Raw genomic sequence first — 57,671 nt, 5'->3', positions numbered from 1 at the left:
AAGGCGCCCCTCGGCGCTATTGCGGAGAACCAGCTCCTTGAGGCCCGGTTCGTATATGGGGAGAATCCCCTGCTTGAGTCCTTCAATCTTCTCCTGGTTAACATCAACGCAAATGACAGTGTTGCCGCTTTCGGCGAAGCAGGTTCCAGCGACAAGGCCCACATACCCGGAGCCAATGACACAGATTTTCACAATGCAACTCCTCAGACATAATTTAGCGTTTCAACATATCATAAAAAACGCTGAAACTTCCAGTGATTTTCCTCAGAAATGGTATCCACGCCTACCTCCACGGCTAATTTGACTTTCACCTGACCGGAGCTAATCTTGATTCATGTCAGTGCATAGACTGCTGGACGTCCCGGACAGGCGAGGATGTTCGAGCAACACAGCAGAGGGGCGGAAAATGTCGCTCCACCGGGAGGGGCCACGATGTATTTGCAGAGAATATCAATCCTTATAATCCTGCTCACAACCTTGTCATTATCGGGGTGTGCCCATGTCATCAGTGAGCAGTCACGGTCTCTGGTTGACCCCACCATTACCTACGCCATGCTCAAAGAAAAACCCGATGCGTTTGTCGGGAAGTACGTGCAACTGGGAGGGGTAATTGTCGGGGTCAAGAACACTACCACAGGAAGTCAATTGGAGATAATGCAGGTTGCTCTCGACAAGACGGGTATGCCGGAGGATACATTTCGCTCCGAGGGAAGGTTTCTCGCCATTTCCGAATCGTTCCTCGACAGCATGATCTATAAACCGGATCGCCTCGTTACCCTGGTCGGGGAAGTGAAGGGCAAAAAAGTAATGCCGGTCGACGAAGTTGAGTACACCTATCCGGTCCTCGCAATCAAAGAGATTTACGTCTGGAAAAGCTACGACTACGAGAAGGGCTACCCCTACCCCACTCCGCCACCCTACTCCTTTTATGATCCCTACTACTACGGATACTGGCCCGGGCCGTACTGGTACCGCCCCCTGGGGCCGGTTTACCGGCGCTGGTGACGCAAAAGGACAGGGCGGATCCCATAACCCGCCCTGTCTCTCTCCTCACCTAACAACATCCTGCCTGGTCACCTTTCAAGCAGAAGCTCCATGAGCCGGTGCCCTTCCTCCAGCACCAGGCCGGAAGTCCGGGCCGAATCTTCGTCATAGCCCGCAATCGAATCATCTTCCGATTCTCCTCCATCGTAGATGATGAAGGGCACAGGCGCGCCCGTATGTGTCTTCAGCCTGAGGGGAGTCGGGTGATCGGGAGTACAGAGTATCCGGAACGAACCAAAACGCCTGATCCCTTCCATGATGGGGCCGACAACCCTGGCATCGAAATCTTCGATGGCCTGGAGCTTGTGGGAAAGGTTCCCCGAATGGGAAGCCTCGTCGGGCGCCTCAACGTGAAGGTACACGTAGTCATGGGTCTCCAGGGCCTCAAGAGCTGCCTGGACCTTGCCTTCGTAGTTGGTGTCCAGGTAACCGGTGGCCCCCTCGACCCGAATCACGTCGAGGCCCGCTCCGATGCCGATACCGTTTATGAGATCGACCGCGGAAATTACCGCCCCGGCAAGGCCGAACTTTTCCTTGAAGGGCTCCATCCGGGGTGCTTTGCCGTGCCCCCAGAGCCAGATGGAATTCGCCGGGATCTTGTCTGCTTCAAGGCGCCGCCGGTATTGGGGATGATTGTTGAGTATCATCTGGGAGGAGTTCATCAGATAGATGAGCTTGTCGGCCCCCTCTCCCTTCGGAAGGTAGTCGAGGATGCTTTTCCCCGAGATGTCATGGGGAGGGGTGGCGGACATGCCGCTTTTGCCGTTGCGCCATACCATGAGATGGCGGTATCCCACGCCGGGGTAGAACTGGAACTCGTCATCGCCGATCTGCTGCTGGATGGCCTCGATGAGTTCGCGTCCCTCTTCGGTGGAGATATGCCCCGCCGAGTAGTCGTTCATGACGAGCGTCCCCTTGGTCGGCAGGAGATTCACGAGATTAACCCGGAACGCCACGTCATCGGGCCCGAGTTGAACCCCCATGCTTGCTGCTTCGAGGGGTGATCGACCCGTATAGCAGGTACGCGGGTCATAGCCGAACACCGAGAGATTTGCCACATCGCTTCCCGGAGGGAGCCCCTTCGGCACGGTGTGAGCGAGGCCGATCCTCCCCCGCCGGGCCATGACATCCATGTGCGGCGTTTTGGCAGCCTGCAGTGGTGTCTTTCCGTCCAGATCCTTCACGGCCTCGTCCGACATCCCGTCGCCGAGGAGCACGATATACTTCATTGCCCTGTCCTTTCCTGAGTGAGTTTTCCTGTCTGCACCGACCCGCCCTATCCCCGTGGATGGTATTCCTCGTGGATGCGTTTCAATCGCTCCCGGGTCACGTGGGTGTAAATCTGTGTCGTCGCGAGGTCCGCATGGCCGAGCATTGCCTGCACGCTCCGCAGATCTGCGCCGTTCTCCAGCAGATGGGTTGCGAACGAATGGCGCAGAGTATGGGGAGAAATGGTTTTTCTGATTCCCGCCTCAATGGCCCGTTTTTTGATTATATTCCAGAACGCCTGCCGCGTCATCCGGTCTCCGAGCCGGGTAAGAAACAGATAGGCGTTGTCGCCGTTTCGATCCATTTCGGGACGCGCCTCGGCAAGATAACGGGAAACTGCTGCACAGGCGGATTCACCCATGGGAACGAGCCGCTCCTTCCCCCCCTTGCCGAAAGCCATGAGGTATCCCGCGGTTACATTCACATCGCGCAAACCGAGGCCCACAAGTTCGGAGACCCGCAGCCCCGTGGCATAGAGAAGCTCCAGCATGGCCCGGTCCCGCATATCCTGGGCACTGTCACTTCCGGGAGCAGCCAGAAGCGCCTCGACCTCCCGGCCGGCGAGGATCTGGGGAAGCTTGGCCAACGTCTTGGGCGCCTCGATGATCGCGGTGGGGTTCGCCTCGGCATACCCCTCCACCAGGAGAAACCGGTGGAACATCCGGACGGCGGATAAGGCCCTGGCTCTGCTTCGGGGGGCGAGACCACAATCCTTGAGATGGGCCAGAAAATCCGCCACATCCACGGGACGCACCGCAGACGGTTCACCACAATTCCGTTTCTCAAGAAAATCCAGATACCGGATCATGTCGCGGCCGTAGGAATCGAGGGAATTTTTCGCCAGCCCCTTCTCCACAAGAAGGTAATTCAGAAAGAGATCGAGGTACTGGTTCACGTTCTCCTCACTCCACGGCCTTCAAAAGTCTCTCCCGTATTTCTTCGAGCCGCTCCGGATTGGTGATCTTGTGGCCGAATATGTCCTTCACGTAGAAGACGTCGGCCACCTGGTCCACCTTGGTGGAAATCTTGGAGACACCGATGTAGAGCCCCAGTTCCGTCAGGGTGCTCGTGATCTGGTAAAGGATTCCCACTTTGTCATGGGTATAGATGTCGATGACTGTATAGTCCGATGACACCTCGTTGTCGATTTCGACTCGCGCGGAAAAACGGGGTTTTGCCTTTTCAGCAAGGAGTGTCGGCCGCTGCCGCTTTGCAACGAGCGAGGCCACCGGGGTCTTGCCGGTCAGCACCTGCCGGAGATCCTCATTCACCCGCTTCCACCGACCCACGTCGGTTATGATAAAGCCTTGGGGTGAATTCACCTGCAGGATGTCCAGCGCCTTGCCATTGGAACTCGTATGAATCTGGGCACCGAGGATATTTATCCCGTTGGCGGCCATGACGCCGGTAATCATGGAAAAGAGCCCCGGTACATCGAGGGTGCAGATGGTGAAATTGGAGTATCCCCCGTCGGACTCATGGTCGAGACGGGTGATGATTTTTTCGTGTTCAAGGGCAAGGAGCAGCTTCACATGCTCGGCGATGACCTGCGGAGCATTGGAGAGAAGATGCCGGTTGGTCATCGCCTTCAGCTCTTCTTTCACTGCAGCCACTGGGTACTCGTCGCCAAGAAGCTCCAGTACGTTCCGCTTCACCTTCTTGACCCGCTCACTCCTGGCCTCCAGCCGGAAATCGCCGCGCTCCAGCACGTTGAAGCTCTTCTCGTACAACTCCTGGAGGAGCATCGCCTTCCACTCGGTCCAGACATCGGTCCCGACAGCTCGTATGTCGGCATAACTGAGAAGGTAGAGCATCTTGAGGTTCTCACTCTTCTCCATCTGTCGGGCAAACTGGATGATCATCTTGTCATCATGGAGGTCACGGCGCTGGGCGATGTGCGCCATGAGGAGATGGCTCCGCACCATGAATTCGAGCCGTTCCGAATCCTCCTTGCAGAGCCCCATCCGGCGGGCAATGGTGGGGATCATGTCAGCGCCCTTGTCGGCATGCCCCCCCCCTTCCCCCTTGCCGATATCGTGGAAAAGTACCCCAAGGATCAGGAGTTCCCTCTTGTCCACCTCCCTGGCAAGCCGGGTAAGAAGCGGCAGATCTTCGGCATGGTCTCCCCGCAACAGCTTCTCAATCTCTTCCACCGCAAAAAGCGAGTGGGTATCAACGGTGTAGATGTGGTAGAGGTCATGCTGAACCTTGCAGTAGATATTGCCGAACTCGGGGATGAAACGGTTCAGGAACTCCAGGTGATGCATGAGTTGCAGAGTTTCGGAGGCCCCCTTCTCGCTGCGGAGGATCGCAAAGAATGACTGGTTGACATCCTTATTTCTCCTGAACTTGTCGTTAATGAGGTGAAGATTCTTCCGGATCAGCGACTTCACCGTGACACTTATGGCAACGCCATGCTTCTGGGCATACTCGAATATTTTCATGAGCCGGGCCGGCTCCTTGTGGATCACCGATTCGTCGGGGATCACCAACTCACCCTTGATGATGTAAAAACCCTCACCCACATGCCGTCGGACAAAGTAGCCGATGATCTTCAGCGCCCTCTCTTCCCGCTGTGAACATTTCGTGATGAGAGAGGAAGAAAGATGTTCGACCCGAGTTGCATGGAGGTAGTAGTCACGCATGAACTCTTCCACTGCCAAAGACTTTCCGACGTCCTTGTAGCCGAAGAACCCGGCCAGATTGATCTGGGCATCAAACGTGAGCTGATCGTTCTTGCGGCCGGCATGGAAATGGAGTTCGTTCCGGATGCGCCAGAGATAGGAAAGCGCCTCGCCGTAAACCGAGACCTCCTCCTCGGTCATGACCCCCTTGACGATCAGTTCGCGGATATCGGAAATCTTGTACTTGATTTTCGCCACCCAGAGTGCCGTGTGAAGGTCCCGGAGCCCCCCTTCGCTCTCCTTGACATTGGGCTCGAGGAGATAGACCGACGAGCCGTACTTCTCCCTCCGCTTCCCCAGTTCCGCAACCTTCTCCTTAATGAAGGAGTCGCTCCGTTTGGAAAGGATCTGGGTCAGCATGACCTTCTCGAAATCCTTGAACAGCAATCGGCTTCCGGCAAGGACGCGTGCATCGAGCAGAGCCGTCCGCACCGTCAAGTCGGAGGCAGCCATCTCCACACAATCCTGCAGGGTACGCACCGAGTACCCAACGTCAAGCCGCATGTCCCACAGAAAATAGAGGAGCTTCTGGGCGATATCCTCAACCCGGGCCTGGTCTTTGCCGCCGTAGAGAAACATCAGGTCGATGTCCGAGTAGGGGTTGAGCTCTCCCCGTCCATAACCACCGATGGCAGTCAGGGTCAATGGTTCCCTCACCCGCCCCCTCTGGGCCACATCCCTTGTTATGCTGCGAAAGAGCTTGCGGACCAGGGTATCGGTCATGGCAGTCAGGTTACGCACCACGACGCTTCCTTGAGTGCCGGCATTGTGCATCTCCCTGATCTCTTCCCGGTAGTGGTTCAGGAAGTGCTTGCTCGCAGCCAGGTAAAGGGGACGCTTCTCCTCGAAGGAGGCACGGCCGGCATCACCAGTCTCCTGAGAGGTGTCGGGAAAGTAGCGGTCAATGTTGAATTCCATAAAATCCCTTACCTATCGCCCGGTGCCGATTGTACGGATATACCCCTTAATTCCATCCACAATGCCGTCGGCAGCCCGATCAAGAAAGGCCTTGTCCCGAAGCCGGGCCTCCTCGGTTTCGTTGCTGATGAAAGCCGTCTCCACGAGGATGCTCGGCATGGTGGCACCCACAAGAACGTAAAATGGCCCCTGCTTGACCCCCAGGTTCCGTGTTCCCGGATAGTGGCCGTTGATCTTTTTGTAGAGGGCCTTCTGGACTTCATCGGCCAGGTGGGCGGAATCGTTGAGCTTGTAGTTGGCCATCAGGTCGAAGAGAATCGCCTGCAGAAGGCTCACCTTGTCCAGGGATGTGCCGTTTTCCCGGGCAGCAAGCTGGGCAGCTTTCTCGGTCTTGGCCAGATTGAGGTAATAGGTCTCTATCCCCGAAGTACCGCGGTTGAGGGATGCATTGGCATGGACCGACACGAAGAGATCGGCATTCACCTTGTTGGCGATGGCGGTACGCTCTTCCAGCGGGATGAAGACATCGGTTGAACGGGTCATGACCACGTCAATGCCCAACTCTTCCCGAATCTTCGCCGCCAGTTGGAGCCCGAGGGCAAGCACAACGTCCTTTTCCTGGGTCCCCCCCGCGCCAATCGCTCCGGGGTCGTGACCGCCGTGACCCGGATCGACCACAATCCGCCGAATCTTTCCCGGCTTGAATTTGGCTACTGGCTTGGGGCTCGGTTTTTCATCACTGGTATCGGCGGCTTTCGTCTCGGCAGCACTTGTCGGCGCCGGTGCCGGCTGGACCTGCTCCGTCAGTTTCGCGAATTCCAGGGGACGTTCTCCCTTCACATCGACGATGATCCGGAACGGGTCCGAGAGGGAAAACACCTTGAATTCCTTGATCCGGTCAACATCGAGAACCACCCGCACCACATCCGGCTTGTACTGGCCGACCCTTGCCGATTTCAGCTGCTGATCGGCTATTTGAAGGTCGTGTACGCCGGGTCCAACCCTGGCGCCGGTTATATCGAGGTAAATGCGTGACGGAAGAGCATCGCCCGGATGCTGCTTGATCTGGTGGGTTTCAAAATGTGCTTCTCGGTCGACGGTGATGGCAATCCGGGTATAATCGGGGTTCGACCAATGACGCATCTCCTTCACCACGGCCGTTGCCTTAACGCTGGAGCCCTTAACGCGGCGCACCTCCTTGGCCTCGGCAGAAGAAAAAAGAAACAGCACTCCTGCAAGGGCGAAGAGAAGGGGCACTATCCGTAACCATCGTTGTATTCTCACGTCAGACCATCCTCTTTAACTCATCGAGAATATTGAGCGCCTCAAGGGGAGTGAGTGCCGCGATATTCAACCCGGTCAGCCGCTGCCGGAGAAGATCGTCACCCTGCTCGAAGAGGGAGAGCTGGGGCGACGACTTAGGTGCAGCGGCCCTCTTTCCCCGGGAAATCCGCGGCACTCCCCCCTCCACGTACTCTCCCTTTTCAAGGTTATGGAGAATTTCCTTGGCCCGCTCGATGACCTCAATCGGGAGCCCCGCAAGTCTTGCAACCTGGATGCCATAGGAGTGTGAAGCCCCCCCCTCGACGATCTTGCGCAGGAAGATAACCTGATCGTTCCACTCCTTAACAGCCACGTTGCAGTTCTTTATCTTCCCCCTGGTCACGGCCAGCTCGGTAAGCTCATGATAGTGGGTGGCAAAGAGGGTCTTCGCGGCGCAGCGCGCGGTGTCGTGGAGATACTCAGCCACGGCCCAGGCGATGGAGACCCCGTCGAAGGTAGAGGTGCCGCGACCGATCTCGTCCAGAACCACCAGACTCTTCGGCGTGGCGTTACGGAGGATGGCAGCGGTCTCCATCATCTCCACCATGAAGGTGGACTGTCCCCGGGCCAGGTTGTCGGAAGCACCAACGCGGGTAAAAATCCGGTCCACCACGCCTATTCGGGCCTCAGTGGCAGGAACGAAGCTTCCCAACTGAGCCATGAGGACAATGAGGGCCACCTGACGCATGAAGGTCGACTTACCGGCCATATTGGGGCCGGTAATGATGACAAGCTGATTCTCGCCATTGTCCAGGAGTACGTCATTGGGAACAAAACGTTCGGAAACGTTGAGGGCCTCCACAACGGGATGGCGCCCCTCGGAGATGGAAAGGGTGTCTCCGTCATCGATACCTGGCCGGCAGTAATTGCGCTCATGGGCCACGTCGGCAAGGGATGCCAGCACATCGAGGGTGGCGAGGCGGTCTGCCGTTCGGGCAAGCCGCTCTCCCTCAGCGGCAACACTCTGCCTGATCTGCTGGAAGAGGGAATACTCCAGCTCCACGATCCGCTCTTCGGCCCCGAGAACCTTTTCCTCGTATTCCTTCAACTCAGGGGTAATGAAACGCTCGGCATTGGCAAGGGTCTGGCGGCGGATATAGTCCTCGGGGATGGACCCAAGATTCGTCTTGGTGACCTCGATGTAGTACCCGAAGACCTTGTTGTAGCGAATCTTGAGAGAGGTGATGCCGGTACGTGCCTTTTCTTTTGCTTCCAGGCGGGCGATGAACCCCTTACCCTCGCGGCTGATGGCGCGCAACTCGTCCAGTTCGGCGTGGTAACCGTCAGCAATGATGCCCCCTTCGCGCAACACAAAGGGGGGATCATCCACGATGCCTCGGCCGATCAGTTCCGCCACTTCATCCATCGGGTCAATGCCCTTGCATAACTCACCCAGAAGTGCCGTGCCCGTGCTTTCAAGCAGGCTCAACAGAGGTGGAATTCTCTGGAGCGATGCCTTGAGGGCAACAAGATCCTTGGCACCTGAACTGGCCAGGCTGATCCTCCCGTTGAGGCGCTCAAGATCATAGACCCCCTCAAGGGCCTCCCGAATGCCAGCACGCAACGCGGGATCATTGGCAAGCTCACCGACTGCATCCTGGCGTTCTTTTATTTTTTCGACAATTACCAAGGGATAGTTTATCCACTGCCTGAGCTTTCTCCCCCCCATGGCAGTGGCCGTACGGTCCAGCAGGCCGAGAAGCGACCCACGCCGTTTCCCCTCAGAAAGGGTGGCGGTCAGTTCCAGATTGCGTCGGGTGGCTTCATCCAGGACAAGGAACTCTTGGGTCCGGTAGGCGCGGAGTTCCCTGATGTGGTCCACCCTTCCCTTCTGGGTTTCCTGGAGATAGTGGAGGACAGCAGCTGCCGCCTGGAGACCTTCGGCATATCCGTCACAACCCAAGGCACCGGGCGATGCAACACCAAAATGGTTTTTGATGAGCCTCTCAGTGTAGTCACGGTCATAAACCCAGTCATCCACGTAGGTGAACGTCCGGCCTGCAGCCAGGTCTCCCCGCCCCTCACCTCGCATATTCTCGCGAAAAGACGCGGGCACGAGGATTTCCCGGGGATTGGCGCAGGCCACCTCACCCCAGGCCGCATCGTGGCCCTCCACCTCGGTCAGCCGAAACTCGCCAGTTGATATATCCAGATACGCCACTCCCCAGCGCCCATTATTGCCATCAAAGAGGGAGAGGAGAAAATTGTTCTCTTTGGGGGAAAGACTTTCGGACTCCACGACAAGGCCGGGGGTGACAACCTTGACTACCTGACGTTTCACGATCCCCTTGGTGGTCTTTGGATCCTCAACCTGCTCGCAGATTGCCACCTTCTCCCCCGCTTCGATGAGCTTGGCAATGTAGGGAGCAGCCGAGTGGTACGGAACGCCGCACAGGGGGACATCGGCACCGTCTCCCCCCTTGCCGCGGGAAGTGAGGGTTATGTCAAGGATGCGCGAAGCCTTGACGGCATCATCGAGAAACATCTCATAGAAATCGCCGAGCCTGAAGAAGAGGATCGAGTCCGGATGGTCGGCCTTAATCTCCAGATACTGGCGCATCATCGGGGTGAGTTCTGACATCGGTAAAGCCTTGGTGTTGAAGGAATTGGGAAGGTATCGTAGCAGAAACTGACGCACCTTGCAAAACCAAAACCCGCAACGAAAGTGGGCTTGCAGTTCACGAACAATAAAGCCGACCCGATGGTCAGCTTTTTGTTTTGGAGGTAGCGACTGTCTCTTATTGGTTCATCGTTGTGCCAGCCATGGATGTCCATGAGCATTCCCTCGACAGCATGCTCGCTTCGATGTAGCTCACTAGTCTGCAAAGACTTCTTGATGAACTGGGTTGGGAGAAGATGGGACAGGTCGGCAGGCACCTTTATTTTGTGGTAAAAGCGACTACCGACCCTTTGAGGTGTGTTGGATATGACAAAGCCTCTCGCTCCTTAGTATACCTAGTTGTATACCCAGAGCTAAGAGGCTCTGTTTTTCTGCTGCTATTACAGCTACTTATTGAAGTGGCGTCCCCGAGACGATTCGAACGTCCGACCCCTTCCTTAGGAGGGAAGTGCTCTATCCAGCTGAGCTACGGGGACAAGAAGCTTGTTTATAGCCCACCGCACTTCGCTTTGCAACCCTTTTCCCTATGATCACACGGGATTCAAGCCGCAGCTAGTCGTTCAAAACGTAAGGAGTGAAAAGACCTTCCCGTCCGGCAGTTTCTTTCTTCCACCAAGAAAATCGAGTTCTGCCAAAAAGCAGCATTCTACAATTTCACCGCCAAGGTCCCTGACCATCTCAACAACAGCGGACATAGTCCCTCCAGTAGCAAGAACGTCGTCGGCAATGAGCACTTTCTCTCCCTTTCGGATGGCGTCAGTATGAATTTCCAGGGAGTCAGTGCCATATTCAAGCTGATATGTTTTACTGAAGGTTTCGGAAGGAAGTTTCCCCGGTTTGCGCACAAGAACCACTCCAGCCCCAAGCTTGTACGCAAGGGCTGCACCCAGGATGAACCCCCGGGCCTCAACCCCCACCACCTTGTCTATCTTCTCCCCCACGTAGCGGTGCGCCAGCAGATCAACCATACGCTGAAACGACTTCGCATCTGCGAGAAGCGTCGTGATATCCTTAAAGACAATCCCTTTTTTGGGGAAATCGGGTATGTCACGTATTATATTTTTGAGTTCATCCATTCCCTACCCTCCACAGAATTCAAAATCAATCACTCGATTGCACTTCCATCACTGTTATCGATGTATTTTCTGAGCTTTTCGAGAGATTTCGCCTCTATCTGGCGAATTCGCTCACGGGTAACCCCAAAGCTCCGCCCGATCGTGTCAAGGGTCTGAGGTTCCTTGTCTTCAAGCCCGAAACGCAGGGTAAGAATCTTCTGCTCGTTCTCTGAGAGCGACGCAAACCATTTGGAGACAATCTCATACTTGTTCAGATCTTCAAGCAGCACCGCCGGTGAAACCGACGAGGTATCCTCAATGGTGTCGATAAGGAAATAATCGCTGTTCTCTCCCATGGGCCGTTCAATAGAATAGGTTTTTTTGAGTAGAACCATGAGTCGCCGAATGTATGCCGAGTTGACATTCATCTCGGTTGCCACTTCTTTGACCGTCGGTTCACGGTTGAACCGATTGACTAACTCGCGGGTGATTTTGAGCATCTTGTTGATGTCATCGGAGACGTGTACCGGAAGCCTTATGGTACGCGACTGATTCACCAGTGCCCGCTCAATGGACTGGCGTATCCACCAGGTGGCATAGGTGGAAAAACGACACTCTTTGGACAGTTTGAAGCGCTCGACTGCCTTGATGAGCCCCATGTTCCCCTCTTCGATGAGATCAAGGAACGGGAGCCCGCGATTGATATACCGCTTGGCTATCTTGACCACGAGACGCAGATTGGACTCTATCATCTTATCGCGGGCGGCTTTGTCGCCCTTTGCAATCCGGCTGGCAAGAACCTTTTCTTCATCGGCCGTAAGAAGGGTTGTTCTCTGTATCTCCCGGAGGTAAAGCTTGATCGCGTCGTCAAAGTGTTCCACCTCGACGACTTTTATCTCTTCCTCCTGTTCTTCCTCTTCCTCCGCTTCCTCATATTCAAAAGAAGTCGGTTCCGGCTCCAGAAAATCGTCAGGTTGCCGCTCGGCATGTTCTTCAGGTTCAACGGCTTCCTTTTCGAGAAAATCATCCATGTTCTTCCCCGTTCAGCAAAGCAGATTTAGCCGCTTACTCTTCAGTACCCCATCCGTATTTGCCCACCAGTTTAACGAATCTGCATCCTGTTACATTTTCTCTGATGAGAGAACCATCTTCCTGCTTGGTAATCCTGACAAGAACCTGATCGAACTGATTCCCTACAGGAATAACAAGCCTTCCACCAACAGCAAGCTGTTCAGCCAGTTTATCCGGGACATCCGGCGCTCCAGCCGTAACGATGATGGCGTCAAAGGGGGCTTCTTCCTCCCAACCGATGGTCCCATCAGAAATTTTTATGTTCACATTCAGGAGGCCGAGACGGTCAAGTGCCCTACGAGCCTTGAGTGCCAAGGGCCGGATCCGCTCAACGGTGTAAACGCGATCTGCGAGGGTTGCAAGTATTGCCGCTTGATACCCTGAGCCAGTGCCGATCTCTAGCACCTTCTCCCGGCCCGAAAGCTCAAGCAATTCGGTCATGAGAGCAACCATGTAAGGCTGCGAGATGGTTTGCTTCTCCCCGATTGGAAGCGGGGTGTCGCTGTAAGCTTGGGCTGCCATCGCCTCTTCGACAAAAACGTGACGGGGGACCTTTAGCATCGCCTCTATAAGGCGCCGGTCTTTCACGCCGCGAGAGATAATTTGCGTTTCAACCATCCGTTTTCGTGCGATGTCAAAATTCATCCAAATCCCCTGTTTTAGCTGAAATGCAGACTATAACAGACCACCTCAGTCCTGTCCAGCGTTAGGACAAGGGCTCATCCGGGCGCAACGTCGGTTGACATATTGCCTCAATCCCTCACAAAGTCATTTCTGCAAAATCCCATGTTTTCAGCGTGGTGAGGGAAGCATAATTGGTGAGGTCGAGGTGCAGTGGCGTTATCGAGACCAAACCGCGCTTCACAGCGTAATAATCGGTACCCTCCAGATCGCGGAACTGCAATGAACCATTCCCGATCCAATAATAGTTGCGACCGCGGGGATCAGTTTTTGTAACAATTTTCCCCTCGTAGTCCCTTTTCCCTTGAATGGTCACAACAGCTCCTCCGAGCTTTTCCAGGGGGAGGTCTGGCACATTGACATTTAACAGGGTATCCGGGGGGAGCCCCCTTTCGGACACAATCCGAACAAGCCTGGCAGCGAAAGCGGAGGCAACCGCATAGTTATCCCCGCGGCCAGAGGTGGCGAGCGAGACCGCCAGCGCGGGGATCCCCATGAGCGTTGCTTCCATGGCAGCGGAAACCGTCCCCGAATAGGTGATATCATCTCCCATGTTGCCACCGCAGTTGACCCCCGATACGACTATATCGGGTCTTGAACCGAGGAGCGTATGGATGCCGAGGTTAACGCAATCTGTAGGGGTTCCATCCACGGCAAAAACCGCAGGGCGTATCTCAGAGGCCCGTAAAGGATGGTGCAGTGTCAAGGCGTGCCCAACGGCACTCCGTTCGCGGTCGGGCGCAACAACAACCACATCACCGATGTTCCGCAATGCCTCTGCAAGCGACCGTATCCCCGGAGCGCGAACTCCGTCGTCATTCGTAACAAGAATTTTCATAGTTTCCTCAAAATGTTCACCCGGAAAGCCGAAAAAAAAAAGACGGTTTCGGAGTCCGAAACCGTCTACGGTGAAAATGGTCGGGGCGACTGGATTCGAACCAGCGACCACCAGACCCCCAGTCTGGTGCGCTACCAGGCTGCGCTACGCCCCGATATCTGTTACTACTACAACATAAGGCGAATTGTTTCCAACTCGTCCCGCACTTCCTTCACTAAACTTAACAGCCTATGTACATCATTTGATTCAGTCAGTATTGTTTCGCCACTTCTTGATGTTGTCTTCAGCTTCTTGCGAGCACCTTCTATGGTAAGTTTCTCAACATAGAGCAGGCGCTTTATCTCCAAGAGGAGCCCAATATCCTGCCTACTGTAAAGACGTTGACCGGTTCTGCTCTTGGGCGGGCTCAAATCCTTGAACTCAGTCTCCCAGAACCGGAGCACTGAGGTCTTGAGCGCTGTCAATCGCGCAACCTCACCGATCCTAAAATACTGTTTATCAGGAAGCTTCGCTTCCACCTTCCCTCCTGGGAAGAACCTCTCAGGAATTGATCGAGGACTTGAGAACCTGACTGGGCTTGAACGTGAGAATCCTGCGGGCGGAAATGATAATCTCATCGCCTGTCTGGGGATTGCGGCCACGCCGGTCAGCTTTTTCCTTCACGACAAAGTTACCGAAACCGGCGATCTTTATCTTTTCACCATTTTCAAGGGTTTCTTTGATCAGACCAAAGACCCGCTCAACAAGTTCAGCGGATTCTTTTTTTGAAAAACCCACCTTCTCGTAGATCTGCTCGACAATATCTGCCTTGGTCATATACTCCCTCAAAATCAATACGTTATCAAATATATCGCGTCCACCGAAGGCGACAGGATTTATAACACAGCAGTTCCAGATAATCAACCTGTTTTTAACGTATCGTGACCGCTAACTTTTTAACCAGAGTATCGACAATACGTTGATGCAGCGGTGTAACCTCGTTGTCGACAAGTGTTCTTTCATGGGAACGGTACCTGATTCTAACCGCAATGCTCTTGAATCCCTCAGGAACATGAGATCCCTTATAGTGGTCAAATATCTCGGCGCATTCCACCTCACGTATTCTCAGTCCACTGATGCACTCCACGATCGTCGATGCCGGAGTTTCATCTTTGATAAGCATGGCAATGTCGCGGAACGTATCAGGGAACCGGGAGGGCGGCTTAATGGCAACGTTGTCCGAACTCACCATAGCGAGCTTCTCAAAATCGAGGTCAAGATAGTAGACGGACTGATCAATGCCGAAATTGTCATGAATATCGGGATGGAGCTCACCAAACGAGCCGAGCAGTTCGTTGCCACAGAGGATCGAGCATGCCTTGCCCGGGTGAAAATAAGGATCGAGACGATCCTGGACAAACACAACAGATCCGATGGCAAACTCGTCAAGGATATGTTCGATAACACCCTTTACGTCATAGAAATCAACCTGATGCCGCTCCTGATTCCACCCCTCACGATAGCGAACGCCGGTCATGATTCCTGCAAGGTGGAGGGGCTCCCGGGGCAACTCCTGCCCCTCGGCCGGCAGATAGACGCGCCGCAACTCAAAGAGCCGAAGCGTGAGCATGCGATAATTGATGTTTCTTGCAGCTACATCGAGAAGTCCGGGAAGAAGCGTCGTGCGCATCACCGACTGCTCTTCCACAAGGGGGTTGCGCAACCGCACAACGGAGCGCCTGGGGTCGTCATGGGCCAAGAGAAGCTTGTCAAGTATCCCGGGAGCCATGAAGCTAAAGGTGATCACCTCGCTGAAGCCTTGCCCCACCATGACATTCCTCAGCTGTTTTTCGAGGCGCTGGTGGCGTGTGGGACGGTCGGAAAAGACCCGGGCCTTGGGCATGGTGACCGGAATGTTGTTATAGCCGTTAAGCCGTGCCACCTCCTCAACAAGATCGATCTCCCGCTCGATATCGACCCGGCAGGAGGGAACGTCGATGTCAAAGAGCTCCGGTTCAACCACGTTAACTTTAAACTCAAGGCGATTAAAGATAGCTGCCATCTCATCGGCAGTTAACTGAATGCCCAGCAACCTGTTGCACTGGTCGACGCGAAACCTGACGGTGCGGCGGGGCAAAGGACGGGGATAGACATCAATGGTCCCCGTGGCAACTCTCCCCCCCGCAAGCTCAGCAATCAACGAGGCGGCACGGTCAAGGGCCGTAACAAGGATGTCGACATCAGCACCGCGCTCGAAACGGTGGGATGACTCTGTGTGGAGACCGAGACGCTTCGAGGTTCTACGGATCGCAGACGGATTGAAATAAGCGCTCTCCAGAAGGATGTTGGAGGTCTCCTGACGAATCTCCGAGTTCTCTCCCCCCATGATCCCGGCCAGGGCAACCCCTTTCTCGCCGTCCCGAATCGTCAGGTCGGACTCCGTCAGAACACGCTCCTGGCCGTCAAGGGTGGTGAAGCGCTCCCCTGCTGCGGCACGACGCACAACAATCTTACCGCCGGCAAGGAGATCGGCATCGAACGCGTGGAGGGGATGGCCGTACTCCATGAGGACATAGTTGGTGACATCCACCACATTATTGATGGAACGCATTCCCACTGCCTCAAGGCGCCTTACAAGCCACGCCGGTGACGGCCCGATGGAGCAGCCGGCAATGTAACGGGCCGTATAGCGCGGGCACAGATCGGAGTCTTCCACAATCACCTGAGCGCGCTCACTGATAGGGACGACAGATTCCTTCACCGAGGGACGGGCATACTTGACGGTGGTGCCGAGCTTCGCGGCAATCTCACGAGCAATACCCACAACGCTCAGACAATCAGCTCTGTTAGGCGTTAGTCCAATCTCGAATATGGTATCTTTGAGGCCAAGGGCATCAAATACCGGAACGCCAAGGGGAAGGTCTGTCGGAAGAATGATGATCCCCTCGGACTCAGCGGCCAGACCAAGTTCCTTCTCGGAGCAAAGCATCCCGCAGGACTCCTCGCCCCTGATCTTGGAACGCTTGATTTTGAAATCGCCCGGCAGAACTGCACCTATCTGGGCCAGGGCAACTTTATCTCCGGCCTTGAAGTTCTGGGCGCCACACACGATGGCAAGCGTCTCTTTACCGTTGTTCACCCTGCAGAGGGAAAGTTTATCCGCGTTGGGATGCTGGGACCTCTCCTCCACAACGGCAACGACGACCTCATCAAGTCCGCCCCCAACATGGCGAACTCCTTCCACTTCGAGACCAAGCATGGTCAGAAGATCCGAAAGCTCCTGCGGCGAAAGGTCGAAATCAACGAATTCCTTGAGCCAGTTGTACGTAACGATCATATTCTCACCCTATCCGGGACATAATCAGTATTGCTCTACCTGGAACGAATAATCCCGATGCACTGTAATTTCAGAATTGCTGCAGGAAACGGACATCGTTATCAAAGAAAAGACGCAGATCACCGATGCCGTACTTGAGCATGGCGACCCGCTCAACCCCCATGCCGAAAGCGAAACCGGAAATGGTTTCCGGGTCATACCCCACATGACGGTACACCTCGGGATCGATCATGCCGGCGCCGAGAATCTCCAGCCATCCGCTCTCTTTGCAGACGCGACAGCCTTTCCCCTTGCACATAACGCAGGCAATGTCGACCTCGGCGCTGGGCTCCGTGAAGGGGAAAAAGCTCGGCCGCAAACGGACCCCTATTCCCTTGCCGAAATACTGATTCACGAAGTTAGTCAGAATCCCCTTGAGATCACCGAAGGTCACGCCAGTATCGACCATCAATCCCTCGATCTGGTGGAACATGGGGGAATGGGTCGCATCGGAGTCGCAGCGATAAACCGTCCCCGGAGAAATGATCCTCACCGGCGGAGCATGTTTGAGCATAGTTCGCACCTGAACCGGCGACGTATGGGTTCTCAGCAGGATGGAATCATCCACGAAGAACGTGTCCTGCATATCCCTGGCGGGGTGGTCCTTGGGGAAGTTGAGGGCTTCAAAATTATAGAAATCGAGTTCAACCTCAGGCCCCTCGGCCACCCGGAAACCGAGACCGGCAAAAATCTCCGATATCTCCTCGATGACCAGCGTAATGGGGTGTTTCGTGCCATGGGGGAGCCTTCGACCTGGCAGCGTGACATCAAGACGCTCGCGCTGAAGCCGCTCGCGCTTGCTGGCGTCGCGTACCTGGGCAAGAGTCTCATCAAGGTGTGCCTCGAGTTGGTCTTTAACCGTATTGGCCAATTGTCCCACCACAGGCCGCTCTTCGGCGGAGAGAGCACCAAGTCCCTTCATGACGGCTGTCAAGGCGCCCTTCTTGCCAAGATATTTTATCCGCAGCTCCTGGAGAGCCTCTTCGCTCCCAGCCCCATCAATCTCTTTAAGGGCGGACTGAAGAAGTCCGTCGAGTTGTTCTTTCATAACGGGAACCCTTTACAAAAAAAGAAATGGAACGCTGAGCATCCCATTTCTTTTTTTATCCGGCTGAAATTTCCACTAAATCTGTGTTTTGGCGACAGAAGCGATCTCGGAGAAGCCTTGGGGATCCGACACGGCCAGATCCGCAAGCACCTTGCGGTCAATCTCGACGCTCGCTTTTTTCAGCCCATGGATGAGCTTGCTGTACGAAAGCCCATTGAGACGGGAAGCCGCGTTGATCCGGGTGATCCAGAGAGCACGGAAATCACGCTTCTTGACTTTGCGGTCCCTAAAAGCGTAGTTAAGTGCGCGATCCACGGCCTCGGTCGCGCTCCGGAACAACTTGCTCCGTGCGCCCCGGTATCCCTTGGCGAGTTTGAGCACCTTGTTTCTTCTGCGTCTCGCTTTGAAACCTCTTTTTACCCTTGGCATTACCTACTCCTTTTACTGATGAATTTTGCCGGATCCGCAAGGGGAGGCGCTTCCTCACGGTTCACGGACTTATAAAAACGGATACAGGAGACAGCTACACGAACCAACGAATAACTCCGGCCCGATATCAGCCATGGCTCCTGGCCCAGTTTTTACTTATAGGGGATCAATCTGGCGATATTCTTCTGATCGACAGCAGCAACGATGGAGCTCGAACGGAGCTGACGCTTGCGCTTGCGGGTCTTCGACGTAAGAATATGGCTGGTAAAAGCGCTATTTCTCTTGATTTTACCGCTGGCAGTCTTCCTGAAACGCTTGGCTGCGCCACGGTTTGTCTTGATCTTGGGCATTACTTTTCTCCTTTTCTATAAGTGTAACAAAATCTATTTTTTTACTTTGGGGGCGACTATCATGAACATACTCCGCCCTTCCATCTTCGGCTTCATCTCGATGACAGCGATATCTTCAATCTCACTGGCAACCCGCTCAAGGGCGCGAACCCCGAATTCCATATGCGTAATTTCACGGCCACGAAATACGAGAGTCACCTTTGCCTTGTTCCCCTCTTCGATGAAGCGACGCACGTGTTTGATCTTGAACTGGAGATCATGCTCATCGGTCTTGGGGCGAAGCTTTACTTCCTTAACCACGACGTGTGATTGCTTCTTCTTGGCTTCCTGCAGCTTCTTGCTCTGCTGATACTTGAACTTACCATAGTCCATGATCCGGCAGACAGGAGGAACGGCCGTGGGAGAAACCTCGACAAGATCAAGCTGCTGACTCTCCGCAAGTGCGAGAGCCTCATTTAATGGCATAATACCAAGCTGCTCGCTATTGGCTCCAACAACCCGTATCTCACGGGCTCTGATAGCTTGGTTTACATTTACGGTCGGCTTGGCTATGGCGCCACCTCCTATTTGAAGCGCTTGACGTCTTCGTTAATGAACACAACAAACTCCTCGGGCTTCATGGCCGCGAGGTTCGAACCATCACGGAACCGCGGAGTCACCGTCCCGGACTCCACTTCCTTGTCGCCAATGACGAGCATGTACGGAATCTTCTGGAGCTGCGCTTCGCGGATCTTGAACCCGAGTTTTTCGTTGCGGAAGTCCTTCCGCACCCGAATCCCGCTCGAGCGAAGCGCCTCGAAAACCTGGGCGGCATAGGACTGCTGATTGTCCGTGACGGTCATCACGATTGCCTGAACCGGCGAGAGCCACACGGGGAAATTACCAGCAAAATGTTCAATAAGAACACCTATGAAGCGCTCGATGGAACCAAGAATCACCCGGTGAACCATCACAGGGCGCTTCCTTTCACCATCTGCGTCGACATAGGTTAAATCAAACCGCTCAGGAAGCGTAAAATCGCACTGGATTGTAGCACACTGCCACCTTCTGTCAAGAGAATCGCGCAGTTTGATATCGATCTTCGGCCCATAAAATGCACCGTCCCCCTCATTAATCTCGTAGGGACGTCCGGAATCCTTCAGCGCCCCGAGAAGCGCATTGGTAGCCCGCTCCCAATCCTCATCGGAACCGATGGACTTTTCTGGCCGGGTGGAGAGTTCCATCTCGAACTCGAACCCGAAAATACCCATGACATCGTTGACAAAGGAAATGACACCCTTGATCTCGTCATCGAGCTGTTCCGGGGTACAGAGGATATGGGCATCGTCCTGAGTAAAGCAACGAACACGCAGAAGCCCGTGGAGGACGCCGGCCCGCTCATGGCGGTGCACGGTGCCGAGTTCAAAGAAGCGGAGCGGCAGATCCCGATAACTGCGCAGATGCGACTTGTATATCATCATGTGACTGAGACAGTTCATCGGCTTGATGCCGAAGCTCTGCTCCTCCACTTCGGTGAAATACATGTTTTCGCGGTAGTTATCGTAGTGGCCTGAACGCTGCCAAAGATCAGTCTTAAGTATCTGTGGCCCCACAACGATGTCGTAACCGCGCTTCAGGTGCTCCTTGCGCTCGAAATCTTCAAGAATGGTCCGCAGCATGGCTCCGTTAGGATGCCAGATTACAAACCCCGCCCCAACCTCATCGGAAAACGAGAAAAGATCGAGCTCCCTGCCCAGCTTGCGATGGTCGCGGCGCTTGGCCTCTTCGATCCTCTCCAGATATGCATCGAGTTCCTTCTTGTCGGCAAAGGCGGTTCCGTAGACCCGCTGGAGCATTTTATTCTTCTCGTCGCCGCGCCAGTAGGCGCCTGCAAGAGAAGTAAGCTTGAAAGCACGACAGTTGGCCGTTGATGGGAGATGGGGGCCGCGACAAAGATCGACGAAATCCCCCTGACGATAGAGAGATACAGTATTATCGCCAATGGCCTCAATCAACTCGACCTTGTAGTTCTCCCCCATATCCCGGAAGAGCTTGATAGCCTCATCCTTAGAGAGAACCTGACGCTCCAGCTTAAGGTCAGACTTGGCGAGCTCCCTCATTCGGGTCTCTATTTTTTCAAGGTCTTCGGGAGTAAAGGCATGATCGACATCAAAGTCGTAATAAAAACCATTCTCGACAGCGGGTCCGATGGTGACCTTCGCCTGCGGGAAAAGCTCCTTGACCGCCTGGGCCATGAGGTGGGAGGTGGAGTGGCGGATAATCTCCAGGGCCTCAGGGGACTTCTCGGTTATGATCTCGACCTTGACGCCATCCACAAGAGGCGCCGTCAGATCGACGGCAACACCGTTGATTTTGCCGGCAATGGCGGCCTTTGCAAGCCCAGCGCCGATAGAGGCGGCCAGATCGCGCACCGTTGCCCCCTCGGCAAGAACCCTTTCCGAACCATCCGGCAGTGCAACCTTGATGTCACCCATCGCTGCCCCCTTAACACGAAGAGGCATCGAACTTCGATGCCCCTTCCACAGCCCTAGCTGCGAGTTCTTTGAATGGTAGGCGCGGGCGGTCTCGAACCGCCGACCTCTACCGTGTCAAGGTAGCGCTCTCCCCCTGAGCTACGCGCCTACAAGCAAAACGGATTCTCTAGATACCAACTACTCCAGGAGAAGTCAAGGTTTTTGTTGGTGCTTGTCAAAATTTTTCCGGTCCAGAAGCGTCAATACCGCTTGCTCAACCTCGTCAACGGATATTTCCGCCATGCAGCGAGCGTTAATGGGACATTTTGGCGTATAGCCGAAGGTGGTGCAAGGAGAACAGGGGAGATGCTTGTTGATGACAATATGATTGTCGCCACGGGGCGCCCATTTCTTTTCCCTCCCCGGACCAAAGAGGGAGACCGTGGGAATGCCGAGGCCTACGGCGATGTGGAGGATGCCGGAATCGCCGCTGACGAGGAGGGAGCTTCTTTCGATGATTGCCGTAGTTTCCTGTAACGACGTCTCCCCCATCAGATTCAGCCATCCGGTATCAGCGACAATGCGCTCCCCCTCCCCCCTGTCATCCTCCCCCCCGACAACTACCCCACTGACACCTTTGGCTGATAACCGTTTCGCAACCTGCCGAAACTTATCCGCCCCCCACCGACGTTCCGGAATACTGGCTCCAGGAAAAATCACAACAAAGGTTCTGTCAGCAAGTTCACCAAGAAGCACCTCAGCAACAGACGCCGCAGGAGTAGGAACCGTCAGAAACGGCACAGAGGTTTGCGTTACGGCAATTCCAAGCGAGGTCAAAAGACGCAAAAAACTAGTCTCTTCGTAATCACTCTGCTCATAGTCAAGCTGATGCGTAAAAAGACGAGAACGCACATTTGTGCCGAAACCTATCAAAATCTGCGCCCAAGTCATACGCGCCACTACGGCCGACAACCGATGCCACTGCTCGGTATCTATTACCGCATCGTAGCTGCCGCGAAGTGCCATAAACAGTTCGCCATTATTGTCGTAGAGCAAAATCTCATCGATAACTGAACATAGAGTAAAAACCGCACCATTTCTCTTCTCAGCAAGAACCGTTATCCGTGCTTTAGGATACTTGTTCCTGAAGGAAAGAATCGCTGGGATCAGGAGCACAGCATCTCCAATCCCACCGGGACGAATAAAAAGGACCGATCGGATTGAAGTCCCATAGCAACCAACAACCGGCGCCGGAAGCAAGACTGTCGCTACCCGTCCGAGAATGGCATCCGCAGCTTTAATCAGTCGAAGGTTCATAAAAGTCTTAGTGACCAGAGTTCATCCATGGAGAAGGGATTTCCAGAAAATATCGGCAAAAGTTGTTCTATTGTCTACAAATCCTAAAGACACAGGCACATGAGAAACAACATCAGGGATCTTTTCTGGAACTATATTTTCAACACCATCAATCGATCCATAGCTGCTCACATTATACGTAGGATGCCCAAGCATATGACTTAAAAAAAGTGCTGTTGAACCAAAGCCAAAAACATATCTGTTATTTTTCAAGTCTTCGTCCAATGAGATATTATTCTTGACAGTCCATCTGAAATTGAAAGATTCAGCTTGCTTGATTTTTTTGTCAAGTTGCTCGTCATCGCGAAATCGGACTGTAACGCGACAGTTGAGTTTGTTCGCAGCCGCCTGTAAACCTTTATAAACAGCTAACCGATACTTATCATCTAAAAGACCAACTTCTTCCACTGAAGATGAAATAAATAAAATTCCCTCACCATTAACTTTCTGTGTATTGGAAAACAACCTTACTGAGTAGCAATGCTTGTCTTCAACCCAAGGTGAAAGCTGGTGATAGGATTCTTCGCTCATGCAATACAGCGTATCCCCGCGAAAAGGCAGATAACCAAAACATTCACTATTTTCAGGGTCGCAATGTGGATAACCATGGGCAACTACATGGCAGGGAATAGCAGCTCTTTTACAGGCAAGGATCAAAGCCGCCTCATACCAAAAAAAATCTCGCAACATAACAACTGAAACACAATTAAGTCGCGATAACCGTGTAGTTAATCCGGAAACTGTTTGCTCCGTCAATAACTCAAGGTTATCCCAGCCAGACCAACTCAACATACGGTCTGTTTCGGTCAAAGTTTTCATACCTTGACCTAGAGCCTTGCTCCACTCAACTTTAAACAATGGGTCAAATAAGGACGCATAGGAATAACCCATACGCCTAAGTTGCCGATAGTATTTTGCAAGTCCAAAAAAATTCAGAGTAAAGAGTTTTGAAGAATTGTGGTCCCTAACCTCTTTTGCCAACCACGGAAAACTAAAAATTAACGGTGCTGCAAGCAAAACGGAGGGCTTGTCATCTGAATTCTTGATGATTTTAGGAAAACCACGCGACAGTAAATCAACTATTTTCCCGTAACGGATGGTTTGCTGTAAATAATTCCTGTGCTGGTTGATAATGGCAGGCCGTTGCAACAAATTCGCGCGAAGGTAATGGTCCAGCACAAAGCTCGACAATGGCCAACGTTGGCAAAAGTCGCTGTAACGGTCTTCTAATAACTGTGCGAAGTTCTCGTAATTCATTGATTCAGTTCTTCAATCACTGAACAGAACCTGTCCATACACAGTTCCAGCGGGTGCTCAGAAGCAAATTCTTCGGCTTTTTTTACCAACGGTGCAATTTCAATTTGCTTTTCCAACAAACAACAGAGGCGGGAATAAAGTCCCTGTTCATCATCTACTTCGGCAACCAGGGAATTTTCAATATCGTGAGCAAAGCCTACTGCCGTGGTTGTCACCACCAGACAACCACAAGCAAAAGCTTCTAAAGCCATAAGGCCAAACCCCTCATGTCGGGACGGATAGAGAAAAAGATCGCACTGTTTCATCAGGTCCGCAATCTGTCGCTCGTCCATAAAACCCTTGTCAATCCAATCGATCTGCGAAGGCCTAATGGCTGGTCGATTCCCAACAGCAACCACTCCAAAAGCATGCGGGTATCTATCCGCCAGCTTTTTCACAACTTTCAAAGCTAAATCAGAACCTTTGCGCCAATCATTTCTGATGAACAGCAGAAATGTCGGGATATGACCAGGAGCGAACGCAGGGTGAAGACGACCTTTACTATTGAAGAGAGTTAAATCAATGCCGTTTTCTACAACATAAGTGGCACCTATTCCAGTACGACCAATCTTACCGAGCAAGTGCTCTGAAACCACAATGACCGGAATCCGCAAAAAAGATCTCTCAACGAAATACAGCAAGCGAATCAACGAACGAAAAGCAAGCGAACGATAATAACTAACATCCCAATCTTGAACGTAATATATTACCTTTGTTCGGCCAAAGCGAATCCCAGCCAATACTGCCAGGGGAATTATATCAACGATCAACAGGTCGAAGCTAAACCTCCCCTTAAACAAATCCATCAAGGTAGCAGCAACTGAACTGCTCCCCGTAAGGTTAATTTCAATCCGATCATCCAAAGAAAAGGGAGTGGCTAAAGTTGCGGTACGGATAGTTACTTGATGGCCGCGCCGAGCAAGGGCATTCGCCTGGCAAACGACCATCTTGTCCCCACCGCGCCCAAGAAGGCTATGACGAAAAAATAAGATATGCAATGGTTTATGACACAATTTCGCCACTAACCAGCCTGATCGTCCGGTCAGTTACTGAATTGAGTATCCTTTGATCATGCGAAACGAGCACAACTCCCCCGCCAGCTTCACAGAAACGTCTAATCCTCTCCAGACATTTATTCCGGAACAACTCATCCGCCACCGAAAGGATCTCGTCAACTAATAGAATTTTTGCCGGACTATGGAATGCGATAGCAACTGCAAGCTTTAGATACATTCCAGAAGAGTATTTTTTTACAGGCGTATCAATGAATTCAGCCAATTCAGAAAAATCGATAATGCTTGTCATCTGTTTGCGAATATCAGAAAGAGACAGCCCTATAATTGTCCCGTTCATATAGATATTTTGTCTACCGGTCAAATCAGGATGAAAACCCGCCCCAACCTCAATCAGAGGTGCAACTTTCGCCGTTTGTCGAATATCTCCGGAACTCGGAGACGTTACACGCGCAACAAGTTTCAAAATTGTACTTTTCCCTGCTCCGTTAGGGCCGGTCAAGCCGACACATTCCCCTGGATGCAATGAAAAATTCGCCCCTTTTAATGCCCAGAATTCGTCCTTATTTCGAAGATTAAGATCAGACCGGAGAAAACAGCTTAGGTCTTCGCGGATTGAACGATGGAATGCTTCTGCACGAGAGTATTTTTTCCAAACATCAGAAAATATCAACAAGGCATCAGAGGACATCAGCAAATAACCTCTCAACCCGAACAAAAAGCTTTAAAGTTATCAACAACGCGGTAAAAGTCAAAACTGTAAAAAGAGTCAAAGTACCAAGATCTACGGGCTGACCGTACAGAGTACAACTTCGAAAGCCTTCAATAAAAAAAGTCATGGGATTAAGGTACAGAACGTATTTCAACGTTCCTTTAATTTGTGTTGTGCTGTAAAACACCGGTGTTGCAAAAAACCAGAGTTGCATGATGAAATTGATAGCAAGTCGTACGTCGCGGTAAAAGACATTTAAACAGGCGAGAATCAGTGAAGCCGAAGCAATAAACAAAATCATACAAAACAGCAACGGTAACAGATAAAAAATATTTACCGTCAACGGAATGTCAAAAAACAACAACAAAAACAGATAAACAACAAATGATATCAAAAAGTCGACTACTGCCACAGATATGCAAGAAAAAGGAATAATTTCACGAGGGAAATAGATTTTAGTAATCAGCCCATAATGGGCCGTAAAACTTGGGACAGAGTACTTTATGGCAGAATCGAAAAACATCCAGGGGAGAAGGCCTGAATAAAAGAAAACCGCATAGGGGTAGTTGGAAACTTTCATTTTTAACACAAAGCTAAAGACAAAAGTAAACAGCAGCATCATTGACAATGGTTGAATTACAGCCCAAGCCGCACCAATCAGTGTATGTTTGTAACGCACAGAAAATTCGCGCCACACAAAAACCAAGAAAAGATCCCTAAATTCCCATATTCGCCGAAAGTAGCTTATACGACTCAGTACGACCTGCAATGCACTTGGCGAAAAAGTATTAGAACCCATAAATTCCCCAACCTACAAACAAGGTCCACGTTAAACCTGTCAAAAAAAGCACCGGATCTTTCATCAGCATATCGGTTGGATCACCACTTTGCCCTCGCTCAACGATAAGAAGGTAGCGAAATAAGCCAAAACAGCAAAGTGGAACAGTATATATCAAGCGGTGTTGGGTAATGGCATAGAGAGTGTAAGTGACCAGCACCGCCGCGCCTGAGATATACATAAACCCCTCTAACGCTCCGGCGGGGTACGTCTCCAACACTTTGCGATGGTCACAAGAAGCAGAGCCAAGCAGTTTCTTTTCACTCAGACGTTTGCCGCAACTCAGGAAGACGGCCAGCAGTAGTACGCTTAGAAAGAGCCAATCAGACACCTTGACGCCAAAGGCCGCGCCTCCGGCAAAAACCCGAAAAACAAATCCCGAGGCGATGCAGAAAATATCGAAGACCGGCTGATCCTTTAAAACGAGAGAATACGCGAAGGATACCCCCAAATACGCAAGCAACCATCCACAAAAAACAAATGAAACCGTATAACCGATGGCGAATGAGCCAATCAACATCACCAGCGCAAAACAAATAGCGGCAGGGATTGAGATCAATCCAGCTGCCAATGGACGATGTTTTTTGCGTGGGTGAACTCGGTCATTATCTCGATCGCGTAGATCATTGAATACATAGGTAGCACTTGAGGTGAGGGAAAAAGCCACAAAGGGGGCAACACCCTTTTGCCATTCTCCAGGCAGAAGCAGAACCCCTCCTAGAAATGGCGGAAAGAAGAGAATAATATTTTTCAACCACTGATGAGGACGTGCAAGCTGGAGAAAAGCGAGCAAATCAGCCCTCCTTATCACTGTTCTTCAATTTACGAACCAACTTTCCAGCAGCTTCTCGGTAATAAGCATTTTTAGGTGCATGTACATAAGCCCTGCTAAAATAATCAGCAGCGTCTTGATGTTTACCCGTAGACAAAAATATTTGACCAACTCGGTACTCAAGGTAAGGGTTTTTTGTTTTTGTTATTAATACTTGGTAAGTATCTAGCAATTCGAGCATAATGCTTTCGCTTTGCCCACCATTATGCAAACGTTGTTCATCAATTGTTGCCAACATTTTTAGAGCCTCCGTGTCGGCAGCATTTTTATCGAAACAAACCTTCATCATTTCAGACCTAGCACCGGCCAGGTCCCCCTGGGCCATAAAAATACGAGCCTGATTGATATAAAGGAGCACCGATGCTGTTTTTAGTTGTTTCCCTTTTTGCAAAATTTGGGTTGCCTGAGCAAGCTTGCCTTCATCAATTAAAGCAATACCCAATTCATTGCTCATCGCAGCAAATTCAGGGGACTTACTCAGACTATCTGCATATAACTTGGTATTATCTTGCCATATAAAATTACGATTTACTGTTGCCATACTGATTGGCAATAAAAACAGCGACAAACCAATTAACATTATTTTTTGTAATCGCTGCGATGGAACGCTTGAGCCATAAAGAGCTATCCCCATGACAACAAAAGCACTCGGGAGATAAACATAGCGTTCAGCCAACGGCGTCCAGGCCAAGCCAATCAATGCGATGAGAATGCCGGGCAAGATCAAATACCACCCCACCAGAATCAAGTCGGTGGCGGACCGGCGTAGAAAAAACAGCAAAACAGCTAAAATAAAAATCACAATTCCCAGCCAGACATAGTGATCACTAACCTGCATAATTGCAAAATTGAGCGGTAACGGTGCAACAATCTTTTTCCCATAGAACCCCAACACCTTGAAAAAGACTCGTACCGTGTCGTAGGCACTGTAATAATATTTGAAAATTAGACGATCCAAGTCCGCACTCGCACCATAAAACAACCAGCGAAGCGCGATGAAAGCCGAACCTCCGAAAAAAAACGGCATAAGAAGTACTGTAAGTGATTTAATCCGCCAAGAAGTCGGCGCGTCAACACTCCATCGCCAAAGCAAAAATGCGGCTGCAGGGATAGAAAACACCATAACTTCTTTGGAAAAGATGGCACAAAACAACAAAATAGCTGCGGCAATTACCAATATCAACCGACGACGCAAAGCGGACTGCAATAAAACTAAAGTGGCAGACAAGACAAAAAAAGTACCGAGCAAATCGGTTCGTCCAGATATCCAGTTAACCGATTCAGTTACTATCGGATGCAGCGCAAACAGCAATGCCCCAATCAGGGGCCATTCGGTGTCCTTTTGTTGCGGAATTTGGAGAGAAACAAGTTGCCGGAGGATGAAAAAAATCAAGGTGGCGCTGGCACCATGAATTAAAATGTTTTCCAGATGATAGAAACTGACTTCCTGCCCCCAAAGCAGATAATCGAGACGAAAAGTGAACGACAACAACGGTCGATAATAAAAACTTTGTCCAGGTCGGAACCAGTCCAGTAAAGCTCTATTCGGCAATTCTCCCAAGGCATAAAGCATCTTCTGGTCATCCACCGAATTTAACCCGGCAAATATAGCCGGATAAAAGATGCCCAGCACTATCATCCAAAGCAGCATTACCTGAAAAGATTTACGAATGTTCATGGTTTGTGCCTTTTACCACATCAAGGAAATAACGCTCCAGGTCTCGACGCAATGGTTCGATTCGCTCAATTCGCCCTCCTTGCGCAAGAATGTGTTCCAGTGTTGCCTTGAGCTCATCAACAGCAACTAATTGCTCAATGGTCCTTTCCTCTGCTGCGGCAAATGACAAACGATACCCATCAATACCCTGGTCTAGAATACTTTCCACCCTGTCCAGTGCCTTTAGTTCACCACCCACTAAAATTCCAACCCGGTCGCAAACTATCTCAACATCGGCAGTGATGTGTGTGCTGAAAAAAATGGTTTTCCCAGCCTGTTTCAGTTCTTTAATCAAATCTTTAACCAGTGCCCGACCAAGTGGGTCGAGGCCGCTCATCGGCTCGTCAAGAATCAGTAACTCTGGGTCGGCAAGCATTGCCTGAGCCAAGCCAAGCCGCTGCACCATCCCTTTGCTGTAACCACGAATGGGTCGATCGGCGGCATGCTCAAGTTCCAGTTTTGCAAGAACCTCTCCTGTTGAACAAGAGATGGCATTAGGAGACATCCCATAGGCATTCCCAACCAATCGCAAATATTCCCTGGCGGTCAAAAAATCATAGAACGAGGGATTTTCAGGCAGGTATCCCAGCTTCTTACGGCTGGTCGGATCTTCAACAGGCACCCCCTGAATAGTCGCGCTACCTTCAGACCCTTTGATCTGCCCCGTCAGTATCTTGATAGTGGTGCTTTTCCCTGCCCCGTTAGGGCCGAGAAAGCCGAACACCTCACCTTTACGGATTGCAATATTCAACCCCTTCAAGGCTTGCACGATAGTGTGTTTCTTGCCACGATAGGTTTTACCTAAATTGGCAATGTCAATTTCAATGTTATCAGTCATTTTCCCCACCACTTTTGCCCGTTGAACGGGCCATAGCCATCTGACTGCTGGTACGGACCATGCCACGTTTGTCCAGAAAGAACTCACCACCATAGGGATCATCGGGAATCCTGAGGAGATAGCCGATTTTAACAAGAGCCTGCAAGTTCTCCGGCAATGCACCGTGCTCAGCCCGATAGCGTCGAACCGCGCTGTTCAGTTTCTGTACAGCGATAAGTGCTTTCAACCTTAATTCGTAAATAGTTCGCTCTTTTTTGTCGGTAGTTCGTGCGATCATATCGCGCAGGAATGCAATTCCCAAATCTTCGCGGCCCGATTCGTAAAAATAGCGCGCAGTCAAATTAGTCAACAGATCGTGACCTGAAAGCCTGGCTGCCCGCTGCATATAGGTAGCGGCAGAATCATACTCATGCAAGAAATAAGCTGCATTAAATCCGGCAAAATACGGCAGTTGCCAATCCCTGGTGCGATACTTCATGCCATAGTCAAGTAAATAATTGACATCGGAGGCATGGCCCACCTGCCAGGTAAAAGCAGCTTGTGCGAAATAATAAGCATCCATATTGTAAGGGTCGAGACGAACAGCGGTTTCGATTGTGCGAAACATATTGGGATATTCAGGGGGAAGTTGAATACGACTTTTCCATTTTTCTACCAATGAACCGAAGTAGATCACCACTCTGAGCACATTAAATTCTGCCACAAGCGGTTTCAAATCCCCGGCGACAAGCTTCAGCACTTGCCCACTGGGGGAATAGCCCAGTTTGACCACCACCGGCCGATTAGCCATCTGTCGGTCAAGGGAGAAATTTACCACAAAAAATGCAGCGGCCAGCACAAGAGCCAGCAGCACACGCTTCATAGCAACTCCCGACGGTTGAAGCTGCAAACTGCCAAAAAGAGCACAACTGCCACGTAAACAAGAAAATAGGCGAAGGTCAAAAGCAATGAGGACAAATCAATGGGGAGGCCGTAAATTGCCTGCACCTTCAAATCAAAGGCACTAAGGTTTGGAAGAAGATAATATATTGCTTCAATGGCCAGACGAGAGACTGGAGCCAATTGTTTGCCATAGTCACCACGGACAAATTCAATAACCTCTTGAGAAGCGCTACCAGCAAGACACACCGACAATGTGCCGAATATGGGAAGAAAAAAAGACGTGCTCAACGAGGAAAAAAGCAGAGCCACCGCTGCAATCAACACCGCCTTGAAACCATCGGCAAGGATTGCCGCAACGATATTAAACCAAGGGATGGGGACGGATGATGGATATTGAAGCGAAGCGATGGGAATGACCAACAATGCCACTGCCCCAAGAACAAGAGTACCCACCAGCAAAAACATGGCGATACCTGCGAATTTGCCGAGAACATACGTGGAGCGTGCCACAGGCAAACCGAGCACAGAACTCGTATAGCGCCTTTCTATGTCACGCCAAATAGAAGTTGCACCGAGAAAAACCGCCAGCAGAAGGAGGGAAATGGATATGGCAGAAAGTGATAACGTGATGCTTAGTTCCTGAACTTGCCTCATGGAAAAGAAACTGAGGGTCGGCGCAAGCAACAAAAGAAACAGAGCCACCCCGAACAGGGCATACAGAATTTTATCCCGGAAAAATCCGACCCATGCCACGCCGAGAAAACTAACAAAAAAATGTGACGGCACCAACATCATTCACCCCACACAAATCCTTGGCAACAAACGCAAAACGAGGTGCATAAGCACCTCGTTTTGCGTATCAAGCATGAACAGCGTGCACTTAAAGTGCATTTTTCCAGTTAGTGGAGCCGCCGATAGTTGCCGTTCCGACAGGTGCAGAGGGAGCAGCAGTAGCGGTGTTATCATTGTAATAAATTTTTGTATCATTGGAAGTAGATGCGTACTTTCGAGTGCCCTTTGCATGAAGCGTGGCAATACCATAGGTATGGCCCGTGCCACCGTCATAAGTAAGGGTTACCTGGTTCGATGTCTGGATAGCCAACTTAGGGGTACTATTAGACCCACCAATCTCGCCAGAACCAGTCACATCTTTTGAAGCAGCAAACGCCACGCTACCAATAGACAGAAAGCAAAGGCCTGTAAGAAATATCTTTTTCTTCATAAATAACTCCTTTCGTCTGAGCGGTTATCAGAGACAACAGAAACTTCTTGCATTAATTCGGATAAAATTGGTGTTCAGAATAATAAGATTCAAGATTAGTCTTGGTGTTTTTCAAGTCAGACTCGGCAGCAGAGTTGAATGCCTTCTGACGATAGGCCGCAAACTGCGGAATCGCAATCGCTGCCAGGATGCCGATAATCGCCACAACGATCAGCAGCTCGATGAGGGTGAAGCCTTTCTTGTTCCTAAGTTTCTGTAGCATGTGCATCTCCTTTCCTGTGTGTGCTTCTGGTGCGTCTTGGAATCAGGATACTTGGCCAATTATCCGCTTAGTCCTTAAACGTTGCTTCTCATTTAGCAAAAGCCAGGCCAATCATTCATACACCAAAACACCAATAATTTCAACCTGCTTACTCACACAAAAAAAAACTTCACATCTTTGGTCACTCAGCCATGACAAAATTTGTCACTCTCCTAAATCAGGCTCTTTAGCAGAATCTGTGGTGACACAGGGGTTCTGGCAAGTCGCCAAGTGTGTGATATAGCGCCACTTGCAGGCACTTGATGGTTCGGAAACCGTACGCTTTTCTGATAGTCAGTTTTGCTTTGAGGTTCAGACCCTCTACCGCGCCGCTGGAAAGTCGGCCTTTTGCCTTGAACCAGTTGAGAATCATCGGTTTGTGGTTGCGTAACATCCTGGCAACCTTCTTCATCGGTTCCAGGTCAGTTTGCATTGTCCTGATGACCCAGTCGTCGAGGAACTTGCCAGCAAAGTCAGACCGCTGGTAGTCCCAGAACTGCTGAAAGTCCTCGCGCAGCAGATATGCCTTGATTGATGAGAGGTTGAGCTTGAGCAAATCTCCCAATCGTGACGTCTGCTTCTCGGACAGATTTTCCGGCCGTTTCAGCAGCAACCAACGGCCCTTTTCCAGGACGTTCTCCTGCTTGGCGGCCTTGAACTCCTTGGCTTCGGTGCGCCGAACCTCGTCAATCGCTTCGTTAAACTTCCGCATGATGTGGAAGCGGTCGAGGATGTTCACGGCATTGGGTGCCCGCTTGGCGATAACCTTGAGATACGGTGCCCACATGTCGCTGCAGACATACTTGAGCTTGGCGCTGCGTTCTTTGCCGAATTCCCGAAAGAAGCGCAGTAGCGTTCTTATCCGACGTTGCGGACCACACCAGAGAAGACGCCTGACGCCGGCATTGAGCTGATAGACCATCGTAAGATACTGATGGCCCTTGAAGACGGCAATTTCATCAACACCGATTTCCGTAACGCCATCAAGGTTTCTGTTTGCCAGGCCGTAATCGACAGCATACTGCACCGCCCGAAAGATGCTGTCCCAACTGGTCTTAAAGATTTCGGCAACTTCCTTCCAGGAGAGTCGCCGAGCCCACCGGGCAAGATAGACCTGGTACGAGATCGTCATTTGCTCTTTGCCATACCCCCAGGGGAGGGATTCAACCTTTACCCCATGGATTGGGCACAGAACCCGACGGGGAGCGTAGCGAAAGAAGACCTTGAACGCCCAGATCGGCACATACTCGAACAGTCGGGCCGGTTGCGTGTCGTATGTCTTGCCTCGCTTGCCACATTCCGGGCATTCGGGCTTGCTGTTGCGACGAGCCTTGATGTCAATGACCAGTGCTTCTGAGCCGCCGACTTTCGCCAGTCGGCAATCTCCGTAAATGAAGGACTTGAAACGCTCGAACTTGTTCAGTACAGTCTTGATAAGCATTGCTTCTCCCGTGTCGGACTTGATCGTTTCTCGCAAAAACAATCTTATCCTTCACGGAGGGGCAATGCCCTTATTTTTTCAGCCAACTACCCACAGATTCTGCGGACGAGGCAAAAATCATTCCTCATCCATCCCGAACTTGGCCAGACGGTAGCGGAATGACCGGAACGTGAGCCCCAGAAGCTCGGCTGCTTTCTTCTTGACCCCGCCGCACCGCTCCAGGGCCTGGAGGAGGATCCTCTTCTCGATGCCGTCCAGGTACCCTTCCAGGTCCATCCCTTCGGAAGGAATCTCGAAATCACCGACCGGGGCCGTCGCGGACTTCTGGCTCCCCCGGACCTGGGGCGGAAGGCTCTCCTCGGAAATGGTCCCCCCGCCAAGAACCATGCACCGTTCCACCAGGTTCTCCAGTTCGCGCACATTTCCCGGAAACGGATATGACATGAGAATCTTCAGGGCGCCAGGGGTGATAATCTCTCCGTTGCGGTTGGACTGAACGTACTTGCGGTAAAAATGCTCCACCAGCAGGGGGATGTCTTCTGTCCGCTCCCGCAGGGGAGGCATCTGGAGCTGGACCACGTTCAGCCGGTAGAAGAGGTCTTCCCGGAAGGAGCCTTCCCGCACCTGCTCTTCCAGGTTGCGGTTGGAGGCGGCAACGATCCGCACGTCGGCCTTCTGGTCGGCTACTCCCCCTACCCGCCTGAACTCCTTTTCCTGGAGGACCCGCAGGAGCTTTGCCTGAAGTTGGAGCGGCACTTCGCCGATCTCGTCGAGGAAGAGGGTGCCGCCGCCGGCCTGCTCGAAGAGGCCGGCCCGGTCGTTGATGGCGCCGGTGAAGGAGCCCTTCTTGTGGCCGAAGAGTTCGCTCTCCATGAGTGTTTCGGGAATGGCGCCGCAGTTCACCGCCACGAAGGCCTTGTCCTTGCGGGGGCTGTTGTAGTGGATGGCCCGTGCCACCAGTTCCTTGCCGGTGCCACTCTCACCCAGAATCAGGACGTTGGCGATGCTGGGGGCCACCCGCTCGATGAGGGAGTAGAGTTCCCGCATCTTCTTGCTCTTGCCGATCAAGCCGCTGAAGCCGTACCGCTCCTGGACCTCCTGGCGCAGACGCTGGTTTTCCCGCTTCAGGTCCCGCTTCTCAAGGGCGTTACGGACGAGGACCTTCACCTCCTCCACCTTGAAGGGCTTGGCGATGTAGTCGTAGGCCCCCAGCTTCATGGCCTCCACGGCCTGCTCGGCGGTGGAGAAGGCGGTCATCATGAGGACCGCGGTGTCGGGAGAGTTTTCCTTGATCCGCCCCAGCAGGGCAATGCCGTCCAGACCGGGCATTTTCACATCGGAAATGACCAGATCGTAGGTAATTGAGTCAAGGAACTCCAGGGCCTTTTCCGCGCAATCGGCCTGATCCACCGCGTACCCCTCGCGTTTGAGGAGAATGGCGAGGAATTCCCGCATGCTCAACTCGTCATCGACAACCAGTATTCGTATTTCCATGACGTCTCTCCCTGACGGTTAGATGGGCTATTGAACGAGTCTTTGCTGCTCAGTAATTTCTCTGGACGGGAATAAATATGATGAATATGGTTCCGGTTCCTTCCGCGCTTTCCACGGTAATCCTGCCGCCGTGGGCTTCGATGATGCGGTAAACGGTGGCAAGGCCAAGGCCGGTTCCGCTCGCCTTGCTGGTGTAAAACGGCTCGAAAATCCTGGAAATGGTTTCCTGGTTCATGCCGGAACCGTCATCGGCAACGGTTATCCGGTAAGCGCTCCGCGGTTCGCCATCAGAGCGGATCTCGTCGATCCGTTCCGCATCAACAGTGATCGTCCCCCCCTCGCTCATCGCCTCGGCCGCATTCACGAACAGGTTCCAGAAGACCTGCCGAAACTGGTCCGGATCAATCGGAAGGGTAAAATCCGGTTCCACACGGTTGATAATCCTGACTTGTTCGAAACGCCGGTCCGGTGTCACAAGGGATACGATCTCTCCAACAAGATCGGTCAGGTTGACCGGTCCCTTCTCCGGCTGGCTGGGTCGGGCATAGGCGAGAAAATCGGTTATGAGGCCATTAAGCCGGTCAGCTTCCCGCAGGACAATGGCAAAGAGTTCACGGTCGGCCTCGGGAATCCCGTCTCCCTGGGCGATGAGTTGAGCCGATCCGCTGATGGCTGCCAAAGGATTTCGGATCTCATGGGCCATGCGGGCCGAGAGTTCCCCGATGACAGCAAGACGGTCGGCCCGCTTGAGATTCTCCTCCATCCGTTTTATCTGGGTCAGGTTCTGGAAATTGATGAGCGTCCCCGCGCTCTCCCCCTCCTTGCCGGTAAGGGGCACGCTATTGAACCCGACAATGAGCTTGCGGCCGTTTTTCGCCAGCAATTCGAAGACTCCCCGCTTAACATTGGAGAGGTTCCCCTCGTAGAGGCGGAATCCCGGAAAGATGTCATAGAGGTCCCGGTCGTAGGCATCCTCCTGAGTGATGCCGGTAAAGGTCTCGGCGTAGTGGTTGAAGACCCGGATGCGCCCCTCGGCGGTAACGGTCAGAAGGCCACTGGTGAGGTTGGAGACTATGGAGCTGTTGAGGCGTTCCAGTTCCTCGTAATCAATGGCCCGTTTTTCAAGTTCCGTCTCGCTTTCCCTGGCCCGCTCGGCCAGATACCCTGTCAGGAGCGCGGTCAGGAAGAAGGCTACAATATTGATGAAGATCGTATAGAAGATATAGTTGGTGCCATATCGCTGGGCCACGAGGGGGCCCAGCCCAATGGATACCAGTTGCCCGTAATACTGCAGATCGATGATCCCGCCGTAGACGATGGAGCAGAGCGATGCCGTATAAAAGGCCTCCCGACGCGCCAGAAGGACGCTGGCACTGATGATCGCCAGCAGATAGAGAAACGAGAAGGGGCTGGAAATTCCTCCCGTATAGAGAATAAGCCCCGTGACGAAAAGGATGTCCCAGATGATCTGCGCATAGGTGAGGGGTAGCTGGTATCCCTTTGCCAGCTTGAGAATCAGGAGCAACAGGATGGAGAAGCCGTAGGTGGCAACCAGGATGGCGGTTATGCCGTCAAGGGCCTGTTCGCCGAGGGTGCCGGTCCCCCGCGCGCGCAGGACAATGGTGGAGAAAAGAAAGAGGGAAACCACCACCACCCGGGCAAGGATGAACCATACGAGCCGTTCTCTGTACATCGGCTCCGGCTAACCGCCGACGGTTCCGGCCAGCTTGAAAATCGGCAGGTACATGGCGATGACAAGGCCCCCCACGGTGGTGCCGAGGAACACCATGAGCATCGGCTCCATGAGGGCCGTGAGGGCGCTCACGGCATCGTCCACCTCGTCGTCGTAGAAGTCGGCGATCTTGCTCAGCATGGCGTCCATGGCGCCGGTGGCCTCACCGACGGAGATCATCTGGACCACCATGGGGGGAAAGACGCCGCACTCCTGGAGCGGTTCGGCCATGGTCTTACCTTCGGCGATGGAACTCCTCACCTTGTAGACCGCCTCCTCCACCACCTTGTTGCCGGCGGTTTTGGCAACGATCTCAAGCCCGTCCATGATCGGCACGCCGCTGGAGATGAGGGTGCCGAGGGTACGAGTAAAGCGGGCCACCGAAACCTTCCGGATGAGGGGGCCGGCAATGGGGGCCTTGAGGGCGAGGGTGTCCAGGGTCTTCTTCCCGTTCGGCGTGGCGTAGTACTTCTTGATGGCCACAACCACGGCGAAGATGAGTCCGATGATGAGGAGGATGTACTTCACCACAAAGTTGCTGAGGGCAATGACGAATTTGGTGGCTCCCGGCAACTCTCCCCCAAAATCGGCGAACATCTTGGCAAAAGTGGGAATGACGAAGATCAGGATGACCGCCACTACGCCGATGGCAATGGTCATGATGGTGGCCGGATAGACCATGGCCCCCTTGATCTGCTTCTTGAGCTTCATGGCCTTTTCGATGTAGGCGGCGAGACGGTTGAGGATGGTATCGAGGATACCCCCCACCTCGCCGGCGGCAACCAGGTTCACGAAGAGCTGGTCGAAGACCTTGGGGTGCTTCGACAGGGCATCGGCAAAGGTGGAGCCCCCCTCCACCGTCTCTTTCACCTTGATGAGAACTTCCTTGAAGGTCGCGTTCTCCTGCTGGCTGGAGAGAATATCGAGGCACTGGACCAGCGGCAGGCCCGAATCAATCATGGTGGCGAACTGCCGGGTGAAGATGACGAGATCCTTCGTCTCCACCTTCTTCCCGAAGCCGGGGAGCTTCAGCTCCATGCTGAGCCCTTTTCCCTCCTCCTTCACGGAGATGGAGCCAAACCCGAACTTCTTGAGCTGTGCTTCCACGGCAGCCGCGCTCGCGGCCTCCATGACCCCCTTCTGAGCCGCTCCGGTCCTGCTTCGCGCTTCCCAACTGAATTTCGGCATTGCTATCCTCCTGCTTCCTTCCGAATCCTGTTTATCTCATGGGGGGGCGCGGCGCCTGGGGCCGCACACCGCTGGTAAGCATCTGCTTGAGCTCGTCGGGATCAGGCGAGCGCCCCATGCCGACGTCCATGGTGATGTGCCGCTTCTGCAACAGGCCGTACAGACACTGGTTCATGGTCATCATGCCGAACTTCTCCTGCCCCACCTGCATCTGGGAGTAGATCTGATGGATCTTGTCCTCGCGGATCAGGTTGCGGATGGCCGGGTTCGGCACCATGACCTCGATGGCGAGCACCCTCCCCGTGCCGCTGGCTTTGGGAAGAAGGGTTTGGGAGAGAACACCTTCGAGGACAAAGGAAAGCTGGGCGCGAACCTGGGGCTGCTGGTAGGAGGGGAACACATCCACGATCCGGTTGATGGTCTGGACCGCGGAGTTCGTATGGAGCGTGGCAAAGCAGAGGTGACCGGTTTCGGCCAGGGTCAGGGCCGCCTCGATGGTCTCCAGGTCCCGGAGTTCCCCCACGAGAACCACGTCCGGGTCCTGGCGGAGGATGTACTTGAGGGCGTTTTTGAAGCTCTTGGTGTCGGCTCCCACCTCCCGCTGATTCACCACGCAGCTCTTGTGGGGGTGGAGGTACTCGATGGGATCCTCGACGGTGACGATGTGCTCGTGGCGGTCGGTGTTGATCTTGTCGATAATGGCGGCCAGGGTCGTGGACTTGCCGCTGCCGGTGGGACCGGTGACGAGGACAAGGCCCCGGGGCTTCTCGGCCAACTCCCTCACCACCGGCGGGAGCCCCAGTTCCTCGAAGGAGAGGATCTTGTAGGGAATAACCCGGAACACCCCGGCCACGGCCCCCCGCTGGACAAAGACGTTACCCCTGAAACGTGACAGTCCCTTGATGCCGAAGGAGAGGTCCAACTCGTTGTTCTCCTCGAACTTGTGCTTCTGCTGCTCGGTAAGGATGCTGTAGCAGAGCTGCTTCGTATCGACCGCATTCAGGGGTGGCATGTCGAGGGGCAGCAGTTTCCCGTCGATCCGGATCTGGGGAGGAGAGTTGGTGGTGAGATGGAGGTCCGACCCTCCACGATTGACGAGCTCCGTGAGCAGCTGATGCATGTTGGCCATTATGGTGTTCTCCATTCCACAATGTCAGATGTGAGATGAGCACAAGGCGGCGAGGTTGAGGCTCCGGAGGCGTACTGAGAGTACGCTGAGGAAGCCGAGACCGAGCCAACGCCGTGATCGCTCAAATATGACATTGTGTTTAATCGTCGGCCACGGTGACCCGCAGCACCTCCTCAAAGGACGTAACGCCCTCTTTCAGCTTGGTAAGCCCCGACTGGCGCATGGTCTTGATCCCGAGCCTCATGGACTCCCGCTTGATCTCCGCGGTATTGGCGCCGTTAAGGATCAACTCCCGGATCTCCTCCAGCATCGGCATGACCTGATAGAAGCCAACCCGTCCCTTGTAGCCGGTGTTGTTGCACTTGACGCAGCCGGTCCCCTTGTAGCAGACGTAGCTCGGCGCCTCGTCGGGGGAAACACCGGCATCGATGAGGGCCTGGATCGGGATCTCTTCCGGCTGTTTGCACTCGGAGCAGACCCGGCGGGCAAGACGCTGGGCGGTAATCAGGTTCACGGCCGACGCCACCAGGAACGGCTCGACCCCCATGTTGAGGAGGCGGTTGATGGTGGCCGGGGCATCGTTGGTGTGAAGGGTGGAGAGGACCAGGTGCCCGGTGAGGGCCGCCTTGATGGCGATCTCGGCGGTCTCGAAGTCACGGATCTCGCCGATCATGATAATGTCAGGGTCCTGGCGCAGAAATGAGCGGAGAGCAGCGGCGAAGTTGAGGCCGATATCCTCGTGCATCTGCACCTGGTTGATGCCGGCAAAGTTGAACTCTACCGGGTCTTCGGCAGTGGAGATGTTTTCAGTGGTCTTGTTGAGCTCTCCCAAGGCCGAGTATAGGGAGACCGTCTTGCCGCTCCCCGTGGGACCGGTGACGAGCACCATGCCGAAGGGCTTGTGGATCGCCTCCTTGAAATAGTGGAGCGCATCGGGCTCGTAACCCAGCTTGGTCATGTCCAGCTGCAAGTTCGACTTATCCAGGAGCCGCAGGACTACCTTCTCCCCGAAGAGGGTCGGAAGAACCGATACCCTGTAGTCCATGTCCTGGCCGCCGCCAAGCTTAATCTTGATCCGGCCGTCCTGGGGGAGGCGCCGTTCGGCGATGTCCAGCTCGGCCATGATCTTGATTCGGGATGTGATGGCGTTCTTGAGCTTCAGGGGGGGTTTCATCACCTCGTAGAGGACCCCGTCAATCCGGTAACGGACCCGGAACGACCGCTCGTAGGGCTCGATATGGATATCGCTGGCCTTCCGCTTGATGGCGTCGGTCAGGATCAGGTTCACGAGCTTCACGACCGGAGCGTCTTCGGTGGCCCGCTCCAGGGACGATACATCCACCTCGTCGTCGGTGTCGATCACCTCGAGATCGTCCATCTCCAGGTCGCCCATGACATCGGCCAGGGACGCAGACTGGTCGTAGTACTTGTCGATGGCCGCCTTGATGGCCGACTCGGAGGCCACCACCACCTCCACGTTGTAGCCGGTCATGAACTTGATGTCATCGATGGCGAAGATATTGGATGGGTCGGCCATGGCGATGATCAGGGTGGAACCGGCCCTGTTCACCGGGACGATCTGGTACTTCTGGGCCACATCGGCGGGGATGATCTTGACGACCGCCTGCTCGGCCTCGAATTCGCTCAGGTTGATGGAGGGAACACCGTACTGCTTGGAAAGGAACGAGGTAAGATCAGGTTCGGAGATGAGACCGTTCTTGATGAGAATGGAGCCGAGGCGCTGCTGCCCGTCTGCGCTCTTCTGCTCCTCAAGGGCCTTGGCGAGCTGCTCTTTGGTGATGACGTTATTTCGAACCAGGAGTTCTCCCAGTCTGCTGGCCTGCATAGATTCTCCGCGGAAAAAGTCGCCGTAATGGTAGGGTGGCAAAACCCCAATGTCAAGAAGTGGTTAGCGCTTCAGGGCTGCCAGAACACGTCTCCTCATGATGCCGGGTGGCGGCTCCATGCCGGTCCAGATGGCAAGGGCGCACTCACCCTGCGCCACAAGCATGCCGATCCCGTTCGCGCACCGCCTCCCCCCCCGGGATGCCTCGGCAAGAAGCGGTGTTTCCCAGGGGGCATAGACCATGTCGTACACGGAAGCAGCGGGGTTCATGCGCGAGATATCGAGCCCTTCGAATGCGGTTTCCCCCATCCCCACGGACGTGGTATTAACGAGCAAGTCAAAATTTTGGACTTCTGCATTGATCAGGGGGATATCGAGAGGCATTGCAGCAAATTGCGTGCCGCCAAACACACCTTGAAATGCTTCCACCAGCTCCTCCCCCCTGGCCACGCTCCGGTTGGCAATCATGACGGTAGCGGCCCCTCCCCGGGCCAGTGATGCCACAGCAGCCCGGGCCGCTCCCCCAGCTCCCAGGACAAGGATGCGCCTTCCGGCCGGGACAAACCCGAGGTCTTCCGCCAGGGACCGGATGAAGCCCTCACCGTCGGTATTGTAACCCACAAGATCATCCCCTTCCCGTTTCACCGTGTTGACCGCCCCCATGAGGCGCGCCTCGGGGGTAATACGGTCAAGAAGGGGGATGATGGCGGTCTTGTGGGGGATGGTCACGTTGAATCCGGAAACGCCAAGGGTCCTGAGTCCCGCCACGGCACTGGCGAGGTCTTCCGGGCGCACGGCGAAGGGAACGTAGATCCAGTCGAGCCCCATGGCCTCCAGGGCGGCGTTCTGCATGAGCGGCGACAGGGAATGGGCCACCGGCCAGCCGATAATGCCAAGCACCCGTGTCTTTCCCGTGATATCCATGGCTCACCTCACCCCGTACGCGCCGAGCATCTGCTCCACCTGACCCCTCAGTTCTGGCGCGATGGCGGCGGCCAGGCGCAGTTCTTCCACCCCCGGGGAACGGTATCCCGTCCGCAGCAAAATCTCTCCCCCCTCAAGCCTTGCCATGGCATAGATCAGGATTGCCTTCCCCGTGTCGAGATCCCGGAACCCCATCTGGCTCGTGTAGCCCCGGCTGCTGTAGAGACCCCAGACAGAGAGGTCAGGGGGGTAGACCGTATCCTTCCCTCCCTGGATCAGGCGGTAGGCAATCCCCCGCTGCTGCATGCCGTACTCGGCAAAGGGGAGCGAGTAGCGGGTGGAGAAATCGATAAAGACCGGCCTGCGACCAATCTGTTCGGCCACTGCCATCTTCAGGGCCGACTCGGCCGACTGGGCGTCTTCGGGCACGGCCCGCAGCATGCTCTGGCCGAAGAGGTGGGGAAAGGCATCCAGATACCACCGGAAGACCAGATGTGGCGTGTGGAGCAGATCCAGGTCCTCCCGCATCCGTTCGACCCCCTGGAGATACCAGAGAGGGAAGGCGCCGCTGTCCCCCCAGGTGAATAGAGCGGTATTATGTGGGAGCGACCGGAAGGTATTCGTGGCGTAGTCGAAGGCCACATAATTGTCATGCTGGTCGTTCTCGTAGTAGTTGAGGGCGCAGATGGTCCCAGGGAGCATCAGGGTAAAAACCAGGACGAGTACCTTTATCGGCACCGACGTCAATTTTTCGACTTGAATACTGTCGACGGCCCGCCGCAGAAGCCAGAACAGTCCCACCCCGATGAAAACGGCGGAGAGAAGATAGAGGGGGGTGAAAAACTCTTCGGTAAGGAAGATCAGGTCAGCCTGCGCATTAAAGTGACCCACGATGACAACAAGCGAGGTGCCGATACCGAGAAAGTAGGCAATCACCTCATCCCGCCGCCTCCGGCAACTGACCACAAGCCCCAGCACCAGGAGGCCGATTCCCACCCAGGTAAACTCCGACGGCACGTTGAAGGCGCACAGTTGTTGCCAGAGTAGCGTCAGATCCCGAACTGGAGGGTCGCTGGGATATCCCTTGCGGAGCAGATTCCAGAGAAATTGATCCAATGTCCGGGGATCTCCCCAGTTGAGGAGAGGATTCTTCAAGGCTCGAACCGGCATATGAAGCTGGATGGCAAACCCGAGCAGGCCAAAGGCGACGGCGATGAGGAATTCCTTTACCCTCCCCAGGAGCCGCCAATCCTTGGAGATAATGAGCCAGGCAAAGGACGGCAGCATGAGGATGATTGTCTGGTGGGCGCCGGTGGCAAGTCCGCAGAGGAATGCCCCGAGATAGACGTAGTGGGGACATTCCTCCCCTTCGTCGTAGCGCGTACGGAAGCGGAGCAGCGCCCAGAAAACCACGGCGACGATGAACGAGACCAGGGGATAGGGCTTGTCATGGTTCGACTGGAGCCAGAGGCGGGCCGAGAAGGCAAAGGCCAGGGCCGCGGCGAGGGCGCATCCCCGGGCAACGTAGCGCGGCATCGCAGCGCCGTCGGCATCCCCGCCGGGAAGCATGACCAGCACCAGAAGGTACGCTCCATAGCAGGCTGCAGCCGCCGAAACCGCCGTGGCGATATTGACGCGGAAGGCGATGTTCCCGAAGGGGAGCCAGGTGAACGGTTTGGCGTAGTTGACGAAGAAGGGATAGCCCGGCGAATGGGCTGTGCCGAGGGAATGGATAGCGGTGATGAATTCGCCGCTGTCGAAAAAGGTGACCGACGGGGCGAGGGTCAGGAGATAGATGGCGAGCGGTACTGTCACTGCCAGCACCGCAAAGGGATCAACCCGTCTAAAAAAAGATGAAAACATCGCCGTCTACCCCTCTCCACGCGGATTCAGAGCAACCGCCACATAACCGTTACCGAGATCGGTTCGGTAAAAGAGCCTTTGAATAAGGTAAAACGGGTACATGGTCACGTCGTTAAAGAGAAGTGCGAAGAGTCCGCCGAGCCTCGGCAGCAACCGCATCCCGCCACTCTTTTCAGTCCGTCTCTCCAGCAGCTCCACCTCTGTCACCTTCCCCACAACGGCCCGATCGTAAAATGGCTTCATCAAATTGTAAATCGGCACCCCGTAGGAAACGACGGTGAGGGGTTCAAATCCTGCTTCCACAAGCCGTGCTCGAAGTTCCTCCCGCTCGTAGCGGCGTAAATGGCCGCACAACTCGTCATTGGCACCCCACTTGGCCATGCGGGCCGGCACCGTCAGAATCAGGCGCCCGCCTTCCGCCGTCTTCCGGCGGAGCTTCCGGAGGAAAGCCACGTCATCGAGACAGTGCTCAAGGACTTCCGAGGCAATCACAACCTCGAAGATTCCCGACACATCGTCAACCTCGGCCTGCTCCACGCGAAAGCGGGACAGGTCCGCAATCGCCCGGGCCGCTGCCACCGCTTCGGCCGAAAGGTCGATCCCAACACCAGCGTAACCACGCCCTGCAAGAAACCGGAGAAGGTCGCCGGCGCCGCACCCCACTTCAAGGACCCGCCGCACCGGCACCTTCTCCAGAAACTCAACGATAGCCTTCCGCTTCACCAGGTAGCTGGGGGTGGGATACCACGCGAGCCTGTGCTCCATCACCGCACCGCCTTCTTGCTAAGGGCCGAGAGCGACAGGTTCTCCCGCCAGAGGCAGGCAAGTCCCACAACGATGACGGGGAAAAAATTTATTCCATGAATGACAATGGCCACACTCAAGGCCATCCCTCTCGGCACCCCCAGGGCGAGTAATCCGTACACGCACGCGGCGTGGTAGGTCCCCACGAAACCGGGAGAGGCCGGGACCATGACGGCGAAAACGAGGAGAACCATGATAAAAAGCGAAACAGGGATGGGAAAATTCAGCCCGAAGGCCTTGAGCACGCAATGGATGGGGAAAACCGCGAACCCCCAGATGACGAGTGACGAGGCCACAAGGGCCAGCCGCTCCCTCCAGTGGGGGGTAATCCGCGCCCCGTCGATGAACGCCCCGAGAAAGGGGATGACCTTCTCGGCAATTTTACCGGGAAAAGGCCTCAGAAGCCGCTCAAGGAGCCGGATGGTCCCCATGGTGTTCCGCCTCAGGAGGACCAGGAAGACCACGACCGCCAGGTAGAGCCCGAGGGTGATGTACCCCCCCGCCACGAGCCCCTGCTGGGCCGCTTCGCTCCCCGGCGGAAGACGCAGAGTGAAGACGGCCGTCACCAGCAGAAGGAGCACCGTGAAACCGTCGGCCAGCCGGTCGATGACCAGGGTCGCCACCACCGCCCCCGTGCCGATCCCCTCCTGCTCTCCGAGAACGTAGGCCCGCACCAGCTCCCCGAGCCGGGCCGGCAGGAGGTTGTTGGCCATGTACCCGATAAGGGTTGCGGAGACAAGGTTTGGGAAGGAGGTCTGCTTGAGGGGTGAGAGGAGGTACTTCCAGCGGACCGCCCTCATGAGGTAGCTGAGGAAGGTAAAGACAACGGCGGGGACGAGCCAGATTCCCTGGATCCCCCGAAAGGCCCGGATGAGTTCCGCCGGGTCGACGGAGCGGAAGAGGAGCGCCAGCAGGGCAATACTGACCCCGATCCCGAGCCAGAGGCGTTTGTCGCCGGCGAGAGCGGTCACGGGGCTTCCTCTGCCAGGTACTCCTGGTACTCGATGATGGCAACGTCGCGCAAAAGCTCCCGGCACCGCGCCACGTCACGGGCGATGGCCTCCTGGAGGACCTGGGGATTGGGAAACGTCACCTCGTCCCTGATCCGGTCCACGAAGTAGAGCCGCACCTCGCGCCCGTAGATATCTCCGTCGAAATCGAAGATGAACACCTCGATGGAGAGGCTCCCGTTGCCGAAAGTGGGGTTGTCGCCGATATTGCACGCCCCGTCATAGGTGGTCTCTTCGACCTTCACCTTTACGGCGTAGACGCCGGGTTTGGGAATCAGCTCCTTGTCGGTCTGGAGATTTGCGGTCGGAAACCCAAGCCCCTTCCCCCGCTGACGGCCGTGGACCACCGTTCCCCCCACGGAGAAATGGCGCCCCAGGAGCCGGACCACCCCCCGCACATCACCCTCGGCGACCATCTGCCGCACAGCGGTGCTGCTGTAGACGAGGTCGCCGGAGGTTATCGGTTCGAGCATGTCCACCGTGAAGCCCAACTCTTCCCCCATGCGGCGGAGCATCGTCACATCCCCTTGGCGGTTTTTGCCGAAGGCATAGTCATACCCGATGATGAGCTTGCGGACCCCGATGGTCCCCACGAGGATATCCCGCACGAACCGCTCGGCACTGATGGAGGCGAACTCCCCGGTGAAGGGAATGATCAGGAGATAGTCGATCCCCGATGCCTCCAGGAGGGTCTCCTTCTCGGCATAGGTACTGATCAGGCGGAACCCTTTCTTCACTCCCAGCATCTTAATGGGGTGGGGAATGAAGGTGATGACCAGGGACACGCCGCCAATGGCCGCCGCCTCCCGCTTAACCCGCCGGAAGATCTCCCGGTGCCCCAGGTGAACCCCGTCGAAGTTGCCAATGGTTACCACGGCATTGGGAAGCTTCTCCGCTATCTCTTCAATGCTCCTGAATATGTGCATGGCGCGTTACTCCCCCTCCCCGCCGGCCTCGGCTTCTGCCGGGGCGGGCTTTCTCTTGCCGAAAAGGAACACGAGCCAGACGCCGATCTCGTACATCCCGTAGAGGGGGACCATGATGACAAACATGGTGATGAGGTCCGCATGGAATGCGGCGACAATGGAACTGGCCAGGAGCGCGTAGCGCCGGTTGCGGGCCAGGAAGGAATAGGTCACGACCCCGAAGCGGGACAGCAGGAGCAACAGGACAGGGAGGTCGAAAATGAGGCCGAACAGCAAAATCAACCGGAGACAGAAGTTGACGTAGGCGCTCATGTTGAAAAGGCTGTTGAGCCCCTCAGCCTCGTAGGAGAGGGAGAAGTTGATGATGACCGGCCAGATGATCACCAGGAAAAAGAGCGCTCCGACACAAAAGCTGATGGAGCTCACCGTCACGAAGGGAACCACCAGCCGCTTCTCCTTGCGGGTGAGCCCCGGCGCGATGAAGAGCCAGAGCTGGTAGAAGACGATGGGAAGCGCCAGGATGAAACCGGCGATGATCGAGATTTTGCACTGGACGAAAAAAGGCTCCAGGGGAGCGCTGTAGTTGAGCTTGCGTTCCTTGGGGGCGGCAGCCACCTCTTTGCCCAGATCGAACTGCTGGTAGGCGGCGGGCCACCGCTTCCCCACCTCCTGGTAGACCTGCTTCTTGATGTCGGTCAGGTACGTCTTGCCGGTGATCGGCTTGGTGACGAAGTGGAGGACGTCGCCGGATAGGTTCCAGGCGAGGCCCATGCCGATGACGACCGTGACGATTATGATGATGAGCCGCTTGCGGAGCTCGGCCAGATGCTCCAGAAAGGGCAGGACTTTCCCGTTCTCTTCGCTCATTAAAGTTCTATCCCTTTGAAACGAAAGTAAATCCGGTCAAGACTAGCACAGCACTGCGAAAGGGCGCAACACTCTTTAACCCGGATTTTTCATCAGGGCACGAGATGCTGCCGAGGCGATTTCCGAACGGATTGGCGTCCGTTTGACGAGGCAATAGCAGGGCTATTGGTGAGGATAACGGGCGGCAAGATGCCGGAAAGCGTCCGGCAGGGCTCGTGCAGGCGCTTCGCACCGTCTGATGGAATATCCGGGTTTACCGGCGCCTCCCGCGTGGCCCCTTCCCCTTGCCGCTTCCCTTCTTATCTCCCTTCGACTGGCGTCGTCGCTCTTCAAGAACCCGGGGGCGCTTCCCCGTGACGGCAATCCGCGGGTACTCCTCCGACCCCGGCGGCGACGAGGCACCGGGCCGCCGCTCATGAAGCCCGGCCAGCACGAACTCGACCTGCTTCTTCTCGATGCTCACCGCCGCCACGGTCACCCGCACCTTGTCGCCGATCCGGTAGGTCTCCTTCGTCCGCTCACCCACCAGGGAATGCTGTTTCTCCACATAGCGGTAGTAGTCGTCACCCATGGTGGAGATGTGGACCATCCCCTCCACGAATATCTCCGTCAGCTCCACAAAAAGGCCGAAGGACGTGACCCCGGTGATGTAGCCGTCGAAGTCCTCCCCGATCTTCTGGAGCATGAACTGGGCCTTTTTGAGGGCCACGATCTCCCGCTCCGCCTCCATGGCGACCCGCTCCCGCCGGCTGGTCTGCTCCGCCGTTTCGGGGAGGGTTGTCTCCAGCCGTGCGATCTCCTTGTCGGTAATCTTCCCGGCCAGGAGCGCCTTGAGGATGCGGTGGACGACCAGGTCAGGGTAGCGGCGGATGGGGGACGTGAAGTGGGTGTAACAGCGGGCCGCAAGCCCGAAATGCCCCAGGTTCTCGTGACTGTAGCGGGCCTGCTTCATGCACCGCAGGAGCACCTGGTTGATCATCCGCTCCTCCGGCGTCCCCTCGGTCTCCACCAGAAGCCGCTGGATCTCCGCCGGCTCCACCCGGTCCCCCTCCATCCGGAAGTGGAAGCCGAAATTGAAGATAAACTCCTGGAAGTCGATGAGCTTTGCCGGGTCAGGGGGCTCGTGGACCCGGTAGAGGGAGGGGATTCCCTTTGCCTCGATGTGGGATGCAACCGCCTCGTTGGCGGCCAGCATGAACTCCTCGATGATCCGGTGGGCCAGGTTCCGCTCGGCCTGGATGATGTCGACGGTCTCCCCCTGGAGATCGAGGATAATCTGGGGCTCGGGGAGATCAAAGTCGATGCTCCCCCGCTTACGCCGCTTCTCCGTGAGGCTCTGGGCCAACTCCCGCATGACTTCCAGGTGAGGGACCAGCTCCTGGTGAGCCGCCATGGCCTCGGCATCGCCGTCCACGAGAATCTTTTTTACAATGGTGTAGGTGAGCCGGGCGTCGCTTTTGATTACGCTCGGGTAGAAAGTGGCCTCTTTCATGGTGCCGCTGCGGGTGAAGAGCATCTCCGCCGTCATGGTGAGCCGCTCCACCCGGGGGTTCAGGGAGCAGATGCCGTTGGAAAGCTCCTCGGGGAGCATGGGGATACAGCGGTCGGGAAAGTAGACCGAGGTCCCCCGCAGGTACGCCTCCCGGTCCAGGGGCGCGTCGGGCTTCACGTAATGGGAGACATCGGCGATGGAGACCCAGAGGCGGATGTTCCCCCCCCGCTCCTTCCGGACCGCCACGGCATCGTCGAAGTCCCGGGCCGTCTCGCCGTCGATGGTGACGGTCACGATCTCCCGCAGATCGGTACGCCCCTGCAGATCCTTCTCCCCGATGGCCTGAGGAACGGCCCGGGCCTCGTCCAGCACCTCGGCGGGGAACTCGAAGGGGAGCCCGTGCTTGGCGATAATGGTCCGGACTTCCACTTCAGGGTCGTCGGGCCACCCCAGCACCTCCACGATGCGCCCCTCGGGCCTGCGCTTCTCCGTGGGGTAGGCGGTGATCTCGGCCACGACCGTCTGTCCCCCCTTGGCCCGACCGATTCCCTGCTGAGAGATGACAATCTGCTGGCTGATGCGGGTTTCATCGGGAACCACGACCCCGAATCCCTTGAGTTGCTCGAACCGCCCCACGACACGGGTTTGCCCCCGCGTCACGGTCCGCACGATCCGCCCCTCCTTCTTGCCGCCGGCCTTGAAGGTCTCGACCCGCACCTCCACCGTGTCACCGTGCATGCTCCCGGCAAGGGCCCGGGCCGGGATATAGACGTCGTCCCCTCCCCCTTCGGGAATGACGAAACCGTAGCCGTCCGGGTGGCACGTGAGCCGCCCGGTCACGAGATTCTCCCCATCGGCCAGGGCATAGCGGTTTCCCCTGAGTCGCACGAGATGGCCGTCAGTGACGAGTTTGTCCACGAACCCCTTGAAACTCTGCCGCTCCCCCTTGGTCACCCCGAAAGCCAGCATCAGCTCCCGGAAAGGGGCAGAACCGCCCCGCTCGCGGATCACCGCCTGCACCGTTTCCCGATTCCGTTTCATAATCAATCCTCTCCCGTTACCCGTTGCACGGGGCTACTATGCACAGGGGCGCCACAGGAGTCAATGCGTATATGCACTCACTACTGTCCGGTGGCGGGCAGGATCTTGTTGCAGACCTTTTAAGAAGAGCAACGGGAATCGGCAGGATTCGGCAGGCTGATCCGGTCGTCGCGTTACGGCATCTGCTCAGCCTACTGGAATCGGAGTTGGTGGAGCGGCCCACCATGTTCTCACATCAAGTCAAACGTCTTGCTCAGTTTCAACTCAATCCGGAACCCCTCAGAGGGAGTGTTGGCCTCGTACCAGCGAACCATGGGGAACATGGCCGCCAAGCCCGCCGCGAATCCAGCAGGCTTGTACTTGAACGCCACCTTCGGCCCGGCGTACCACTCGTTCTTGGTATCGTTCTGGCTCTTGCCGTTCTTCTCGCTAGCGTCATTCCAGTCGAACTGTGACTCGGCTCCCATGTCGAAATAGTTGTTCACGGCGTAGCCCCAGGCGGTAGTGCTCCGGACGTACATAGGCTTCCTGTAATCGTGAGCCCCTTCGGTAAAGGTGTACACATGAATCTCCTGGTCGAGACGGTGTGAACCTGTCGAGTAGGTAAGGCCGACGGCGCCGCCGGTGCCCCAGGCACCGTTGCCGACGAAGTCTATGCTTTTGCTGCTGACATCAGTTGTCGGCACGACCAGGCCGACGTCTACCGCCAGATCAAACATCGAACCCTTTGACTGGTTCATGAGCACCTTGTGCAGGGCAATGGCGGTATCACCGATCCACCCCAGATGCTCCCCTGTGCCGGTAAGCTTATTTTTTTTGTAAACGGTATAGAGGGGGGTCGCCGTGCGGACGTCAAGACCTTCCGTGATGCCATAGCGGAATTTCACCACCCCGACATTCTTAGTAAGCTTGACATTTTCGTTAATTTCACTGCTGCCCTTGCGGATACCGTCGGTTTCACAATACTGATAATTGAGAAGGACTCCAAGCTTCCCCACCGGGAAACCTGTTCCCGCAGGACCGAAGGCGGAGATAGCCGGCCCGAAGGGCTTGGGGGCGGCAGGGGCATCAGCACCCCAGGAAAGGCCGGCGCAGGTACAAAGTGCCGCGAGGGAAAGCGGGATGATACGCTTGCTGAATTTCATGACGTACTCCTTTGATCTGGGGTGCGTGCAGAGGATGGCGATCCTGTCGTTTGCTGTTGGATGTTGCTTCAACCTGGCCAGAAAGGCATTGATACACTCCACTGCAGGTTGATTCAGGCCCCCATCGGGAGCCACTGGTAAAGCAAGGTGGTCAAGTTGTTGAAGAGACCGAAGAAGAGAAGGATGCCTACTGACATCAGCAATAACCCTGTAAAGAACTCCATCTTCCGGATGTGCGACTTGAAGCGCTTGAAAATATCGAGAAAACCGTGGAACAGCAAACCCGAGATGACGAACGGTATTCCCAACCCCGCAGCATAGCTTCCGAGCAGCAGCATGCTGGTTGCGGTTGATCCAGACGTGCCGGCCGCCATGGCAAGGATCGCCCCGAGTATGGGACCGATGCAGGGGGTCCAACCGGCGGCAAAGGCGATCCCCACGAGGAACGTCCCTGCCAGTCCGCCCGGCTTATTCTGGATCTGGACCCGTTTGTCCCCGAGCAGGAGGCCGAAGTGAAACAGCCCTGACATGTGGACGCCGAACATGAAGATGAGCAAGCCGCCAGCACGCTGCAGCCAGACCAGGCCGTCCTTCATGACGGTCTGGAAGGTGGAGGAGGCTGCTCCGGCAAGGGCTCCCATCGCGACGAAGACCACGGAGAATCCGAGGACGAAGACCACGGAGTGGGCCAGAACGACCAGACGCACCTTCGCGCCCGGATGTGCCTCCTGCAACTGGCCGAAGGAGAGCCCGGTGATATAGGTCATATAGGAAGGGATAAGCGGCAGAACGCAGGGTGAGAAAAAGGAAAGGAATCCTGCGGAGAATGCGATCCAGACGGTGATATCGGAACCAAAGTCCATGATGGTATCTCCGCTACAGTGATTTCAGGTAGCTGACGACCTTGGGGGCGTCCCACTCGATGCCGCCGGTCACCCGCTGCCGGATAATCCCCTTGCGGTCGACAATGAACGTGTCCGGGAGGCGGTTGGCGCCATAGCGCTGCTGCACCTGGCCGGTGGCGTCGCTCAGAAAGTTGAACGATACGGGGGCCCGGCGGTACTTTTCGGGAAATCTTTTTTCGACGTTGACCGCCAGTACCACCAGGTCCCCCTTGGGGAAGGATTTGACCAGCCGGTCCATGGAAGGCATCTCGTCGCGGCAGTAGGGGCACCAGGAAGCCCAGAAGTTCACGAGGACGATCTTGCCGCGATACTGGGCGAGACTTTTGTTCTCACCCGAGAGGGTGGGCAGCTTGAAGTTCGGGGCCAGCGCCCCGGTTCGGACGAGGGGTGCATCACTCTCGGCTTTGCCCGGCGCCGCCACGGCGAGAACCGTCAGGGTGAACAGGCAGGCGCAGATGTAGCGGAGCAATTGGTTCATGGAGACAACCTCTCTGATGCGGTTTACGGTGCGGTGGAATCGTACGGTGCCTCAGGCTGAAGGAGAGCCTCCAGCCTGAGGTTTTGTGCAGGATGGTTACTTGGTGAAGGCCTTGTCCACGCTGAACGGCATGGCCTGGTAGCCGGTCGTATCCTTCAGCTGAATCTCGACTGCCGGCTCTTTGGAGCCGTAATTGAACTCCATGATGTAAGGATTGGGGTCGGTCTTGAATGCACCCGTATTGATATCGAAATCAGCACCAGCCGTTGCCGAATAGACAAACACGGAGTCCTTGTCTGTCTGGTACTCAGTCAGCGAGGTGACCGGGCTGTACCAGCCGTTGCCGCGCTCTTTGCCGAACTCCCAGATCTGTTCGACGGTCATCTTCTTCTGGTCGATCTTGTAGATGACGGCACGGGAGTACTTCATGCTCGGCAGGGCCGGCTGCTCCATGCCGCGGCTGTCGCCGTTGTCAAAGACGCTCACATAAATGATGTCGCCTTTGGATTTGCTATCGATCTTAAACGCGGTATGCTGCGTCCAGGTCCAGTCAAAACCACCCTCGTCATTCTCGTAACCGGGACACTTGGAGCCTCCGGCCTCGCATTCGATCTTGTTCCCCTTGGAGTCGACCGGGGTCAGGAGTTTGCCCTGGTATTCCTTCTTCCACCCTTCGGGGCTGCCCATGATCCACTTGATCTGCTTGTCCCGGCCGATCTTGATAACTGCCGACTGGTGGCGGGAGCTGATGATGATGGAATCGTCTTCGGCGTCATGATCGACGCTGTTCACGTGGGCCCAGTTCCGGCCGGGGCCGACACCGACGATGTCGCCGAATTTATCATTTGCGTCCTGCTTGGCCAGGTCTTCGGCGCTCATGGTATGACCGGCCTTGCTGGCGTCGATGTTCAGGCATACGGCCCCCTGGTCCAGCACCTTAAAATTGACGTCACGATAGGGGTCAAGGATGTCGAAGAGGCGCCACTCATCCTGAACGAGGCCGCTGCTGGGGTCGACTTCGATAATCACGTCGCGGACGGTGCGGACATTCTTGCCGTCAGCGCGCTTGAGGTTGGAGCTGCCCACCCGCAGGAAGTAGTTACCGTTGGGGGAATTGTCCATGGAGTGGGAGAAGTCGTTGTAGCCGGCAGGAAGCTCACGATTGAAAACTTCTTTCCCCATGATGTCGTACTTGACGTAGCGCTGGCCGAAACCCCAGCTCATGGCGCCGTCGTTGTTCTGCTTGAAGCCCATCATGACACCGGCGTTATAGATCGACTTCAGGTCATAGATGGGGTTGGCGTTCATGTACCAGCGGACTTCGCCCTTGGTGTCGACGATGAAATTCTGCGGATAGTAGTTCCACTCCAGGGCGCCGCCTGTCGGGTTGTTCCAGACCGCCCGGGTCCCCTTGCCTGCCTTGTGCAGGAAGTTGTTGACGAAATAGAGCCGGTCGCTGAACTTCTTGTCGACCTTCTTGACGTCAGCCCCGGAAAAGAGAGCCGCCTTTTGTGTTTTCGTGGCATTCGGCTCTGTATAGACAGGGGGGGTATAGAGCGTGTAGCTTTCCTTGGCCTGCTCCCACTTGCCGTTGTACAGCCTGGAATATTCGACCTCGACCGTATTCACGTAGTCCGGGTACATGCCGAAGACCGGGATGCCGCCGTGGGTCAGGAGATGCTTGTTGGCGACCTGGTACTTGATTTCCTGCCCATCTTTCTTGGGAACGATCCGCACCGTGACGTCCTTAAGGACGTAGCCGCCGTTTTTGATGATGGCGGTCAGGGGGGCGATGTCATAGGGGTTCATGATGACCTCGCCGAGTTTTCCCTGCACTTGATAGTCCACATGCGCGCCACTCGCACCGCCGATGGCGAGTGCCATGGTCGGGATCGCTGCTCCGAGCATGGCTGAGCACAACACCAGCCGCGCCACTCTCCCGGTTTTCAACAATGCTGTTTTTCGACAGTTCATACTGTTCTCCTTTTTTTGTCTGCGGCGGACATGCCGCCCCTCACGCCGGGATTGTCGTTATGCCAACTTGCCAGAGCAGCTGGAAGTTTCTTCGTGTGTCGCGGATTGGCGCTTGCGTCGCACCAGTGTGACGATCCAGCAGGCTGCTGCCACCACCAGGAACAGGAGGATTACGCCGAAGGTGATGAGGGTGCACTGCGCCATGTTCATGAAGTGGGAGGGAGGCCAGAGGTACCACCCTTCGGAATAGAAGTCGGTGATGGCCTTCTGCATGGCGCTCAGTTGGACTCCGTCGGGAATGATCGGGTTGTCGTAGCCGCAGTCGCCCGTCGGCTTGAACCATTCCGGAGACCACTTATCCAGCGGCAGGTGGAACGGGAAGGTGGGCTCCGGTGAGCACCCCTGCACGCCGAAGATGTCGTCGCTGTGGGCGGCGTGGTGAATCTTATTGAGCTTTATGCTGTAGAGGACACCTTTGAAGCTTCCCCAGATGGCGAACAGGTAGCCGACGATCTTCAAGCCGGGGTTTGAGGGCTTGATGGCCGCGACGACGCCGCCGAAGGCCATGGCGAAGAAGGCAAGCCTTATGTAGACGCACTGTTCGCAGGGTCTCATGTAGAGCCAGATCTGGAACACGGAGTGGGCCAGGATAACCATGAACAGACTGAGCACCGCCATGAAGATCCAGAGAAACCGCTTGTCCTGCCACTGGCTGATGGTTCCTGCCGGGTCCGACCTGAAGTTGCCGAACATTTCTGATAGTTTCACGACGCGTCTCCTTATTTGGTCTTCAGCTCGTTGATAAGCTTCAGCATGCCGTCTATGGAGGTGATGCTCTTGGTCATGATGAGGTACTTGCCGTTGACGACGAAGCCGGGAACGCCCTGGACCTTTGCCACGTCATAGGAGGCATCCCACTCCTTCAGCAGCGCCTTGACCTTGGGATCTGCCTTCGCCTTGTCGAATTCTGCTTTGCTCATGCCGACTGCGTCGAGACCGGTCTTCAGGTAGGCGTCGGGGCCCGCATCCCAGCGCTCTTTCTTGTCGTGGTAGGCGGTGTAGTAGGCCATCTTGGCCTTCTTCAGGAGTGACTTGGGGCCATACAGATCGCGGTCGGAGAGGCCGGCCTTCTGATCCTTGAGCAGCAGCACGGCGAAGAGCTCGCTTCCCTGGACGCCGTATTTACCCTTGGTCTTCAGATGGAAGGGGCGGAACTTGAGATCGCTCGGCAGCTTGGGAACCAGGTTCGGCGTGATCTTCTTGTCGTACTTGTAGCAGAAGGGGCAGTCGTAGCTGAACACCTTGATCAGCGTCCCCTGGGCGTTCGGGATCGGTTTCGCAAGCTTCACGTAATCGGTCCCCTCGGTGAAGGCGAAGCAGCTGCCGGCGAACAGAGCTACCAGTGCGAGACTTTTGGCGATTGTTTTGACAAATTTGAATGACATGATCTTTCTCCTTGATAGTGTGTAGTTGGCTCTGCAAATCCTGGCCTCGTATGACGTGTGGTGTGTGATGTTCTCCTCCTTTCTCCGATTGCTGGCCTGGTGATAGCGTCACCCTTAGTTAGACAACTTAATTGAACCACGCAAGCCACAATACATATACCAGGCGGCATCAACTATCTTTCTGGTTTTAAATTATTATCCAAATCGTTTTTAGTTTATTTAACAAAACCAAAAACGATGTGTCAAGCATTTTTTTAGTAAATTTGCATGCGCCCACCAGCAGCTGTGTCAGTGCATTTATCCTGCGGGAGCATGGCATGAATAAATCGTCGCAACCAGCTAGATTTATTGCTATTATTTGGTTAAGCACTTTAAAGGTGAGAGGTTTTACGAGAGGGAGACAGGAGGGATTTCAGGGTATTCCGGGGAACCTTTTCATTTTTAGTTTACTTTTATTGTTATGGTGAAGTAAACTAAATTAGTTTTACATGCTGGTGCTCACCGCCGACTGGAGTACCCTTGCGCCGCCAGGAGCACCGGCTCGACAATCACGAGTACCCCCCAAGAGGGACGCGCCCCATGTTGAAATTTATCGAAGCCAATAAAAAACGCATCGTCATCGTTACCTATATCCTGCTCTTCTGCATGTTCTGCTTCTTTTCCCTGATGGATCTGTACAAGAGGACTTCCGACTACGCCTATTTCGCCAACAAAATCAACTCATTCATCAAGCATGCCCACGACAGCGAATCGGAGTATCTCTGTTCGCGCCTGGTCAACTACGTAAGCGACATCGCAAAACAAAAGCACTTCGCCGAACTGCTGAAAGCAGGCGACGCAGAAGCCCTGGAGAAGGTGGCCAATCACGCTTTCTACGACTTCGGGAAACGCTATGTGCCGGTGATCTCGGTCCTCATCTATGACGGCGATGGAAAACTCAGATATCATATGACACCGCCGTCGATCACCCATGACCCCGAGGAATTAAGACCGAACGTTAGCAAAGAGGTCTTTGCCACGAAAAACTACACCTACGGGTATGAGACCAACATCGTTCCCCTCTACTTCTGCATTGTTCTTCCTGTACGGGACGCTCGTTCAAATGTGGAAGGAACGATCGAGATAGGTGTGGACCTGTCATTTTTTCACTACAATCTGAAATGGTTTTTACACGACGTAAAGACAGCCATCTTCTCCAATGGGAAACTCCTTGAATTTGACACCGGGGACAAGACGGATTCCGAGGAATATGTCTATGACTATTATAAAAAGCTGAAATCCAACGACGCCGCGTTCTTCAACCAGTTCAAAGACAGGATTGATTTCAGATGGGCGAAAAACGACATCAAAATCGGAGACAAGTATTACCTGGTGAGTACGTCCCAGGTACTTAGAGACAACCTAGGTCGCGAAGTCGGTAAATATCTTGTCGCCTACGACATGACTGAGCTGCGGAACCGGCACTGGGGATATTTCTACGCATGGCTGCTGTTCTTCGCCCTCACCGCCTGCGTCATGCTCTGTATCAACATGGTCGGGTTCAGAAAGTATGAGCACATCATCACGGAACAGGACAAGATGCTGGCCCAGCGGTCAAAGCAGTGCGCACTCGGGGAAATGCTGGGACACATCGGACACCAATGGCGACAACCTCTCTACAACCTTTCTCTGATCGTTCAGAACATCGGGCTGCAGAACCAGTACGGCAAACTGGACGACGCCCTGCTCAGCAAGCAGATTACCCAGGCGAACCAGAACATCGAATACATGTCTAACATCATAGATGACTGGCGTTCACTGCTCATGTCGGGCAGCAGCCGGA

General features: G+C 54.8%; 52 protein-coding genes and 3 tRNA genes (2 of these 55 cut by a window edge). 2 read left to right on the top strand and 53 right to left on the bottom strand.

Features of this window, described 5'->3' with window-relative positions; all coding sequences use genetic code 11:
* Positions 1 to 192: the 5' end (the start) of a UDP-glucose dehydrogenase family protein gene (locus GMET_RS07210; protein ID WP_004511638.1), read on the bottom strand. It extends 1,161 nt beyond the left edge of the window; 192 of the gene's 1,353 nt are visible here — the first part of the coding sequence; it begins with the start codon at positions 190 to 192; its stop codon lies beyond the left edge, outside the window.
* Between the two features lie 240 nt (positions 193 to 432).
* Between GMET_RS07210 and GMET_RS07205 the strand changes: the two genes are divergently transcribed.
* On the top strand, positions 433 to 1,005 hold the full coding sequence (locus tag GMET_RS07205; protein ID WP_004511639.1) for a Slp family lipoprotein: 573 nt from the start codon (positions 433 to 435) through the stop codon (positions 1,003 to 1,005).
* Positions 1,006 to 1,073: 68 nt separating this feature from the next.
* On the opposite strand, the gene GMET_RS07200 is transcribed toward GMET_RS07205, so the two are convergent.
* The 52 genes from GMET_RS07200 to GMET_RS06950 all read right to left on the bottom strand — a co-directional run bounded on the left by GMET_RS07200 (position 1,074) and on the right by GMET_RS06950 (position 55,849).
* Positions 1,074 to 2,273 (bottom strand): cofactor-independent phosphoglycerate mutase, encoded by a 1,200-nt coding sequence (locus GMET_RS07200; RefSeq protein ID WP_004511640.1) that lies wholly within the window; start codon positions 2,271 to 2,273, stop codon positions 1,074 to 1,076.
* Between the two features lie 47 nt (positions 2,274 to 2,320).
* Positions 2,321 to 3,208 carry a site-specific tyrosine recombinase XerD gene (xerD, locus tag GMET_RS07195; RefSeq protein WP_004511641.1) on the bottom strand — a complete coding sequence of 296 codons (888 nt, stop codon included), beginning with the start codon at positions 3,206 to 3,208 and terminating at the stop codon, positions 2,321 to 2,323.
* A 7-nt stretch (positions 3,209 to 3,215) separates the two neighbouring features.
* Positions 3,216 to 5,915, bottom strand: a complete 2,700-nt coding sequence (glnD, locus tag GMET_RS07190; RefSeq protein WP_004511642.1) for a [protein-PII] uridylyltransferase — start codon at positions 5,913 to 5,915, stop codon at positions 3,216 to 3,218.
* A gap of 12 nt (positions 5,916 to 5,927) precedes the next feature.
* Positions 5,928 to 7,199, bottom strand: coding sequence for an N-acetylmuramoyl-L-alanine amidase (locus tag GMET_RS07185; protein ID WP_004511643.1), 1,272 nt, complete (start codon positions 7,197 to 7,199; stop codon positions 5,928 to 5,930).
* Position 7,200: 1 nt separating this feature from the next.
* Positions 7,201 to 9,819, bottom strand: a complete 2,619-nt coding sequence (gene mutS / locus GMET_RS07180; RefSeq protein WP_004511644.1) for a DNA mismatch repair protein MutS — start codon at positions 9,817 to 9,819, stop codon at positions 7,201 to 7,203.
* Positions 9,798 to 10,166, bottom strand: a complete 369-nt coding sequence (locus GMET_RS19275; RefSeq protein WP_390138422.1) for a DUF6538 domain-containing protein — start codon at positions 10,164 to 10,166, stop codon at positions 9,798 to 9,800. Before GMET_RS19275 ends, mutS begins: the two co-directional genes overlap by 22 nt.
* A gap of 91 nt (positions 10,167 to 10,257) precedes the next feature.
* A tRNA-Arg gene (locus GMET_RS07175) sits at positions 10,258 to 10,334 on the bottom strand.
* Positions 10,335 to 10,418: 84 nt separating this feature from the next.
* The gene (locus GMET_RS07170) at positions 10,419 to 10,934 is read right to left on the bottom strand and encodes an adenine phosphoribosyltransferase (RefSeq protein ID WP_004511645.1); all 516 of its coding nucleotides are present in this window, start codon (positions 10,932 to 10,934) and stop codon (positions 10,419 to 10,421) included.
* Between the two features lie 29 nt (positions 10,935 to 10,963).
* A complete protein-coding gene (locus tag GMET_RS07165; RefSeq protein WP_004511646.1) occupies positions 10,964 to 11,944 on the bottom strand; it encodes a sigma-70 family RNA polymerase sigma factor in 981 nt (326 codons plus the stop codon).
* Positions 11,945 to 11,978: 34 nt separating this feature from the next.
* A complete protein-coding gene (locus GMET_RS07160) occupies positions 11,979 to 12,629 on the bottom strand; it encodes a protein-L-isoaspartate(D-aspartate) O-methyltransferase (protein WP_004511647.1) in 651 nt (216 codons plus the stop codon).
* Between the two features lie 115 nt (positions 12,630 to 12,744).
* The gene (gene surE, locus GMET_RS07155; RefSeq protein ID WP_004511648.1) at positions 12,745 to 13,503 is read right to left on the bottom strand and encodes a 5'/3'-nucleotidase SurE; all 759 of its coding nucleotides are present in this window, start codon (positions 13,501 to 13,503) and stop codon (positions 12,745 to 12,747) included.
* 77 nt (positions 13,504 to 13,580) lie between these two features.
* A tRNA-Pro gene (locus GMET_RS07150) sits at positions 13,581 to 13,657 on the bottom strand.
* Between the two features lie 13 nt (positions 13,658 to 13,670).
* Complete coding sequence (locus GMET_RS07145) at positions 13,671 to 14,021, bottom strand: MerR family transcriptional regulator (RefSeq protein WP_004511649.1); 351 nt, start codon at positions 14,019 to 14,021, stop codon at positions 13,671 to 13,673.
* Between the two features lie 22 nt (positions 14,022 to 14,043).
* Complete coding sequence (locus GMET_RS07140) at positions 14,044 to 14,319, bottom strand: integration host factor subunit alpha (RefSeq protein WP_004511650.1); 276 nt, start codon at positions 14,317 to 14,319, stop codon at positions 14,044 to 14,046.
* Positions 14,320 to 14,413: 94 nt separating this feature from the next.
* Positions 14,414 to 16,819, bottom strand: a complete 2,406-nt coding sequence (gene pheT / locus GMET_RS07135) for a phenylalanine--tRNA ligase subunit beta (RefSeq protein WP_004511651.1) — start codon at positions 16,817 to 16,819, stop codon at positions 14,414 to 14,416.
* Positions 16,820 to 16,889: 70 nt separating this feature from the next.
* Entirely contained in the window at positions 16,890 to 17,906 is a 1,017-nt protein-coding gene (gene pheS, locus GMET_RS07130) for a phenylalanine--tRNA ligase subunit alpha (protein WP_004511652.1), read from the bottom strand.
* Positions 17,907 to 17,981: 75 nt separating this feature from the next.
* Positions 17,982 to 18,335 carry a 50S ribosomal protein L20 gene (gene rplT / locus GMET_RS07125; RefSeq protein WP_004511653.1) on the bottom strand — a complete coding sequence of 118 codons (354 nt, stop codon included), beginning with the start codon at positions 18,333 to 18,335 and terminating at the stop codon, positions 17,982 to 17,984.
* A 152-nt stretch (positions 18,336 to 18,487) separates the two neighbouring features.
* Positions 18,488 to 18,685 carry a 50S ribosomal protein L35 gene (rpmI, locus tag GMET_RS07120; RefSeq protein WP_004511654.1) on the bottom strand — a complete coding sequence of 66 codons (198 nt, stop codon included), beginning with the start codon at positions 18,683 to 18,685 and terminating at the stop codon, positions 18,488 to 18,490.
* 33 nt (positions 18,686 to 18,718) lie between these two features.
* Entirely contained in the window at positions 18,719 to 19,237 is a 519-nt protein-coding gene (gene infC, locus GMET_RS07115) for a translation initiation factor IF-3 (RefSeq protein WP_011365824.1), read from the bottom strand.
* A gap of 11 nt (positions 19,238 to 19,248) precedes the next feature.
* Positions 19,249 to 21,159, bottom strand: a complete 1,911-nt coding sequence (gene thrS / locus GMET_RS07110) for a threonine--tRNA ligase (RefSeq protein ID WP_004511656.1) — start codon at positions 21,157 to 21,159, stop codon at positions 19,249 to 19,251.
* Between the two features lie 73 nt (positions 21,160 to 21,232).
* A tRNA-Val gene (locus tag GMET_RS07105) sits at positions 21,233 to 21,307 on the bottom strand.
* A gap of 44 nt (positions 21,308 to 21,351) precedes the next feature.
* Positions 21,352 to 22,455 carry a glycosyltransferase family 9 protein gene (locus tag GMET_RS07100; RefSeq protein WP_004511657.1) on the bottom strand — a complete coding sequence of 368 codons (1,104 nt, stop codon included), beginning with the start codon at positions 22,453 to 22,455 and terminating at the stop codon, positions 21,352 to 21,354.
* A 21-nt stretch (positions 22,456 to 22,476) separates the two neighbouring features.
* The gene (locus tag GMET_RS18300) at positions 22,477 to 23,751 is read right to left on the bottom strand and encodes a hypothetical protein (protein WP_004511658.1); all 1,275 of its coding nucleotides are present in this window, start codon (positions 23,749 to 23,751) and stop codon (positions 22,477 to 22,479) included.
* Positions 23,748 to 24,737, bottom strand: a complete 990-nt coding sequence (locus tag GMET_RS07090; RefSeq protein WP_238378988.1) for a glycosyltransferase family 4 protein — start codon at positions 24,735 to 24,737, stop codon at positions 23,748 to 23,750. Before GMET_RS07090 ends, GMET_RS18300 begins: the two co-directional genes overlap by 4 nt.
* Positions 24,738 to 24,792: 55 nt before the next feature.
* Complete coding sequence (locus GMET_RS07085; RefSeq protein WP_004511660.1) at positions 24,793 to 25,494, bottom strand: ABC transporter ATP-binding protein; 702 nt, start codon at positions 25,492 to 25,494, stop codon at positions 24,793 to 24,795.
* Positions 25,484 to 26,314, bottom strand: coding sequence for an ABC transporter permease (locus GMET_RS07080; protein ID WP_004511661.1), 831 nt, complete (start codon positions 26,312 to 26,314; stop codon positions 25,484 to 25,486). Before GMET_RS07080 ends, GMET_RS07085 begins: the two co-directional genes overlap by 11 nt.
* Positions 26,304 to 27,146, bottom strand: a complete 843-nt coding sequence (locus GMET_RS07075; protein ID WP_004511662.1) for a decaprenyl-phosphate phosphoribosyltransferase — start codon at positions 27,144 to 27,146, stop codon at positions 26,304 to 26,306. The genes GMET_RS07080 and GMET_RS07075 overlap by 11 nt, the downstream gene beginning before the upstream one ends.
* 1 nt (position 27,147) lies before the next feature.
* A complete protein-coding gene (locus GMET_RS07070) occupies positions 27,148 to 28,863 on the bottom strand; it encodes a tetratricopeptide repeat protein (RefSeq protein ID WP_004511663.1) in 1,716 nt (571 codons plus the stop codon).
* Positions 28,850 to 29,740: an ABC transporter ATP-binding protein gene (locus tag GMET_RS07065; RefSeq protein WP_004511664.1), complete on the bottom strand. Its 891-nt coding sequence runs from the start codon at positions 29,738 to 29,740 to the stop codon at positions 28,850 to 28,852. The genes GMET_RS07070 and GMET_RS07065 overlap by 14 nt, the downstream gene beginning before the upstream one ends.
* Positions 29,733 to 30,602, bottom strand: coding sequence for a hypothetical protein (locus GMET_RS07060; RefSeq protein ID WP_004511665.1), 870 nt, complete (start codon positions 30,600 to 30,602; stop codon positions 29,733 to 29,735). The genes GMET_RS07065 and GMET_RS07060 overlap by 8 nt, the downstream gene beginning before the upstream one ends.
* On the bottom strand, positions 30,599 to 31,417 hold the full coding sequence (locus GMET_RS07055) for a hypothetical protein (RefSeq protein ID WP_004511666.1): 819 nt from the start codon (positions 31,415 to 31,417) through the stop codon (positions 30,599 to 30,601). Before GMET_RS07055 ends, GMET_RS07060 begins: the two co-directional genes overlap by 4 nt.
* An 85-nt stretch (positions 31,418 to 31,502) precedes the next feature.
* Positions 31,503 to 31,844, bottom strand: a complete 342-nt coding sequence (locus GMET_RS18295) for a hypothetical protein (protein ID WP_004511667.1) — start codon at positions 31,842 to 31,844, stop codon at positions 31,503 to 31,505.
* 52 nt (positions 31,845 to 31,896) lie between these two features.
* Positions 31,897 to 32,106, bottom strand: a complete 210-nt coding sequence (locus GMET_RS19160) for a type IV pilin protein (protein WP_004511668.1) — start codon at positions 32,104 to 32,106, stop codon at positions 31,897 to 31,899.
* A gap of 226 nt (positions 32,107 to 32,332) precedes the next feature.
* The gene (locus GMET_RS07040) at positions 32,333 to 33,586 is read right to left on the bottom strand and encodes an ISL3-like element ISGme6 family transposase (RefSeq protein WP_004514804.1); all 1,254 of its coding nucleotides are present in this window, start codon (positions 33,584 to 33,586) and stop codon (positions 32,333 to 32,335) included.
* A 117-nt stretch (positions 33,587 to 33,703) separates the two neighbouring features.
* Complete coding sequence (locus tag GMET_RS07035; protein ID WP_004513111.1) at positions 33,704 to 35,080, bottom strand: sigma-54-dependent transcriptional regulator; 1,377 nt, start codon at positions 35,078 to 35,080, stop codon at positions 33,704 to 33,706.
* A gap of 49 nt (positions 35,081 to 35,129) precedes the next feature.
* Positions 35,130 to 36,773 (bottom strand): two-component system sensor histidine kinase NtrB, encoded by a 1,644-nt coding sequence (locus tag GMET_RS07030; RefSeq protein WP_004513112.1) that lies wholly within the window; start codon positions 36,771 to 36,773, stop codon positions 35,130 to 35,132.
* A 9-nt stretch (positions 36,774 to 36,782) separates the two neighbouring features.
* Positions 36,783 to 38,000 carry a type II secretion system F family protein gene (locus GMET_RS07025; RefSeq protein WP_004513113.1) on the bottom strand — a complete coding sequence of 406 codons (1,218 nt, stop codon included), beginning with the start codon at positions 37,998 to 38,000 and terminating at the stop codon, positions 36,783 to 36,785.
* A gap of 31 nt (positions 38,001 to 38,031) precedes the next feature.
* A complete protein-coding gene (locus GMET_RS07020; RefSeq protein ID WP_004513114.1) occupies positions 38,032 to 39,129 on the bottom strand; it encodes a type IV pilus twitching motility protein PilT in 1,098 nt (365 codons plus the stop codon).
* A gap of 139 nt (positions 39,130 to 39,268) precedes the next feature.
* A complete protein-coding gene (pilB, locus tag GMET_RS07015; protein ID WP_004513115.1) occupies positions 39,269 to 40,975 on the bottom strand; it encodes a type IV-A pilus assembly ATPase PilB in 1,707 nt (568 codons plus the stop codon).
* 63 nt (positions 40,976 to 41,038) lie between these two features.
* A complete protein-coding gene (gene aroE, locus GMET_RS07010) occupies positions 41,039 to 41,899 on the bottom strand; it encodes a shikimate dehydrogenase (protein ID WP_004513116.1) in 861 nt (286 codons plus the stop codon).
* Positions 41,900 to 41,902: 3 nt separating this feature from the next.
* Positions 41,903 to 43,762 (bottom strand): glycosyltransferase family 117 protein, encoded by a 1,860-nt coding sequence (locus GMET_RS07005; RefSeq protein WP_004513117.1) that lies wholly within the window; start codon positions 43,760 to 43,762, stop codon positions 41,903 to 41,905.
* Between the two features lie 6 nt (positions 43,763 to 43,768).
* The gene (locus GMET_RS07000; RefSeq protein ID WP_004513118.1) at positions 43,769 to 44,527 is read right to left on the bottom strand and encodes a class I SAM-dependent methyltransferase; all 759 of its coding nucleotides are present in this window, start codon (positions 44,525 to 44,527) and stop codon (positions 43,769 to 43,771) included.
* Complete coding sequence (locus GMET_RS06995; protein ID WP_004513119.1) at positions 44,527 to 45,537, bottom strand: lysylphosphatidylglycerol synthase transmembrane domain-containing protein; 1,011 nt, start codon at positions 45,535 to 45,537, stop codon at positions 44,527 to 44,529. The genes GMET_RS07000 and GMET_RS06995 overlap by 1 nt, the downstream gene beginning before the upstream one ends.
* A complete protein-coding gene (locus GMET_RS06990; RefSeq protein ID WP_004513120.1) occupies positions 45,534 to 46,502 on the bottom strand; it encodes a bifunctional riboflavin kinase/FAD synthetase in 969 nt (322 codons plus the stop codon). The genes GMET_RS06995 and GMET_RS06990 overlap by 4 nt, the downstream gene beginning before the upstream one ends.
* A 6-nt stretch (positions 46,503 to 46,508) precedes the next feature.
* Positions 46,509 to 47,369 carry a twin-arginine translocase subunit TatC gene (tatC, locus tag GMET_RS06985; RefSeq protein ID WP_004513121.1) on the bottom strand — a complete coding sequence of 287 codons (861 nt, stop codon included), beginning with the start codon at positions 47,367 to 47,369 and terminating at the stop codon, positions 46,509 to 46,511.
* A gap of 253 nt (positions 47,370 to 47,622) precedes the next feature.
* The gene (gene rnr, locus GMET_RS06980) at positions 47,623 to 49,902 is read right to left on the bottom strand and encodes a ribonuclease R (protein WP_004513122.1); all 2,280 of its coding nucleotides are present in this window, start codon (positions 49,900 to 49,902) and stop codon (positions 47,623 to 47,625) included.
* A gap of 230 nt (positions 49,903 to 50,132) precedes the next feature.
* The gene (locus tag GMET_RS06975; RefSeq protein WP_004513123.1) at positions 50,133 to 51,047 is read right to left on the bottom strand and encodes a transporter; all 915 of its coding nucleotides are present in this window, start codon (positions 51,045 to 51,047) and stop codon (positions 50,133 to 50,135) included.
* A gap of 113 nt (positions 51,048 to 51,160) precedes the next feature.
* A complete protein-coding gene (locus tag GMET_RS06970) occupies positions 51,161 to 51,910 on the bottom strand; it encodes a cytochrome c biogenesis CcdA family protein (RefSeq protein ID WP_004513124.1) in 750 nt (249 codons plus the stop codon).
* Between the two features lie 13 nt (positions 51,911 to 51,923).
* Positions 51,924 to 52,430: a peroxiredoxin family protein gene (locus GMET_RS06965; protein ID WP_004513125.1), complete on the bottom strand. Its 507-nt coding sequence runs from the start codon at positions 52,428 to 52,430 to the stop codon at positions 51,924 to 51,926.
* Positions 52,431 to 52,526: 96 nt separating this feature from the next.
* Complete coding sequence (locus GMET_RS06960) at positions 52,527 to 54,404, bottom strand: aryl-sulfate sulfotransferase (RefSeq protein WP_004513126.1); 1,878 nt, start codon at positions 54,402 to 54,404, stop codon at positions 52,527 to 52,529.
* A 57-nt stretch (positions 54,405 to 54,461) separates the two neighbouring features.
* Positions 54,462 to 55,172, bottom strand: a complete 711-nt coding sequence (gene dsbI, locus GMET_RS06955; RefSeq protein WP_004513127.1) for a protein-disulfide oxidoreductase DsbI — start codon at positions 55,170 to 55,172, stop codon at positions 54,462 to 54,464.
* A gap of 11 nt (positions 55,173 to 55,183) precedes the next feature.
* On the bottom strand, positions 55,184 to 55,849 hold the full coding sequence (locus GMET_RS06950; RefSeq protein WP_004513128.1) for a thiol:disulfide interchange protein DsbA/DsbL: 666 nt from the start codon (positions 55,847 to 55,849) through the stop codon (positions 55,184 to 55,186).
* 519 nt (positions 55,850 to 56,368) lie between these two features.
* Here GMET_RS06950 and GMET_RS06945 point away from each other — a divergent pair.
* Positions 56,369 to 57,671, top strand: partial view of a sensor histidine kinase gene (locus GMET_RS06945; RefSeq protein WP_238378987.1) — the 5' portion only. The gene runs 497 nt beyond the window's last position; 1,303 of the gene's 1,800 nt are visible here — the first part of the coding sequence; its start codon is at positions 56,369 to 56,371; its stop codon lies beyond the right edge, outside the window.

Origin of the sequence: Geobacter metallireducens GS-15 (assembly GCF_000012925.1) — a bacterium.
Taxonomy (GTDB): domain Bacteria; phylum Desulfobacterota; class Desulfuromonadia; order Geobacterales; family Geobacteraceae; genus Geobacter; species Geobacter metallireducens.
This window is presented reverse-complemented; position numbering and strand designations above follow the sequence as displayed.

Bases quoted from the DNA above. Each gene is read 5' to 3' on its own strand.
- GMET_RS07140 (WP_004511650.1), bottom strand. From the start codon at position 14,319: ATGACCAAGGCAGATATTGTCGAGCAGATCTACGAGAAGGTGGGTTTT.
- GMET_RS18300 (WP_004511658.1), bottom strand. From the start codon at position 23,751: ATGAATTACGAGAACTTCGCACAGTTATTAGAAGACCGTTACAGCGAC.
- GMET_RS07200 (WP_004511640.1), bottom strand. From the start codon at position 2,273: ATGAAGTATATCGTGCTCCTCGGCGACGGGATGTCGGACGAGGCCGTG.
- GMET_RS07065 (WP_004511664.1), bottom strand. From the start codon at position 29,740: ATGACTGATAACATTGAAATTGACATTGCCAATTTAGGTAAAACCTAT.
- GMET_RS07085 (WP_004511660.1), bottom strand. From the start codon at position 25,494: ATGTCCTCTGATGCCTTGTTGATATTTTCTGATGTTTGGAAAAAATAC.
- rpmI (WP_004511654.1), bottom strand. From the start codon at position 18,685: ATGCCCAAGATCAAGACAAACCGTGGCGCAGCCAAGCGTTTCAGGAAG.
- GMET_RS18295 (WP_004511667.1), bottom strand. From the start codon at position 31,844: ATGAAGAAAAAGATATTTCTTACAGGCCTTTGCTTTCTGTCTATTGGT.
- GMET_RS07025 (WP_004513113.1), bottom strand. From the start codon at position 38,000: ATGCCGAAATTCAGTTGGGAAGCGCGAAGCAGGACCGGAGCGGCTCAG.
- GMET_RS07040 (WP_004514804.1), bottom strand. From the start codon at position 33,586: ATGCTTATCAAGACTGTACTGAACAAGTTCGAGCGTTTCAAGTCCTTC.
- GMET_RS07205 (WP_004511639.1), top strand. From the start codon at position 433: ATGTATTTGCAGAGAATATCAATCCTTATAATCCTGCTCACAACCTTG.
- GMET_RS07165 (WP_004511646.1), bottom strand. From the start codon at position 11,944: ATGGATGATTTTCTCGAAAAGGAAGCCGTTGAACCTGAAGAACATGCC.
- aroE (WP_004513116.1), bottom strand. From the start codon at position 41,899: ATGGATATCACGGGAAAGACACGGGTGCTTGGCATTATCGGCTGGCCG.
- GMET_RS07030 (WP_004513112.1), bottom strand. From the start codon at position 36,773: ATGTACAGAGAACGGCTCGTATGGTTCATCCTTGCCCGGGTGGTGGTG.
- rnr (WP_004513122.1), bottom strand. From the start codon at position 49,902: ATGAAACGGAATCGGGAAACGGTGCAGGCGGTGATCCGCGAGCGGGGC.
- GMET_RS06975 (WP_004513123.1), bottom strand. From the start codon at position 51,047: ATGAAATTCAGCAAGCGTATCATCCCGCTTTCCCTCGCGGCACTTTGT.
- thrS (WP_004511656.1), bottom strand. From the start codon at position 21,159: ATGGGTGACATCAAGGTTGCACTGCCGGATGGTTCGGAAAGGGTTCTT.
- GMET_RS07080 (WP_004511661.1), bottom strand. From the start codon at position 26,314: ATGGGTTCTAATACTTTTTCGCCAAGTGCATTGCAGGTCGTACTGAGT.
- GMET_RS07100 (WP_004511657.1), bottom strand. From the start codon at position 22,455: ATGAACCTTCGACTGATTAAAGCTGCGGATGCCATTCTCGGACGGGTA.
- GMET_RS07170 (WP_004511645.1), bottom strand. From the start codon at position 10,934: ATGGATGAACTCAAAAATATAATACGTGACATACCCGATTTCCCCAAA.
- GMET_RS19160 (WP_004511668.1), bottom strand. From the start codon at position 32,106: ATGCTACAGAAACTTAGGAACAAGAAAGGCTTCACCCTCATCGAGCTG.
- glnD (WP_004511642.1), bottom strand. From the start codon at position 5,915: ATGGAATTCAACATTGACCGCTACTTTCCCGACACCTCTCAGGAGACT.
- GMET_RS07060 (WP_004511665.1), bottom strand. From the start codon at position 30,602: ATGAAGCGTGTGCTGCTGGCTCTTGTGCTGGCCGCTGCATTTTTTGTG.
- GMET_RS07090 (WP_238378988.1), bottom strand. From the start codon at position 24,737: ATGGTCGTTTGCCAGGCGAATGCCCTTGCTCGGCGCGGCCATCAAGTA.
- GMET_RS07020 (WP_004513114.1), bottom strand. From the start codon at position 39,129: ATGGCCAACATGCATCAGCTGCTCACGGAGCTCGTCAATCGTGGAGGG.
- GMET_RS07035 (WP_004513111.1), bottom strand. From the start codon at position 35,080: ATGGAAATACGAATACTGGTTGTCGATGACGAGTTGAGCATGCGGGAA.
- surE (WP_004511648.1), bottom strand. From the start codon at position 13,503: ATGAAAATTCTTGTTACGAATGACGACGGAGTTCGCGCTCCGGGGATA.
- pheT (WP_004511651.1), bottom strand. From the start codon at position 16,819: ATGATCGTTACGTACAACTGGCTCAAGGAATTCGTTGATTTCGACCTT.
- GMET_RS06950 (WP_004513128.1), bottom strand. From the start codon at position 55,849: ATGTCATTCAAATTTGTCAAAACAATCGCCAAAAGTCTCGCACTGGTA.
- GMET_RS07070 (WP_004511663.1), bottom strand. From the start codon at position 28,863: ATGAACATTCGTAAATCTTTTCAGGTAATGCTGCTTTGGATGATAGTG.
- GMET_RS07055 (WP_004511666.1), bottom strand. From the start codon at position 31,417: ATGATGTTGGTGCCGTCACATTTTTTTGTTAGTTTTCTCGGCGTGGCA.
- GMET_RS06965 (WP_004513125.1), bottom strand. From the start codon at position 52,430: ATGAACCAATTGCTCCGCTACATCTGCGCCTGCCTGTTCACCCTGACG.
- pheS (WP_004511652.1), bottom strand. From the start codon at position 17,906: ATGAAAGAACAACTCGACGGACTTCTTCAGTCCGCCCTTAAAGAGATT.
- GMET_RS07160 (WP_004511647.1), bottom strand. From the start codon at position 12,629: ATGAATTTTGACATCGCACGAAAACGGATGGTTGAAACGCAAATTATC.
- GMET_RS06970 (WP_004513124.1), bottom strand. From the start codon at position 51,910: ATGGACTTTGGTTCCGATATCACCGTCTGGATCGCATTCTCCGCAGGA.
- GMET_RS06960 (WP_004513126.1), bottom strand. From the start codon at position 54,404: ATGAACTGTCGAAAAACAGCATTGTTGAAAACCGGGAGAGTGGCGCGG.
- tatC (WP_004513121.1), bottom strand. From the start codon at position 47,369: ATGAGCGAAGAGAACGGGAAAGTCCTGCCCTTTCTGGAGCATCTGGCC.
- GMET_RS07000 (WP_004513118.1), bottom strand. From the start codon at position 44,527: ATGGAGCACAGGCTCGCGTGGTATCCCACCCCCAGCTACCTGGTGAAG.
- pilB (WP_004513115.1), bottom strand. From the start codon at position 40,975: ATGCAGGCCAGCAGACTGGGAGAACTCCTGGTTCGAAATAACGTCATC.
- mutS (WP_004511644.1), bottom strand. From the start codon at position 9,819: ATGTCAGAACTCACCCCGATGATGCGCCAGTATCTGGAGATTAAGGCC.
- GMET_RS07005 (WP_004513117.1), bottom strand. From the start codon at position 43,762: ATGTTTTCATCTTTTTTTAGACGGGTTGATCCCTTTGCGGTGCTGGCA.
- rplT (WP_004511653.1), bottom strand. From the start codon at position 18,335: ATGCCAAGGGTAAAAAGAGGTTTCAAAGCGAGACGCAGAAGAAACAAG.
- GMET_RS06990 (WP_004513120.1), bottom strand. From the start codon at position 46,502: ATGCACATATTCAGGAGCATTGAAGAGATAGCGGAGAAGCTTCCCAAT.